General features: G+C 61.9%; 51 protein-coding genes and 1 tRNA gene (2 of these 52 running past the window's edge). 20 read left to right on the forward strand and 32 right to left on the reverse strand.

Annotation, left to right across the window (positions count from 1 at the left end):
* A protein-coding gene (locus ACR0CU_RS14025; RefSeq protein ID WP_480643280.1) for a carbamoyltransferase family protein crosses the window boundary here: on the forward strand, positions 1-960 show its 3' portion. The gene continues 816 nt to the left of window position 1, outside the view; 960 of the gene's 1,776 nt are visible here — the last part of the coding sequence; its start codon lies off the left edge, out of view; it ends in the stop codon at positions 958-960.
* Positions 957-1,820: a polysaccharide deacetylase family protein gene (locus ACR0CU_RS14030; protein WP_170447987.1), complete on the forward strand. Its 864-nt coding sequence runs from the start codon at positions 957-959 to the stop codon at positions 1,818-1,820. Before ACR0CU_RS14025 ends, ACR0CU_RS14030 begins: the two co-directional genes overlap by 4 nt.
* A 50-nt stretch (positions 1,821-1,870) precedes the next feature.
* Here ACR0CU_RS14030 and ACR0CU_RS14035 read toward each other — a convergent pair whose 3' ends face one another.
* The 12 genes from ACR0CU_RS14035 to ACR0CU_RS14090 form a co-directional block, all read right to left on the reverse strand.
* Complete coding sequence (locus ACR0CU_RS14035) at positions 1,871-2,980, reverse strand: transporter substrate-binding domain-containing protein (protein ID WP_170341645.1); 1,110 nt, start codon at positions 2,978-2,980, stop codon at positions 1,871-1,873.
* A gap of 44 nt (positions 2,981-3,024) precedes the next feature.
* Positions 3,025-4,275, reverse strand: coding sequence for a transporter substrate-binding domain-containing protein (locus ACR0CU_RS14040; protein ID WP_170447989.1), 1,251 nt, complete (start codon positions 4,273-4,275; stop codon positions 3,025-3,027).
* A 22-nt stretch (positions 4,276-4,297) separates the two neighbouring features.
* Positions 4,298-5,083, reverse strand: coding sequence for a PP2C family protein-serine/threonine phosphatase (locus ACR0CU_RS14045; RefSeq protein ID WP_170441276.1), 786 nt, complete (start codon positions 5,081-5,083; stop codon positions 4,298-4,300).
* A 3-nt stretch (positions 5,084-5,086) separates the two neighbouring features.
* Entirely contained in the window at positions 5,087-6,094 is a 1,008-nt protein-coding gene (locus tag ACR0CU_RS14050) for an FHA domain-containing protein (RefSeq protein WP_170447992.1), read from the reverse strand.
* A 207-nt stretch (positions 6,095-6,301) separates the two neighbouring features.
* Positions 6,302-8,443 (reverse strand): serine/threonine-protein kinase, encoded by a 2,142-nt coding sequence (locus tag ACR0CU_RS14055; RefSeq protein ID WP_170447994.1) that lies wholly within the window; start codon positions 8,441-8,443, stop codon positions 6,302-6,304.
* A 340-nt stretch (positions 8,444-8,783) separates the two neighbouring features.
* Entirely contained in the window at positions 8,784-10,067 is a 1,284-nt protein-coding gene (locus ACR0CU_RS14060) for a dynamin family protein (RefSeq protein WP_170441267.1), read from the reverse strand.
* Entirely contained in the window at positions 10,064-12,106 is a 2,043-nt protein-coding gene (locus tag ACR0CU_RS14065) for a dynamin family protein (RefSeq protein WP_170365735.1), read from the reverse strand. Before ACR0CU_RS14065 ends, ACR0CU_RS14060 begins: the two co-directional genes overlap by 4 nt.
* A gap of 71 nt (positions 12,107-12,177) precedes the next feature.
* The gene (locus ACR0CU_RS14070) at positions 12,178-13,035 is read right to left on the reverse strand and encodes a hypothetical protein (protein ID WP_170447997.1); all 858 of its coding nucleotides are present in this window, start codon (positions 13,033-13,035) and stop codon (positions 12,178-12,180) included.
* 23 nt (positions 13,036-13,058) lie between these two features.
* Entirely contained in the window at positions 13,059-13,460 is a 402-nt protein-coding gene (locus ACR0CU_RS14075) for a hypothetical protein (RefSeq protein ID WP_170365737.1), read from the reverse strand.
* Positions 13,461-13,586: 126 nt separating this feature from the next.
* A complete protein-coding gene (locus ACR0CU_RS14080; RefSeq protein WP_170448000.1) occupies positions 13,587-15,305 on the reverse strand; it encodes a dynamin family protein in 1,719 nt (572 codons plus the stop codon).
* 7 nt (positions 15,306-15,312) lie between these two features.
* Positions 15,313-17,325: a dynamin family protein gene (locus ACR0CU_RS14085; RefSeq protein ID WP_170365740.1), complete on the reverse strand. Its 2,013-nt coding sequence runs from the start codon at positions 17,323-17,325 to the stop codon at positions 15,313-15,315.
* Between the two features lie 2 nt (positions 17,326-17,327).
* Complete coding sequence (locus tag ACR0CU_RS14090; protein WP_093963272.1) at positions 17,328-17,756, reverse strand: hypothetical protein; 429 nt, start codon at positions 17,754-17,756, stop codon at positions 17,328-17,330.
* Between the two features lie 738 nt (positions 17,757-18,494).
* Here ACR0CU_RS14090 and ACR0CU_RS14095 point away from each other — a divergent pair.
* Positions 18,495-18,579: transfer RNA gene (locus tag ACR0CU_RS14095), tRNA-Leu, on the forward strand.
* Between the two features lie 44 nt (positions 18,580-18,623).
* Here the strand turns inward: ACR0CU_RS14095 and ACR0CU_RS14100 are convergent.
* Positions 18,624-19,145, reverse strand: a complete 522-nt coding sequence (locus ACR0CU_RS14100; RefSeq protein WP_480643285.1) for a winged helix DNA-binding protein — start codon at positions 19,143-19,145, stop codon at positions 18,624-18,626.
* Between the two features lie 182 nt (positions 19,146-19,327).
* On the opposite strand from ACR0CU_RS14100, the gene ACR0CU_RS14105 reads away from it, so the two are divergent.
* From ACR0CU_RS14105 to ACR0CU_RS14130, 6 genes are all read left to right on the forward strand, one after another.
* On the forward strand, positions 19,328-20,299 hold the full coding sequence (locus ACR0CU_RS14105; RefSeq protein ID WP_480643287.1) for a TRAP transporter substrate-binding protein: 972 nt from the start codon (positions 19,328-19,330) through the stop codon (positions 20,297-20,299).
* Between the two features lie 64 nt (positions 20,300-20,363).
* The gene (locus ACR0CU_RS14110) at positions 20,364-20,915 is read left to right on the forward strand and encodes a TRAP transporter small permease (protein WP_480643289.1); all 552 of its coding nucleotides are present in this window, start codon (positions 20,364-20,366) and stop codon (positions 20,913-20,915) included.
* 9 nt (positions 20,916-20,924) lie between these two features.
* Complete coding sequence (locus ACR0CU_RS14115) at positions 20,925-22,220, forward strand: TRAP transporter large permease (protein WP_170371804.1); 1,296 nt, start codon at positions 20,925-20,927, stop codon at positions 22,218-22,220.
* An 8-nt stretch (positions 22,221-22,228) separates the two neighbouring features.
* On the forward strand, positions 22,229-22,957 hold the full coding sequence (locus ACR0CU_RS14120; protein ID WP_170448005.1) for a 5-oxoprolinase subunit B family protein: 729 nt from the start codon (positions 22,229-22,231) through the stop codon (positions 22,955-22,957).
* Positions 22,954-23,970, forward strand: coding sequence for a 5-oxoprolinase subunit C family protein (locus ACR0CU_RS14125; protein WP_170448007.1), 1,017 nt, complete (start codon positions 22,954-22,956; stop codon positions 23,968-23,970). The genes ACR0CU_RS14120 and ACR0CU_RS14125 overlap by 4 nt, the downstream gene beginning before the upstream one ends.
* A 16-nt stretch (positions 23,971-23,986) precedes the next feature.
* Positions 23,987-24,760 (forward strand): LamB/YcsF family protein, encoded by a 774-nt coding sequence (locus ACR0CU_RS14130; protein WP_170448010.1) that lies wholly within the window; start codon positions 23,987-23,989, stop codon positions 24,758-24,760.
* A 22-nt stretch (positions 24,761-24,782) separates the two neighbouring features.
* Here the strand turns inward: ACR0CU_RS14130 and ACR0CU_RS14135 are convergent, their stop codons facing one another.
* Complete coding sequence (locus ACR0CU_RS14135) at positions 24,783-25,796, reverse strand: LacI family DNA-binding transcriptional regulator (protein WP_170359559.1); 1,014 nt, start codon at positions 25,794-25,796, stop codon at positions 24,783-24,785.
* Between the two features lie 219 nt (positions 25,797-26,015).
* On the opposite strand from ACR0CU_RS14135, the gene ACR0CU_RS14140 reads away from it, so the two are divergent.
* The 8 genes from ACR0CU_RS14140 (at position 26,016) to nadC (ending at position 34,868) form a co-directional block, all read left to right on the forward strand.
* Complete coding sequence (locus ACR0CU_RS14140) at positions 26,016-27,323, forward strand: extracellular solute-binding protein (protein WP_409233626.1); 1,308 nt, start codon at positions 26,016-26,018, stop codon at positions 27,321-27,323.
* Between the two features lie 63 nt (positions 27,324-27,386).
* Positions 27,387-28,268 carry an ABC transporter permease subunit gene (locus ACR0CU_RS14145; protein ID WP_093963282.1) on the forward strand — a complete coding sequence of 294 codons (882 nt, stop codon included), beginning with the start codon at positions 27,387-27,389 and terminating at the stop codon, positions 28,266-28,268.
* 36 nt (positions 28,269-28,304) lie between these two features.
* The gene (locus ACR0CU_RS14150) at positions 28,305-29,189 is read left to right on the forward strand and encodes an ABC transporter permease subunit (protein ID WP_170341801.1); all 885 of its coding nucleotides are present in this window, start codon (positions 28,305-28,307) and stop codon (positions 29,187-29,189) included.
* Between the two features lie 10 nt (positions 29,190-29,199).
* A complete protein-coding gene (locus ACR0CU_RS14155) occupies positions 29,200-30,240 on the forward strand; it encodes an ABC transporter ATP-binding protein (protein WP_170359557.1) in 1,041 nt (346 codons plus the stop codon).
* A complete protein-coding gene (locus tag ACR0CU_RS14160) occupies positions 30,240-31,250 on the forward strand; it encodes an endonuclease/exonuclease/phosphatase family protein (protein WP_480643357.1) in 1,011 nt (336 codons plus the stop codon). Before ACR0CU_RS14155 ends, ACR0CU_RS14160 begins: the two co-directional genes overlap by 1 nt.
* Before the next feature lie 143 nt (positions 31,251-31,393).
* Positions 31,394-32,446 carry a quinolinate synthase NadA gene (gene nadA / locus ACR0CU_RS14165; RefSeq protein ID WP_480643292.1) on the forward strand — a complete coding sequence of 351 codons (1,053 nt, stop codon included), beginning with the start codon at positions 31,394-31,396 and terminating at the stop codon, positions 32,444-32,446.
* Between the two features lie 8 nt (positions 32,447-32,454).
* Positions 32,455-34,047: an L-aspartate oxidase gene (locus tag ACR0CU_RS14170; protein ID WP_170448012.1), complete on the forward strand. Its 1,593-nt coding sequence runs from the start codon at positions 32,455-32,457 to the stop codon at positions 34,045-34,047.
* Complete coding sequence (nadC, locus tag ACR0CU_RS14175; RefSeq protein ID WP_170448015.1) at positions 34,020-34,868, forward strand: carboxylating nicotinate-nucleotide diphosphorylase; 849 nt, start codon at positions 34,020-34,022, stop codon at positions 34,866-34,868. The genes ACR0CU_RS14170 and nadC overlap by 28 nt, the downstream gene beginning before the upstream one ends.
* Before the next feature lie 7 nt (positions 34,869-34,875).
* On the opposite strand, the gene ACR0CU_RS14180 is transcribed toward nadC, so the two are convergent.
* The 17 genes from ACR0CU_RS14180 to ACR0CU_RS14260 all read right to left on the reverse strand — a co-directional run bounded on the left by ACR0CU_RS14180 (position 34,876) and on the right by ACR0CU_RS14260 (position 55,032).
* The gene (locus ACR0CU_RS14180; RefSeq protein ID WP_170448018.1) at positions 34,876-35,694 is read right to left on the reverse strand and encodes a M90 family metallopeptidase; all 819 of its coding nucleotides are present in this window, start codon (positions 35,692-35,694) and stop codon (positions 34,876-34,878) included.
* A gap of 41 nt (positions 35,695-35,735) precedes the next feature.
* Positions 35,736-37,580, reverse strand: a complete 1,845-nt coding sequence (locus tag ACR0CU_RS14185; protein ID WP_480643294.1) for an amidohydrolase — start codon at positions 37,578-37,580, stop codon at positions 35,736-35,738.
* Between the two features lie 96 nt (positions 37,581-37,676).
* Positions 37,677-38,408 carry an amino acid ABC transporter ATP-binding protein gene (locus ACR0CU_RS14190; protein WP_480643296.1) on the reverse strand — a complete coding sequence of 244 codons (732 nt, stop codon included), beginning with the start codon at positions 38,406-38,408 and terminating at the stop codon, positions 37,677-37,679.
* Positions 38,408-39,241, reverse strand: coding sequence for an amino acid ABC transporter permease (locus ACR0CU_RS14195; protein WP_480643298.1), 834 nt, complete (start codon positions 39,239-39,241; stop codon positions 38,408-38,410). The genes ACR0CU_RS14190 and ACR0CU_RS14195 overlap by 1 nt, the downstream gene beginning before the upstream one ends.
* 1 nt (position 39,242) lies before the next feature.
* A complete protein-coding gene (locus ACR0CU_RS14200) occupies positions 39,243-40,058 on the reverse strand; it encodes an ABC transporter substrate-binding protein (protein ID WP_170448029.1) in 816 nt (271 codons plus the stop codon).
* Positions 40,059-40,163: 105 nt separating this feature from the next.
* Positions 40,164-41,579 (reverse strand): FAD-binding oxidoreductase, encoded by a 1,416-nt coding sequence (locus tag ACR0CU_RS14205; RefSeq protein ID WP_480643301.1) that lies wholly within the window; start codon positions 41,577-41,579, stop codon positions 40,164-40,166.
* A gap of 105 nt (positions 41,580-41,684) precedes the next feature.
* A complete protein-coding gene (locus ACR0CU_RS14210) occupies positions 41,685-41,942 on the reverse strand; it encodes a DUF4242 domain-containing protein (RefSeq protein ID WP_093963294.1) in 258 nt (85 codons plus the stop codon).
* 30 nt (positions 41,943-41,972) lie between these two features.
* Positions 41,973-45,533: an AAA family ATPase gene (locus tag ACR0CU_RS14215; protein WP_170448036.1), complete on the reverse strand. Its 3,561-nt coding sequence runs from the start codon at positions 45,531-45,533 to the stop codon at positions 41,973-41,975.
* An 88-nt stretch (positions 45,534-45,621) separates the two neighbouring features.
* Positions 45,622-47,358, reverse strand: coding sequence for a SulP family inorganic anion transporter (locus ACR0CU_RS14220; RefSeq protein ID WP_480643359.1), 1,737 nt, complete (start codon positions 47,356-47,358; stop codon positions 45,622-45,624).
* A gap of 65 nt (positions 47,359-47,423) precedes the next feature.
* Positions 47,424-49,106 carry a bifunctional protein tyrosine phosphatase family protein/NAD(P)/FAD-dependent oxidoreductase gene (locus tag ACR0CU_RS14225; protein WP_480643303.1) on the reverse strand — a complete coding sequence of 561 codons (1,683 nt, stop codon included), beginning with the start codon at positions 49,104-49,106 and terminating at the stop codon, positions 47,424-47,426.
* Between the two features lie 15 nt (positions 49,107-49,121).
* Positions 49,122-50,006 carry an MBL fold metallo-hydrolase gene (locus tag ACR0CU_RS14230; protein WP_480643361.1) on the reverse strand — a complete coding sequence of 295 codons (885 nt, stop codon included), beginning with the start codon at positions 50,004-50,006 and terminating at the stop codon, positions 49,122-49,124.
* A gap of 85 nt (positions 50,007-50,091) precedes the next feature.
* On the reverse strand, positions 50,092-50,529 hold the full coding sequence (locus ACR0CU_RS14235) for a DUF6691 family protein (protein ID WP_170448042.1): 438 nt from the start codon (positions 50,527-50,529) through the stop codon (positions 50,092-50,094).
* Positions 50,530-50,533: 4 nt separating this feature from the next.
* Positions 50,534-50,965 (reverse strand): YeeE/YedE family protein, encoded by a 432-nt coding sequence (locus tag ACR0CU_RS14240; protein WP_170365772.1) that lies wholly within the window; start codon positions 50,963-50,965, stop codon positions 50,534-50,536.
* A 1-nt stretch (position 50,966) separates the two neighbouring features.
* Complete coding sequence (locus ACR0CU_RS14245) at positions 50,967-51,182, reverse strand: YgaP family membrane protein (protein WP_170448045.1); 216 nt, start codon at positions 51,180-51,182, stop codon at positions 50,967-50,969.
* A gap of 96 nt (positions 51,183-51,278) precedes the next feature.
* Complete coding sequence (locus tag ACR0CU_RS14250; protein ID WP_170365775.1) at positions 51,279-51,944, reverse strand: Crp/Fnr family transcriptional regulator; 666 nt, start codon at positions 51,942-51,944, stop codon at positions 51,279-51,281.
* A 177-nt stretch (positions 51,945-52,121) separates the two neighbouring features.
* A complete protein-coding gene (gene cueR, locus ACR0CU_RS14255; RefSeq protein ID WP_170359527.1) occupies positions 52,122-52,508 on the reverse strand; it encodes a Cu(I)-responsive transcriptional regulator in 387 nt (128 codons plus the stop codon).
* Positions 52,509-52,521: 13 nt separating this feature from the next.
* A complete protein-coding gene (locus ACR0CU_RS14260) occupies positions 52,522-55,032 on the reverse strand; it encodes a heavy metal translocating P-type ATPase (protein ID WP_170448047.1) in 2,511 nt (836 codons plus the stop codon).
* Between the two features lie 248 nt (positions 55,033-55,280).
* On the opposite strand from ACR0CU_RS14260, the gene ACR0CU_RS14265 reads away from it, so the two are divergent.
* Entirely contained in the window at positions 55,281-55,553 is a 273-nt protein-coding gene (locus tag ACR0CU_RS14265) for a hypothetical protein (RefSeq protein ID WP_170341585.1), read from the forward strand.
* Between the two features lie 4 nt (positions 55,554-55,557).
* On the opposite strand, the gene ACR0CU_RS14270 is transcribed toward ACR0CU_RS14265, so the two are convergent.
* Positions 55,558-56,220, reverse strand: coding sequence for a L,D-transpeptidase (locus ACR0CU_RS14270; RefSeq protein ID WP_093963303.1), 663 nt, complete (start codon positions 56,218-56,220; stop codon positions 55,558-55,560).
* Positions 56,221-56,523: 303 nt separating this feature from the next.
* Between ACR0CU_RS14270 and ACR0CU_RS14275 the strand changes: the two genes are divergently transcribed.
* Together ACR0CU_RS14275 and pstC are read left to right on the forward strand one after the other, a co-directional pair.
* Entirely contained in the window at positions 56,524-57,561 is a 1,038-nt protein-coding gene (locus ACR0CU_RS14275; RefSeq protein WP_170448050.1) for a substrate-binding domain-containing protein, read from the forward strand.
* 66 nt (positions 57,562-57,627) lie between these two features.
* On the forward strand, positions 57,628-57,671 hold the beginning of the coding sequence (pstC, locus tag ACR0CU_RS14280; protein ID WP_254437603.1) for a phosphate ABC transporter permease subunit PstC. The gene runs 1,333 nt beyond the window's last position; only the first 44 of its 1,377 coding nucleotides appear in the window; the start codon lies at positions 57,628-57,630; its stop codon lies beyond the right edge, outside the window.

The following is a 57,671-nucleotide window of genomic DNA, read 5'->3' on the forward strand; positions in this document are numbered from 1 at the left end:
CGCGAGCCCGGCACCGCGCCGAACGAACGCCACGTGGACCTGGCGGCCTCCGTGCAAGCCGCGTTCGAGGCAGCCCTGCACCATATTCTGGAGCCGGTCCGCAAAGCCAATCCGGACCTGCGCAAATTGGTAATTTCCGGCGGCTGCGCGTTGAATGTCACGGCGAATGGAACGCTGATCGCAGACGGCACGTTTGACGAGGTCATTATTCCACCGGCCCCACATGATGCTGGCTGTGCAGTTGGCGCAGCGCTGGCCTGCATTCCGAGCGAGCAAGTCGATCTGCCTTCGGTTCGCAGCCCATATCAGGGTGCCGATTGGGCAGATGCCGACATCACCGCTGCCTTGGATCAGTATTGCGCAGAACCGCAGCAGGCCCTGCCTGTTGACCAGTTCCTGGACCGTGTGTCCGACCTGCTGGCCGAAGGCAAGATCATCGCCTGGTTCCAGGGGCGGGCAGAGTTTGGCCCGCGTGCTCTGGGTGCCCGATCCTTCCTTGCAGACCCACGCAAGGACAGCATTCGCGACGATCTGAACGTCAAGATCAAGAAACGCGAGCATTTCCGGCCCTTTGCGCCCAGCGTTGCGGAGGAGGCGGCCTCGACCTTTTTCGAGATCGATCAGACCAGCCCCTACATGAACATCGTTGCTCGTGTGCGTGACGATCGGGCGGCAGACATTCCGGCGATCACCCATACTGACCAGACGGCACGCGTACATACGGTATCGCAGTCGGCGAACCCGCTGTACCACGCCTTGTTGACCCGGTTCGGCGAAAAGACCGGAGTGCCTGTGTTGTTGAACACCTCGTTCAATATCCAGGAGCCCATCGTCTATTCGCCTCTGGATGCTTGCGCGACATTTGCGGCATCGGGAGTTGATGCGTTGGTGATCGGTGACTACGTCGTACTGCGCGAAGCGCTGAAGGGTGACAGCGCCCGGGCCCAAGCTGTCGCGTGACACGGCTGTTTCTCAGCGTCGATTTCGAAGACTTTGCGCATGATCTGAAACGCCTTCTGGGGGTCTGGGAAACCGGACCGCTCAGAGTTGAAGAGCTGTGGCAAAGCTTTGAAACCATTGATGGCTTCCTTCGCTCACTTGGCGGATCGACGGGTTGCGCCGCAACGTTCTTCTGCACGGGGGTCGTGGCACGCGATGCGCCTGATCTGGTGGCCGAAATCGCAAAGCGGGGCCACGAGGTTGCCTGCCACTACTATTTTCATGACAGCATGGACCTGCAGTCTGCGGAGACCATAGACAGTATGCTGGGTCAGGCGCGGCAAGCTTTGGAAGAGGCCGGGAACACCCCTGTTCGAGGGTTTCGCGCCCCGCGCTTTCGATTGAACCGCGCAACGCCTGAACAGTACCGCCTGATTGAACGTCATTTCGACTACGACTGTTCATCATTCTTCGCCTCGGAGCAGGAATGTGATCGGTTTTCGCGGGAAATGGGGTTGACCACGCTCCGGATCTTGCCGTTGTTCATGACGCCATTGGCGGGCAGGGGGCCGATGGTGCGTCTGGGAGGCAGCTATCTGAAGTTCATGACTTCGGGTCTGGCGAGGATATTGATCGAACGGTCTGAACAGGCCGGCATACCGCCGCAAGTTTATCTGCATCCCTATGAGATCGTGGAACCTCGGTCATTCATGGTTTCACGGGACGAGCTCACGGCTTTGGGAACTGCCAAAGCCGCTTACTGGGCGTTGCGGCAGTCTCAGTGGCTGAACTTTGGCGGCGCGCGACTTCTGCGCAAGGTCGAGGGTTTGATCCCCGCAGGCGGCTTTGCGGGTCGGCTGGATCAGTTGATCGGAGAATAAAAAAGGGGCCGGTCAGTCGACCAGCCCCAGTCATTCGCGGAACCGAGGGATCAGTTCGACGCGGCCATCAGTTTGTCGTTGTGCTCGCGCAGCGAGTCCGAAACGATCGCGTACCATTCGCCGGATTCACGCATTTCGTTGAGGCCCTTGTTCAGCATGGCCAGGTACTGCTTGCCGAACGGGTTCGAACGGTGCGCGATGAAACGCAGCGACGACAGCGAGGTCACGAAGGGGTTCTCGATCAGGTCGTTCTGGTTCAGACCCATTTCAACCATGGTGTCCGAGAACAGCTGAACCTCGAAGGTTGCAACATCTGCAGTGCCGGTCAGAACGGCATCCAGACACTCCCGCGCGGTGATCGGCTGCATCAAGGTGATGGTGTCGCCATTGATCAGACCTTGCTGTTCCAGATCGTGGATGAACCAGCCGTCCATGCGGCAGATGGTCGACCCTTTCAGCTCGTCAAAGGTGGTCGCATTGGCAAACTGGCTTTCGGGCAGGGTGTAGAAACCGACCACGATGTCATAGACCGGGACCGACGAGTCGAACTGCGTGCAGCGCACCTCGGTTTCCCAGGACCATTCGTAGCTGCGGTTGGTGCAGTCCGGCATGTTCCATGCCATCGACACGTCGAACGCGCCCAGCGGCAGAAGGGTTTCCAGGTGCGAGTTCCAGTCGTCAACAAAGCTGACCGAATAGTCGCGGGCGTTGCCGCCCCGCTGCAACGAGGTGGTTGCCAGACGCGGGATGATACCACCGCCATTCAGCGATTCATCTGCGAAGGGCGCCCAGCCGTTACCGGTGACCAGTTTGATCGGCGGCTCATAGACGCTCGAGCGTTTCACGCTTGCAGCGCGCTGTTCTTCCGCGGCGATGATTTCCTGCGCGCTGCGGCCATTCGGCAGGCTGCCGTCTTCACAGGGCAGGGCCAGAACGATACCCGGCTCAAGCGAGTTCGGGTTGGTGATGACGTTGCGGTTTGCGTTGAAGATCGGCTGGTAGTTCGATGTGCCGTAGGCCGCGATGGCGATGGTTGCCATCGTGTCACCGTCCTGAACCGTATAGTTGGTACAGGCCTCCTGAGCGGCGGCGGCGCCGGCGCTGAGGGCGGTTACTGCGGTGGCTGCCGCCACCAGTTTCTTCAGATTGATTTCAAACATGTCCACTTCCTCCAGACTTTTGTTTTGTCAGACCTTGCCGGCCCTTATCCGTTTTCCATTTGGTACCGCAGGGCGGTCGAGACGATGTCGCGCCATTCGCCCGATTGCTGCATGATCGCCAGACCCTGATTGAGCGTCTCGAGGATCGCTTCCCCATCCGGATTGTCCTTGTGGGTCATGACGTTGAGCGACTTGATCGCCGCCAGGTTGGGGTTTTCGATGATCTTGTGTTCATAGCCCAGCCGACCGATGGCCTCGACGGCCAGATGCGCTTCGATGGCGACCAGGTCAGCCCGCCCGTCCATGACTGCGTGGAAACACTCGTCCGGATCGACGGGGCGCAAGATGGTGATCGCAGGCTCATAAAGACCTACAGCGTCCATGTGCGAGGTTGACCAGCCCTCGGGGCGGCAGATCGTGGTGCCGACGAATTCCGCGTAGCTGAGCGAGGTTTCGTAGCCTGAACCATCCTTGGCGAAGAACGTGTCGACCACTTCGTAGAACGGGTTCGAGAAGTTGTAGGTCTCGCACCGGTTCCGGTCGCTTTCCGAAAGTGTCTCGGCTTCTTCGCAGTTGGGGCGCGACCAAGGGAACGTGGCATCGAAGGCCAGGGTGGGCATCAGCAGGTCCAGATGCGACGACCAGTCGTTTACGAACTGGATCTTGTAGGCCTGTTCCGGCGCCGCCCGCAGCATCGCGGTTTCGACAAGGTTCGTGTACAGACCACGATTGGGCAGGGCTTCGTCGGTAAACGGCGCGTAGTTGCCCCCGGTGATCAGCAGCAACTGCCGGTCGCGGATCTCGGGGCGGGTGCCGTCACCGGCGTTGCGGATCAAGGCGGCACCTTCTGCGCGGGCGGCCTCGATTTCCTTCTTCGCGGCTGCCTTGGCTCCGATGACAGCCTTGTCGCTGGCCTGCTGGGCCTCCGCAACGCGGGCTTCGGCCTCGGCAATGGCCTTAGCGGCACGTTCTTCCGCGGCCTTGACCAGTTCGGCTGCCATCTCGGCGGCCATGCGCTCGGCCTCGGTTTCCGGTTCAGGCGCAGCGCGGCCGACATCCTCGAGGCAGGGGAAGGTCAGAACGTCGCCGACGCGGATGATGTTGGGGTTGGACCCGATCGTGTCGCGGTTGGCGTCGTAGATGATGCGATAGTCTTCGGTCGCATAGACCTTGATGGCCAGTTCACGCAGGCTGTCGCCGCGCTGGATCTCGTAGGTCGAGCATGCCTCTTGCGCCGAGGCTGCCCCCGTTGCTGCCGCCAGGGCAATGCTGGATATGATCAGGTGTGTTCTCATGGGTCCTGTTGCTTTGCTTTTGTTATTGTCGGGCCGTTTTGATGACGGCGATTGAAATGTTGTCCTGATCCGGATCACCCTTGGCGATCAGTGCCTTGAGGAGGCTGTCGGCGATGTCCTGGGAGAGGGCCGAAGCGTTGTCCTGAAGGATGGACTGGATGTCGTGGTTGCCCAGATATTGCAGCCCGTCACTGCCGAGGATGAGGAGGTCATCGGTCGTCAGTTCCAGCGCGTCTTCGGGGCAGTCTACCTTGGGGATCGCCGCGCCCATGATGACCGAGGTCAGCTGGTTGCGGTCGGGATGGGACTGCGCTTCGGCTTCGGACAGCTCCCCTCGGGTTACCTGTGCGTCGATGACCGGGGCCATCGAATGATCTTCGTTGATCTGAGACAGAACGCCATCGCGGAACAGGTACAAAGGGCTGTCGCCGATCGAGATCCAGAACACTTTGTTGCCCAGCAGCAGAACTCCCAGCAGGGTCGAGCCCATGTTGAAGCCTTGGTGCTGGTCGTCGCCATACCCCGCCACGGCCGCGTTGGCCTGCATTGCGGCCATGGGCAGCGCATCCAGCAGCGTATTCTCGGTCAATTCCGGATTTTCCAGAACTGCGTCGAGCACTTCGCACCAGGACTTGACCACCAGATCCGAAGCCACTTCGCCGGCGGCGTGACCGCCCATGCCGTCTGCCACCACGACATAACCGGCGTTGGCGGCATCAAAGACCCGCGAGGCAACCGCGTCTTCCTGCGTGTCGCGCTGACCCTGATCCAGGATCAGTGCAATGTCATATGCCGGAGTAGCCAGCATCCGTTATGCGTCCCGCCAGTCGAAGTTTTCGTCACAGAAGGCCACGAACCGCAGCGATGTTTCGCTGATGCGGATCAGGTCGCCGCTGGACAGCGGCACGGTGCTGAGGACGGGTTTGCCGTTCAGGCGCACAAGGTTTGCCTTGCCGCCATGGCCCAGATAGCATTTGCGGTCTTCGGGGTCATAAGCAATGACGGCGTGGTTCGACCGTGAAATCCCGGTGTCGCCAAAATCCAATTGGATCGCCTGGTCATCGTTGCGGCCAATCTGCATAAGCCCTTCGGTCAGCGTGATGCTGGACCCCCGCCCGGGGCCACTGGTTACTGCCAGCCAACCGACCGGGAATGTCGCGCCTGCGGTTTCGGTCTTGGCCACCGGCTCGGCTGTTTCGATCAGTTCCTGCACATGTGTGTCAGGGCGCTCGAACCCGAGGAAGGTGGTCTTGACGCGCGACCGACGATCCGAGGCCGGCGCTTCGGCGGCTTCCGGGGCGGCTTCGGGTTCTTCGGGCTCGGTGGCCACAGGTTCGGCATCTGCCGCTGCTTCGTCCGGGGCAGTTTCGATTGCAATGGGTTCCGGCAACTCGAACGGGGTCGGCGCCGAGGCCTCTTCCTCTCGGACTTCCTCCAGATCGGGTTCGGCAGTTTCGGCCATGACGGACTGGATGGTCTCTTCTTCTTCGGTTGCCGCAACGTGCAGCGTCACGACCTGTTCGGCTTCTTCCGGCGCTTCAGGCGCGGCTTCGGCTGTTTCTTCGCTTTCTGTTGCCTCTTCCACCGTCTGTTCGGTCTCGGCGAAATCGGGCATCTTCTCTTCAGGGATCAGCTCGTCGGTTTCCTCGTAGCTGTCCGTGCTCAGGTTTCCACCAGCCAGAGCCTGGCGCAGTGCATTGAAGTCCGCAATCGGCTCGGCCTTGTCGGTCGTTTCGACTTCGGGTTCCGACCCTTCGGCTTCTTTGGTTTTGCCGGCACCCTCGAGAAGCCGGCTGAGTGGGCTTTTGTATTTGAACATGGTGTCGACACCTTTTGACTACTTGCACGGGCTTAGGTGACCCGTGGGGCTGCTACGAACCTCTGCGCATGGCGCAGCGGCACTTATGAAGTTGGAAACCTGAAACACTCTTACCTTCCGCGGCGGGCCGGTCCCCACCAGGAGGGCCAAAACGCGGCATCCTCCTCAGCAAACACAATCTGGCGGATCACATACGTACCGGTCTGATCACTCCTGCGCCAAAGGCATCACCGCGGTTGTTTCCGCCCCGTTTCTAAGCACAACCAAACGTGCTTCGGGCTTGTTTTCGGAAACCAACGCGTTCAGCGCGGTATCCAGACTGTCGGCAGCAATCATCTCAGTTCCCGAGACAGTCTCGCGGACAAGAATGTCGCCGGTCTGCAGGCCACCTGCCGTTGCGGCCGGTGCTCCGGCAACAACCGTCTGCCATTCGGGCAAATCGGCGCCGCGGGCTTCGAACGAGTAACCGTTGGCCAGCCCGAACTCGCGGATTGCGGGCAGGGCCAGCAGGCCGTTCTGCGCGCGGGTCTGTCCGATGGGGCGATACCGCGCCGCGACACGGATATAGCCGTCAGGGTCAACCTGGAGGTTGTCCAGAACCTGTGCGGCAAGCGTCGTTCCGGCGCGCACAGGGCTGCCGTTCAGGGTATAGATCGCTGCGCCTCGCTGAACCCATTCACCGATCGTGGACATGTCCTGGTCGGCATCCACACCGGTGATGGCGATGATGTTTCCGGTCGAGGCGCGCCGCTGCGAAGTCGAGAACGGGATTTTGACATCCCAATGGGCATAGCTGACTTGGGTCTCGGCCAGATTGACCGGAGCGCCCGGTGCAACCGCCGCCACTTCGACAGGTTCTTCGGGCTGCGCCGCTTCTTCCTGTGTTTCCACCGCCGGCGGTGTGACAGCCGCTGCGGCCTGCTCGACAGGCTGGTCTTCTGCCACCTGCTGTTCTGTTTCGGTTGCTGCTGCGGTTTCTTCTGCCTTGGTCGTTTCGGGTGCGATCACTGGTTCGGCCGTCTGCGTTTCGGCAGGTTCGGCCGTCTCGGTTGGCGTTGCGGTCTGGATCGGTGTCGGGTCCGTCTCGGTCGAGCCGCCGGACATCACGAAGAAGCCACCAGCAGCCAGAATCGCGATCGCGGCGACACCCGCGATCAATTTGCCGTTGCCGCCCGATCCTTTTTGGACAACCGTGTCCACTGCCGCTGCAGGCTCGTCCTTCTGGGCAAAACTTGCCGGACCGTCGTCGTTCTTTTCGCCATGCCCAAGAGCCAGATCGGAGTTGCCGGCCAGCAGGGCTGTTACCACCGCTTCGGCGTTTTCGCTTTCGGCCTTGATGCGTGCTTTTTCGGCCTCTTCGTCCTTGCGGTCCAAGGCCACGATTACCGAAACGGGGCGATAGGCAAAGCTGTCGAATTCGACACCGGGGCCGCGGAACATCCGCAACCAATCCAGTGCGGATTGAAGGCGGTCGGTCGCGTGGACCTCCATGGCCTTGTCGATCGCCTCAAGGAAGCCATCGGGGTAACCCTGGAAGCGGCCGGTGAGCGGCTGATAGGGATCTTTCTGTCCGTTGTTGAAGGCATTCAGGCGCGATTGGCCGTCGATCGGGCGCTCGCCGCTGATCGCGTGGTAGAGCGTTGCCGCCAACACATACAAGTCGCTGCTGGGACCCTGCTCGGAGCCGCGCACGTAGAACTCGTGCGGCGAGTACCCATCCTTGATCACCCGAAGCGTCAACAGCGCCGCCGATTGGTTGGCAGCCTGTTCGCGCGCGGCGCCGAAGTCGATCAGGATCGGTTCGCCGTTTTCGTCGATCAGGATGTTGTCTGGCGAAATGTCCCGGTGCAGCATCCCGCTTTGGTGGATGAACGACACCGCGGACAGCATCTTTTCGGTGACTTGGACGATAAAGTCCGGGCCGGTTTCGGTCTTGGGGTCCTCGATGTAGTCCAGCAGATCGCATCCACGGATCAGGTCCATTGCGATATACGCAGTATCGTTGTCTTCGAAGACCTGGTGCACGTCGACGATATTGGGGTGGACCAGGCGAGCATGGTTGCGGGCTTCCTGAATGAACAGGTCGATGATCGCGCGCAGGTCGTCCTTGAAGGCCGGATCATTGGGTTCGACCAGGTCACCGTTGCGGCGGCACAAGGCACCCGGATAGCATTCCTTGATGACCACATCGCGTTCCAGGCTGTCACGCGCCAAATACGTGATGCCGAACCCGCCATTGCTGAGGAAGCGAAGAATTTCGTACTGCCCGCGCAGCAGTTTCGCGCCCGGTTGCAGACCTTGAATTTGAGGTTCGTCGTGCGATGCACCGACAGCCTGGTTGTGGTTCATTTCTTCCCGCCCATCATTCCAAAAACTTGCGGCCAAAATAACCGGGCAATCAGCCCACGAACACACAACCAACACAACCGCAGGACACTTGAGAACGGTTAGACGTTTCAAATTTGACTTTAATGGGGCCGCCTCGTGGCTTCACTGAGAACGGTTTCGGGCGCAGATCAATATATTGATCCAAAAGCTGATAGAGTACATATATGTAGTGTTTCCCGGCGAACAAAAAGGATTCAGTCCGGGCGCCAGACGACCCATGGTCCACGGATTCGAAACAATGGAATCATGATTCCAGTGTCAACGATTCGCCGCGCCGCGGCTCAATCTTTGCGGGAATGACTCAGGTTCCGGTCTTCGGAGGGGCCGAAGCGACCGTGCTGCCGGCCCACGCTAGGTTGTCGCTGAGCTGCGCCAGTATGCTGATCGCATCCTTGAGTGGCCCTTCGCCGCTCTCGAATTGAAGCAGCAGAAGCAGGTCGGTGGCCTTTTCGAACTCGCCCGGAATCCAGTCGGCTTCGGGATCGATCTCGGACCCGTTTTCCAAGCGTTCAGCAAAATCCTCGACAATTTCCTGACAGCTTTGCAGGAAGGCGGCCGGTTCGATGTCCGAACTGTCGCGCAGGTCTTCGTAAATGCTGGCGATCGCCGCCAGCCAGTCTTCGAGGATCGGGTTGTCCAGCGGCGGCAGCGCAGATTCCAGACTGGGCTGTACCGTTCTGGTGTCCGAGGCTGCGGCTTCGCCCGCGCCGGTCAAGGTCTCCAAGAACGGCAGGAAGTCCGCGGCAAGGTCCTGCCGTGCGGCCTCCAGATCCGTTCGGCGGCGATGCGACGCAATTTCAAGCACCTTCTCCGCAAGGTTCTGGCCGCCGCAGGTTTCCCACAAGGCGAAGTCCGGTTCCGGCTCTTGCGCCATGGCGCGAACGGCAACTGGTGTCCCGATCGGTACGATCGCGCGGAACATGCCCGACTTCTCCTTCTCCAACCGCGACAGAACGCGATCGAGGGCGTCGCGGACAGGGGGCAGGTCCGTGTGAGTGACGGCTAGCAAGCTGTTGTCGCGCAGGTTTTGCGGGACTTGTGCCCACAAATGGCGTTCGGTCTCGCGCCAAGCGTTGGTTCCGTTCGTGCACCAGATGGCGCAATCGACGAATTTCAACAAATCAAGCGTTTGTTTGTAAGTGTCGTCCAGCGCACCGGAGCCGGGCAGGTCGAACAACGAGATTTCGCGCAGGGCAGGGGTGTTCAGCCCCACCGAGATAAAATCAGGATTGTCGGCCGCGGCCTTTTCCAGGGCGATGCCGGAATAAACCTTTGGCTCGCGGTCCCACCACCCAACGGTCGTTTCAGGCGTGTCCGCATAGGTGACAATCACCAGAGGCAATTTCAGATGTTGCGGACCCGTGGGCAGGATGTCAGCTCCGGCGAGCATGTTGGCGAGACTGGACTTCCCGGCGCCGAATTCCCCTGCAAAACCGATTGAGACCGCGTTTGACAACCGCTCGGCGTGGGACTGTGCCCGCGCGCGCATGCCGTCCAACTCGGGCGTGGACGGAAGGCGTTCGGTTGCGGTCAGAAAACGGTCAAGCTGACGCACTTCCGTCTCGGTTCCGGGAAATTCAATCACTCGGCGGCCTCCGCTTGTCGTTCGTCGCTGTGTTCAGCGCCAAAGGTCGATTGCAATTCGTCCGCGATCCGGCGTGCGCGGTCGAAATCGACCTGCGCCTGGGTGCGCTCACATGTCTCGCCCGTCGCGGTGCGGTTTTCAAGATGCCCGGCGAGCAGGGCCAGGAAATGGTCCAGAGCGGTATTCAGGCGCTCCAGCAGGTTCTCACGCGCGGTATCGATCAGATCGTCTCCGATCATCTCGAATTCCTGCACGATCATGCGCTCGGCGCGAGAGACGACGGATTTCCGCGAAATCAGACGCGACAACCAGTTCACCCGCAACTCGACCGTAATCCCTCGGGTCAATGCGGTGGTATCCGGACGGAACCAGCGCACGGCACTGGTGTTCATACGGCTGTCGGTCGGCTCCTGCCAGCCCGGCAGGGACCGCAGAGACGCGTTGGCCTGCATGTCGATGGCATAGAGTTCGCTGAGCATCCGCTGGCGAATGACCTGAGTCGCACCCTGCACCAGTTCGCGCATGCGTTCGCGCAACGGTGTAAAGTTCAGTTCGGTTGCGCCACCTTTGGCAAGCAACGGGGATTGCCCGTCGGGTCCGCGCACAACCGATACGACGGCTTCGGCCACGGTGTCATCCATCACACCACGCAAGTTTGCCAGAACATCATCCATGTCGCGGGTGATTTCTGCGGTTTTGTCCGATACCAGCTTGCGCAACTCGGCGAGGGTCTTGTCATTCTCGCCAGCCGCATCGTCCGAAGGTTGTCCATCTTCTTCCAGCGCGCGGAGGCGGGCCTTGCTGCGCTCCAGCTCACCCTGGGCAAAGCCGTTCAGATGTTGCCATGCCATACGCAGTTGTTCGTTGCGCGGGCCGTCAGTCAGCGCGGTGGTGACATGCCGGCGCAGGTCAGGCAAGCCCGAGGCGATCATCGCAGCATACCGCAGAACCGCCTCGCGGCTGATCGGGCCAGGACCGCGTTTGATCTCTTCGACGCCCGCAAGGTACTGCTTCATCTGTTCGGGATGCGCCCGTAGCCAGGCGAGGATGTGATCGTGGTTGACGCCGGTTTCGTCCCCGGTCAGCGCGTAATGCGCCCACTGAGCACTGCCCATCAGAACGTCGATGCTGGACTTCCCCAGCGCCTTTTCCAACCCGTCCAAAACGTCGGCGCGTACTTTCGCCGCGTCTTCCGCACCGCCGCCCAATTCGTCGACCCGGTTGATGAAGACCACGATCTGACCCAGCTCAAGCGCCTGCATCAGCCGGAACAGTTTCAAATCGGCGCGCGACAGGGCCTGGTGCGCGGACAGAACCACGACGAAAAAGTCGGATTCCTTGAGGTACTGGCGCGAGATCTCTTCGCGGATCAACAGCGGATCATTGACGCCGGGCGTGTCGGTCACGGTCAGCGGGAACGGGAAGTGTCCAAGATCGAAATACACCTCGGCCTTGCGGGTGATGTCGCTGTACAAACCCCGGTCCGAGCCCGGATCATGTTCGGCTTCGTCGGTCGGATCATCCCCGGCACAGACATAACGGGCAAGATCATCCGACGTCAGTTCTTCGAGGTCGTGATGCTGACCCATCAGCTGTTCGAAACTGTCACCCAGGCGCAGACGAGCGCGGGTTTTCATCGCCTCGACCTGCTCCTCGATCATCTCGCGCTTATAGCTGTCCTCATCGTCGGGGAACATGTTGCGCAGTTCTTCGCCTTCGGCGATCAGCGCCTGCCATTGGCGGTTGTCGAAGAAATGGAATTCGGCCCCCGATGTGCGCCCGGAGGGATGACCGAAATGCATGTCGGTGATCACGGTCGTCCACGGGTTCACGTCCGACGGCAGAAATTCTGCCTGTCCCGTAAAGCCGTTGATCAGACGGGACTTCCCGGCCTTGATCTGCCCGACGAATGCAATCGATGGTTTCAGGCCGCTGAGATCGTCAACGATGCGAGAGATGAACTGACAGGTCTCGTCATTGCTCACCTCTTTCATTTCGCTGGCGATCCGGATCAATTCCCGGCGGTTGGTTTCACTCATAACACTACCCTAAAAACTGGTACCCAAGATTTGCTTAAAACTTAACTTCAACTGTCGCGAAAGCGGTGTCATCAGACCGACTCCCGCAGAGATTTCCACAGGTTGACGACGGCACCCAGCTTGCGCGCGTCATGTACGGCGGCGGCTGTATTGCGACCATCCCGGACCAGAGCGACACCCGCGCCCTTGCCACCTGACGGCCGCATGACGATCAGTTGCGGCTGTTCGAGCAGCCCGGCATTGTCCGCATCCCATCCCGCCAGGTCCTGTGCGAACCGGGTCAACAGATCATCCGAAGGGTGAAGAGGCTGGCCATCGGCGCACAGGCCATCGAACTGGTGGGTCGCCCCCTCGGCACTTGTCAGCAGACGTCCCATGGCGAACCGCTCGGCGCCGTCGAAGAAAGCCGCGGCTACACTGAGTTCTGCACTTTCAGCGCTGTCCTGCTCTTTCGTGTCCTCGACGGGATCCGGGACAACCGAAACCCGCGGCTCTGACGGCAGAACGAGCTCGGCACAGGCTTTCTGCATCTCGCTGAAAGTGATGCCGACGTCATCCGCCTCCAGCGGCCCGTCCGGTTTCAGAGACACCACTTCGATCGGAGGGGCGATCGCTGCCAGGTCGGACACGAGCCGCGCCAGCTTTTCGATCAGTGCTTCGCGCGGTTCGGTTTCGAAATCCGGAAGGGCGCCGGTGCTCGCCGAATAAACATCCGTGATCCGTGAGCTGTTCACCTCGATCGCCAGGATCGTTCCGTTCTGGGTGTTGAACTCCAAGCGTCTTGGAAGAACCGTTCCCCGGATCAGGTTCAGTATGCTGGCCCGACGGGCCTCGGCCGTGTCCCCGGTCAACCGAACGGCCGGCGACAAACGGGGCGTCGCAGACCGCCCGATGTTTTCGAGCATGTCGATTATGTCTGTCGCCATCATGCCGTGACCCCCTCTGGTCCCGTCTAAACTGCGGCCGCTACCGGCCCCAGGCTGAGATGTGATTTCGTAAGCGTCAGCCCGATATTCGCGCTGTCGCGGCAGATGTAGCATACCACGTGTTCCGGATAGGCCCGGGTCCGCATGAAGATGTGCAGCCGGTCGTTCGAAAACACCGAGATTTCCCCAAATCCCGGGTTCTCCGGATCCTGTAGTCCGGCCGAGGCCAACAGCGCTTCGAATGCTTGAACGCCCCGGCCCTGAAACAGATTTGCCACCGCAACGGCGAGGGTTTCCAAGGCTGCGCCATCCTCGGTCCCGGTTGCCGACATGCCCAGAAGCATGCCCGTTTCCATGTCGACATATCCCGCTGCGATGCAGTCGGGAATGGTCTCCATGGCGGTGGTCAATGCGGCGTCAATCGTCATCTAAAGCTCTGTTATCCCTTATTAAGCCCAAAGGCGCAGCGGTTCGAAACCGTCGCGCCGCTGAGTAGCATTGCCGTTCGGGACGGGAAACGGTTTATCGTTTCCCGCGTGTCCCTTGCGGCCCGGTTACAACACATGCCACTCCGCCCTGTCTTTCGGATTTGGCACCGGTTGAATCCTGTCCTGTTCGTCGCGCCCGGTGTGCTCGTGAGCGATCTTGTCGAACTCCTCAAGAAAGGCCTGGAACACGGCGTGCAGCCCGTCCACGTCTTGGGGAATTTCTTCGCTCGCCGCGATTTCGCGCCACATCGCCGCCGCGCTGAGCGGAGCTCCTGCCGGCACGCTCAAAAGGTGTTCCAGCGAGGTTTCGCCTTCGCCGGCCTGCTCACAAGGCGCTTCGGGTTCCTGGTCTTCCGGGGTCTGGGCCGCAATCAGGCCGTTCGATTCCGGCTCAGGTTCATAGGTCGTGGCATCGTCACCCTGTTGCTGGGACAACAGCGAAGCGATGGACGAGACCGAGTCTTCGACACTGGGTGCCGGGGTCTCGTCCTGATCGTCCGTCGCCGGCGCGGGGGACTCGCCGACCAAACGTTCTGACAGCGTGGCCAGCAGGTCTTCGTCCTGGGCACCCTGATCGTTGGTCTGGTCATCGGCGTCTGCGACCAGCATTTCGTCGTCCTCGACGTCGAGCGTATCGTCATCGATATCGTCAAAGTCTTCGTCGTCCAGCGGAGTCACCGCAGTCGAAGCTGCCGCGACGCTGAGCCGATCCTCATCCTCGTCCCGGAACAGGGCTCGCAAATCGTCATCGGGCACCGGCGTCATTTCGGCGCGCAAACGGTCGGCGTCATCCGGGTTGATCCGCTCGCGTTCGGTTGACTCACCGCGGCGCTCCACTCGGGCCGGTCGAACCGGGAAGGTTGCGATCACATCGTCCGAGTTCCGGACCGCCTCGAATCCATCATCCTGATCCAGCGGGTTGGTCAATTTGAAAGGCGCGGGCTCTTCGGCTGCGGTCTGGCGATCGGATCGTTCGGGCCGCACCGGTTGAACCGGGGGCGTGCCGGCGAGGCTTTTGTCGATCTGGTAGCGGGCAAGCTTTTCCGCACGGCTGTCCATGATCTGCTCGGTGATCTCAAGAAAGCTGTCGATCATCTTGCCGCCGCCGCTGCGCGACCACAGCTCGGCGTCGCCCGTTTTGTCACGCGCGATGATCGCGTCACGGGCGGAAAACAGGATTGTCCGATTGAACAGGTGCCCCGCTTCGCGGTTGATGCGGCGCAGCACTTTCTGGCGGTCTTTCAGATCCAATGCGTCCGCGCGCGTGACCAACAGAAGCGAGTTGTGCTGAAGCCGTTCAGGCAACGAAACCCACGTGGCGCGTTCGGTCTCACGCCAGGCTTGGGTCGAGTGGGTACACCACAGCACCCCGTTGGCCTGACCCACCGCACGGCGCCAGACATCGGCCTGAATTTTGGGGTCTGAAATGCCGGGCGTGTCGATCAGGTCGACGGCCTCGAGAATGTCCGCTTCAAGATAGATGCGGATGAATTGCGCGTCGTTGACGCCCACCTTGTCCAATTCGTCCAAACCAATCGGAGAAGTGGTCCCGTCATGGCGCTGAACGTAAGCCGGTTTGTTGCCCCAACTGAACCAGACCGGCGGCAGCTGGGTGGCCGTCACCTGCGTCGGTAGGGCCTGCTTGCGCAGCAGGAAGTTCATGAGCGTGGACTTTCCGGCGCTGAACTCTCCCATCAGCGCAAAAACCGGTTTGCGGCGGGACCACTGCTCGATGCGTTCCCATGCCCGAGGAGAGACGAAGCGGATTTGTGAATCTTTTGCCATGGCTTTCTTACGCTGCTTCGTTGCTGAGGTCTTTGAGGATGTCGCCGAGGATTTCGTCACGAGATTTCTTCGGCTCCAGTCCGGCCATCAGGTCCGGGGCGGTGCCCGGTGCCTTTTCTGCGGATTGCGAGATGCTCAGAAGGGTTTCCTGCTGCTCGCGCATGAAATCCGACAGGACGGCCCGAACATTTTCCAGAACGGCTGCGATCTGGGTTTCTTCGAGATCCTTGGTGATCGAATTGGCTTCTGATGCGATCAGGCGGGTGTAGTCCGCCGCATAGGCTTCAAACCCTTTCCGGCGTTGCCACCAGCGTCGCCACCATGTGCTTTGAAGGTCCAGCGCGATCGTTCGGCCAATGCCCAATGGCGGCGGTACGCGCGGCACAATGGGCGCCTCGATGCTGAATTCGCCCAAGTGATTACCCAGAAGCTTCTGATACAGGGCCTCGACATCCGCGGCGGCTGCGGAATACAGCGCGCCGGCGTCCTTGCGCATTGCGCGGGCAAAGCTGAAATAGGCGGCCTTCTGAAGGGTGCGAAGCCCGGCCGGGTCGTATTGCCAGGTGCCCTGTTCGCCGTTCTGCTCGAGATGCGCGATCAACGAGTCCGTTGCACGTTTGACGAAGTTTGCCTCGGCCGAAGCCAAACGTTCCAACACCTTGTCGCGCAGGGACGTCGTCAGGGCGGCAGCTTTCTTGTCATATTCGGCCGCGACGGTGGCGATCGCATCTTCAGGTGACACGCCGTCCAGATCGCGAACAACACCGTCTCCGCCCGACAGGCTCTTGGCGACCGAGGTGGCGCGAATCTGACTTGCGATGTTGCGGGCGCGATGACGGACACGGTCCAAAAGACGCGTTCCTGCGCCTTGGGCGATACGTTCGTTCATGGCCAACAGCAGGTCAGGCAGACCAGAAAGGGCCCAGATCTTGTCCAGCGATGCGGCCTGATCTCCAAAGCCGGCGGCCAGATAGAACGTGTTGAGGGCCTGGCGGGAATCGTCGGTGAGAATGTCCGGGTTGCCGGTCAGCGCGGCCTCGGCCCACAACGCACTGCCGAAAACAACGCTGGTGCTTGTGTCGATTCCGTTTTGCTTGAGTGTATCCTGAATTCGGTCGCGAATTTCGGGGACTTGCTTGACCGGGTCGGTCAGCTCGTCGATCCGGTTGACGAACAGGACGATCTGCCGGTTCTCGAACTGCGCGATGATCCGCATCAGCGCCATGTCCATAGTGGTCAGCGCCTGGCTTGCCGCCAGAACCACGACGCAGACCTCCGATCCGCGCAGGCTGCGCAGAGTGATCTGTTCGCGCACCATGAACGTGTCGTTGACGCCCGGCGTGTCGCACAGTTTCAGCGCGATCGGGTACTGCGGAATGTCCATGTACAATTCCGCGGCTTTGGTCACGTCGGCGAACCGGCCCGTTTTCGGGTTGATGTCCGGATCGTCTTCGTCACCCAGGCAGACATAGCGCTGGATCAGCTCTTCGTCGAAGTAATCGTATTGGTGGCTTTGGCCTAGGATCAGGTCAAAATGCTTGCCAAGGCGTTCCTCGGACTTGGCCTTCATCTGCGCGATCTGACGGCGGATGTCCTCCATCTCGTCGTCGGCGCCTGCGCGATTGGCCAGTTCGCCCAAACGGCCACCGCCGACCATAAGATTGTCCCATTCTTCCTGCTCGAAGAACGTGAACTTGGATCTGTATTCACCGGGCATGCGGGTGTTGATGTTCAGCGTGGTCACGACCGAGGTCCACGGGTTCACATCCGACGGCAGCAGACCGGGCCGACCGGCCAGAATGTTGACGATCGAAGATTTGCCCGCCTTCACCTGGCCGACGAAAGTGACGCTGGCGGTGAAGTTTTCCATACGGGTCTTGAGCGTGGCCAGCCGCGCAGTCGAGCGCGCATCCGCCACCTCTGTCAGTTGGTCGATCTGTGTCGTCAGTGCGGACATGGCTTCCGACATCGGCGCCAATGCCTCGTTTCCTACAGACAAAAGGTGGTCGTTGCGGGCCATGTTCAGCCTCCGGTTCCGGTTGCAGCGATTTGGGTATGCCCGGATTCCGTCAAACTGGCAGGCGCCATGCCTGAAAAGCTGTCGATCCGGGCGATCAGTTCGAGAGCGTTGCCCAGCATCTCGGCCTCGGTTCCGGGCGAGATGGTATCGAAGGCGCGCGAATCGGCCAGCACTTCGATCGAGCTGAACCGGGTTCCATTGTCCAGGCGCGCGACCCGACGTCCGGTCGGAAACCCATTTGATTTGGCCGATGGAAGGGGCATTCGCGCATTTGCCAACAGGTATTCGTTGCCCTCATGCGTCTTCAGGGCAATGCCGAAACCTGTGTTCGGGAATTGCTGGTTGAGGTTTTTGAGCTCGCCGACAAAGCTTTCTCTTGCAAGAAAGACGACGTCTTGCTCGGTGGCAGCGGAGTTGATCTGTTCGGTCACGACTGAGACCCTTGTACTGGAGTTGAGCAAAAAACTCGTACGGTGCCGAAAAGGCGAAAAAGACTCATTAACTCCTTGGTAGACAGAATTACCTTCATCACGGTGTTATTTTGACGTGATTGAGATATTTTGGCGTTTGAAATGTGGCGCAATTATGGTGGCCGTTACATGACAATGCCGCAACTTCAGGATGTATAAACCAAAACAGGCAAGACTGCCGGGCTTGGATCAGGGGTGTGTTTCGGCGTGCGATTGGGTTAGTCGTGATGAATTCGACAGATAGCTAGTGTTTTGTAAAATAGATGAAAAATAGAAAACCAGATCAGAGGTTGAGTGCACGCCACGGCAGAGGGCGGAGGGACCGAATTGCTATGGGTTCAGTGTGGGGTTGATGAGGGTGGTCGAGACGTCCCCATGCGACCCACAACGTCAGCGAGAATTTAGCAATTTTTGAAAATTTGGGAATGTGTCCAAAAACAGAACAATTATGGCGCTTTGTTTCGCTCCGAAAACGACGGGTTTCCGCGTCAAGAAATCCATTTGGCGATAAAAATAAACCGGGAAGCCGGATGCCAAACATTCTGGCGCCGTTGCGCGGGTCGATCTTCCCCTCGCCTAGGTCATTTCCATTGTTTCCGAACGGGGGTCAATATTCCGCCGCAGACGGCAAGATTTCCTCTCGCGCTTGTCCAAAAGGTTTGTTATCAGCCCTTCCATTCGGCGCGTCGGCGCCGTGTTGCGGGTGTGGCGAAATTGGTAGACGCACCAGATTTAGGTTCTGGCGCCGCAAGGCGTGGGGGTTCAAGTCCCTCCACCCGCACCATTTTCTTTCTTACCGATCATGCTGCGTGGGCGGATGCTTAGGCGCTACAAAGATGCCGCCGCGCGGCTGGCTTGGTCATAGTGGCCGGACAGGGCCCGCAGGTCGCGGGCCAGGTCCCTCAGATCCGGGCCCGACAGGTCGGTGGCTGACAGCCCCTCCAGCAGGCATTGCTGGCGGACTTTCCGGTAGGCGTCGCATAGCTCTACGCCCTCGGGCGAGGTGCGGTAGAACACCTCTTTCCCGCGCTTTTCCGACGTCAGAAGCCCAGCCTTCAGCAGTTTCCGTAGGGCGTAGTTCACGGTGTGGCTGTCCTCGATGTTCAGAAGAAAGCAGATGTCGGTCAGGCGCTTGTCGCGTCCGCGGTGATTGACGTTGTGCAGGATCAGGATGTCGAGCGGTCCCAGATCGGCCTGCCCGGCCGCCGCCATGCAGCGCGTCATCCAGCGGGAAAAGGCGTTGTAGACGATGATCAGGCCGAATTCGAGTTCGGACAGCTCCCAGCCCTCGCCCTCAGCTAGGTGGCGGGATGACACGATGCGGCGGTTGTCGGGTTGAGAATCGGACATTGTCGGGCCTCTTGATCTGCAAAACGCTGAGGATTTATCAGCGTTTTGGCATGAATGGCGCATATTTTCAACGCTGTAGCATTCGGACTCTCAAGCGTTTCCGTCAGAACAATAACAAAACGTTGACAAATCGTAAACGTTGAGTCAGCTTCTGCGCCAGTACTCAAGCAGGGAGAGCCAAAATGAAAATGATGAAAATTGCCGGTGGCGCGGTTGCCGCGCTGGCCGGGTTGGCCATGCAGGTGCAGGCCGAGACCTGGGACATGCCGACGCCCTATCCGGACGCCACCTTCCATACCGTGAACATCCACGACTTCGCCAAGGACGTGGCCGCGGCCACCGACGGCGCCCTTGAAATCAAGGTCCATTCCGCCGGGTCGCTGTTCAAGCACCCCGAGATCAGCAAGGCAGTTCGCAGCGGCCAGGTGCCCGTCGGAGAGTTTTTTCTGTCGTTGCTGGCCAATGACAACCCGGCCTTCGGCGCAGACTCGCTGCCGTTCCTGGCCACCAACTATGACGACGCCCAAAAGCTGTGGGCGGCACAGAAAGACGTGATCAACGGTCTGCTGGACGAGCAAGGCATGATGGTGCTGTACGCGGTGCCGTGGCCGCCGCAGGGCCTGTACACCACCAAGGAAATCAACAGCGTGGATGACCTGGCGGGCCTGAAGTTCCGCACCTACAACGCCACGCTGGAAGAATTCGCCAACCTGGCGGGCGCCGCGCCCACGCAGGTCGAGGTTCCGGATATTCCGCAGGCCTTCAGCACCGGCCGGGTCGAAGCGATGATCACCTCGCCCTCGACCGGGGTGAATTCGAAGGCGTGGGACTTTCTGACCCACTACACCGACATCCAGGCCTGGATTCCCAAAAACGTGGTCGTGGTGAACAAGCGCGCCTTCCGCCGTCTGGATGACGCAACCCAAGCCGCCGTGTTGGAGGCTGCCGCCGCCGCCGAAGCTCGCGGCTGGGAGATGAGCCAGGCCGAGACCGCCAAGCAGACCGTGGTTCTGCAGGAAAACGGCATCACCGTAGTGCAGCCGTCCGAAGAACTGATGGCCGGCCTGCGTGCGATCGGTGCGCAGATGCTCGAGAACTGGACCGCCGAGGCCGGCGACTCGGGCGCTGCGTTGCTCCAGGCCTATCAGCAGTAAACGATCCGACCCGGCCGGGCGCGACACGTCCGGCCGGGTTCGACAACAAGGGGAGGGGATGGCGATGCTGCGGCGCAGTCTTGATTTCATCTATCGTGCGGCCGGCGGATTGGCGGCGCTGTTCATTCTGGCCATCGTCGTGCTGGTCTTTGCGCAGGTCGGGTTGAACTTGGCCGACAAGATCTGGGCCGCGTTGACCGGGCAGGGCGTGGGCCTGACCATCCCGTCCTATGCCGATTTCACCGGATTCTTTCTGGCCGCATCCAGCTTTCTGGCGCTGGCCTATGCGCTGCGCGCCGGCGGGCATATCCGGGTGACGCTGCTGATCGGGCGAATGCCCAAGGGACCGCGCCGCCTGACCGAGGTCTGCGTGGTGACAATTGCCCTGGCCATGAGCGCCTATGCCACCTGCTATCTGGGCTTGCTGGTGCTGGAATCTCTGGAATATGGCGACCGCAGCCCGGGCATGGTCTCGGTGCCGTTGTGGATCGTGCAGATGCCGGTCCTGCTAGGACTGGCCATCCTGACTCTTGCCCTGATCGACGAACTTGTCGGCCTGCTGGCGGGCCGCGCGCCCAGCTGGGACGGCAAGGGCGAAAACCTTTTGAGCGAATAGGGCCAGCAGATGTCGATTGCCACGCTTTCCATCATTCTTCTTGTTCTGCTGTTCGCCTTTCTGGGGTCGGGCCTATGGGTGGCGTTTTCGCTTCTGGGGGTCGGGATCGCGGCGATGGCGCTGTTCTCCGATGCGCCACTGGGGCTGGTCATGGCGACCACCTTGTGGGGGCACAGCAATTCCTGGGCGTTGGCGGCCTTGCCGCTGTTCATCTGGATGGGCGAGATCCTGTTCCGCTCGCGCCTGTCCGAAGACATGTTCACCGGCCTGTCGCCCTGGATGAACCGGCTGCCGGGGCAGTTGCTGCATGTGAACGTCTTTGCCTGCGGGATCTTTGCGGCAGTGTCCGGGTCGTCGGCGGCCACGGCGGCCACGATCGGCAAGCTGTCGATCCCGGAACTCTCGCGCCGCGGCTATCCCGAGAAGATGATCATCGGCACGCTGGCCGGCTCGGCCACGCTGGGCCTGCTGATCCCGCCGTCGATCATCCTGATCGTCTATGGCGTGGCGACCGAGCAATCCATCGCCCGTCTGTTCGTGGCCGGAGTTCTGCCGGGACTGCTTTTGGTGGGGCTGTTCGTGGGCTATGTCGCAATCTGGGCGCTGATCAACCGCGCCAACCTGCCCACCGAGGACATCCAGGCGAGTTTCGCGGAAAAACTGCGTCGCTCGCGCCGACTGGTGCCGGTGATCCTGCTGATCGTCGGTGTGATCGGCTCGATCTATGCCGGGATCGCCTCGCCCACCGATGCGGCCGCCGTGGGCGTGGTGCTGGCGCTGCTGCTGTCCTGGCGCGAGGGCACGTTGACCCGGGCCAGTTTCGTCGACGGGCTGATGGGGGCCACGGTGACCTCTTGCATGATCGCCTTCATTTTGGCGGGGGCCTCGTTCCTGACCGTGGCGATGGGCTTCACCGGCATTCCGCGTGTTCTGGCGGAATGGATCGGGTCGCTGGGCCTGTCCACCTTCACGCTGCTGGCGGCGCTGACCGTGTTCTTCGTGATCATGGGGTGTTTTCTGGACGGGATCTCGGTTGTGGTGCTGACGGCTTCGGTGATCATGCCGATGGTGATGCAGGCGGGGATCGACCCGCTGTGGTTCGGGATCTTCCTGGTGATCGTGGTCGAGATGTCGCAGATCACCCCGCCCGTTGGCTTCAACCTGTTCGTGCTGCAATCGCTGACCGGGCGCGACATCCTGCGGGTGGCCCATGCGGCGCTGCCGTTCTTCTTCCTGATGATCGTGGCGCTGGTGATCATCGTGGTTTTCCCTGGCATCGTGACCTATCTGCCGAACCAGATGTGACGGGAGCGATGCAGGATTTTCCGATCATACGAACCGCCGGGGTGGACGGGCTGTTGATCAGCTTTGCCGCCGCACTCAGCGAACCGGCCAACCGGGCCGCGCTCGCCTTTCGCGCCGCGCTCGAGGCGGAGGGCTGGGCAGGGGTTGAGGAAACCTCGTCCTCGCTGGTCTCGGCCTTCGTCCGGTTCGATCCGCTGCATCTGACGCACGCCACGTTGCACCGGCAGGTGCAGGCGCTGCTGGACCAGCGCGACTGGTACGCTGCCGACCTGCCCGGCGGGCGCAGGTTCTGGCGGGTGCCCACCGTCTTTGGCACGGATCTGGCGCCGCAGCTGGGGCAGGCGGCGCAGGCGGCGGGCCTGTCCGAGGCCGAGGCGGTCCGGTCGCTGTCCGAGGCGCGGGTACGGGTGCAGACCATCGGCTTTGCTCCCGGTCAGCCATATCTGGGTGAGTTGCCGCCCGCCTGGGACATCCCCCGGCAAAAGGAGTTGACCCCGCGCGTACCCGAAGGCGCGCTGGTGGTGGCGCTGCGGCAGCTTGTGCTGTTCTCGGTCACCACGCCGACCGGATGGCAACATGTGGGCCAGACCGCCATCCGTTTGTTCCAGCCTGATATGCCCCAACCCTTCCTGCTGCGCCCCGGGGATGAGGTGCAGTTCACCCCCACCGACCCGGAAACGCTGGCGCGGATGCGCAGCGATCCGCGCGGCGGCGCCAGTTGCGAGCCGTTGGCATGAGCGCGCATCTGACCATATTGCGCGCGGGGCCCGGCCTGACGGTGCAGGACATGGGGCGACCCGGGTATCTGGACATGGGCCTGTCGCGCGGTGGTGCGGTGGACCGGCTTGCATTGGCCGAGGGCGCAGCGCTGCTGGGACAGGCCGACAGTTTTGCCGCCCTGGAAATGGCCGGTATGGGCGGCGAATTTCAGGCTGATCAGGACCTGCGCATCGCCCTGACTGGCGCGCGGATGCGGGCGCAGATCGACGGCGCGACCGCAGTCTGGAACGCCTCGCACCTCCTGCCTGCGGGCGCCCGGCTCAGCATCGGGCCGGCCGTGGCCGGCAGCTATGGTTATGTCAGCATCGGCGGCGGGGTGCAGGGCGATCCGGTTCTTGGCGCCTGTTCGGCGCATCTGACGGCTGGGATCGGAGCCGTCCTGAAGGCGGGGGACCGCCTGGCGATCGGCCCGGACGCGGGCGGTGCAACCGGAATGACCTTCGACCCCGAGGACCGGTTCTCGGGCGGGGAAATCCGCATCGTGGCCAGTTTCCAGACCGACCTGTTCGCCGGCGACGTTCTGGAGCGGCTGCAAACCACTACGTTCCGCCGGGACGCGCGCGCCAACCGCATGGGCGTGCGGCTGGAAAGCGACGGACCGGGCTTTCATGTCTCGGGCGGGCGCAGCGTCCTGTCGGAAACCATCGTGCCGGGTGACATCCAGGTCACCGGCGACGGCACGCCCTTCGTGCTGTTGGCCGAGTGCCAGACCACCGGCGGTTATCCCCGCATCGGCACCGTTCTGCCCTGCGACCTGCCCAAGGTGGCGCAGGCCCCGGCCGGGGCCGACCTGCGGTTCCGTTTCGTGTCGCTGGACGAAGCGGTGACTGCCGAGCGCGCCGCGGCGCAAGCCCGCGCCGCGCTACCCCGGGCGCTACGCCCGCTGATCCGCGATCCGCGCAGCATGTCCGACCTGCTATCCTATCAACTGATCAGCGGCGCCATCGCCCGCGAAGAGGACGTTTTGTAGAAAAGGAGCCTGTGCCATGGCACATCAAGTCGATCTGAACGCCGATATGGGCGAAAGCTTTGGCCCCTGGAAAATGGGCGATGACGCGGCGCTGCTGAAGATCGTGACGTCGGCCAACGTGGCCTGCGGGTTTCATGCGGGCGACTGGGACGTGATGGCCACGACGATGGCGCAGGCGGTCGAAAACGGCGTGGGCATCGGCGCGCATCCCGGCTTTGCCGATCTGCACGGCTTTGGGCGTCAGCGGATGCACTATCCCCTGCCGTCGCTGCAGAACCTGATCCGCTATCAGGTCGGTGCGGCGCAGGCGATGGCACGGGCAACCGGCGGGCAGGTGCGTCATCTGAAACTGCACGGTGCGCTGGCTAACATGGCATCCGAGGATCAGGCGATGGCGCGGGCATGCTACGAGGCGGCGCTGTCGGTGGCTCCGGATCTGATCATCATGGTTCTGGCCGGAACCGCCCAGCAGCGCGCCGCGCGCGAACTGGGCTGTCCGGTGGCCTGCGAGATCTTTGCCGATCGCGCCTACAACGATGACGCCACTCTGGTCGACCGCAGCCTGCCCGGCGCGGTGATCCACGACCCTGACCGTGCCGCCGCGCGCATGGTCGAGATGGTCAAGGCCGGGGCGATCATCACCGAAAGCGGCAAGCATATCCCGACCCGCATCGACACGATCTGCCTGCATGGAGACACGCCCACGGCGGTGTCGATTGCGGCCGGTGTCCGCCATGCCCTGCAGAAGAGCGGGGTTGAGCTCAAGCAGTTCGCCGGTGGCCCTGCCTAGGCTTCTCGATCGACGCGGCTGTTCAATGCGTCTCGCGTTCGATGACGCTGGGGTCCAAAAAGATACTCTCTTCGGGACGTCCGGGATCGACGAGCCTACGCTCCAGCAACGCGATGATCGCGTCAACGGCGGCGTCGATGGGGTTCCGGACTGTCGTCAGGCGGAATGTCGGCCATTTCGCCATGGCGATGTCGTCGAAACCAACAATCGCCAAATCGCCGGGTACGTTCAGAGACAGATCGCGCGCAGCCGATAGCGCCCCGATCGCCGTGGCGTCATTGGCGCAGACAAGCGCATCCAGAGAGGCGCGGGACAACAGACTGCGCGCGGCGCCGTATCCGCTGTCGACCGAGTAATCAGTCGGGTGTTCGGCCACGAGGTCAAGCCCCGCCCGATCCAGCGCCTGGAGGACCCCGGCGCGTCGCCGTGAAGACGAATAGAACTCCTCGGGTCCGCTGAGAAACCCGAACCGGCGCCGCCCCCGGCTGATCAGCAAGTCGGTGATCATGGTCATGCCATCGGCATTGCGGCAGCAGACATTGTCGACACGGGGCCCTTGAACGGGACGGCCTGACGAGATCATCGGGATGCCGAACCGCGCACATCTGTCGACGATCTCTTCGGACATGCTGCCGCCGCGCAGAATCAATGCGTCCAACGGATAGCGCAGCAGCTCTCGCAGCGCCTGATCCGTGTTGGCGCCGGTTCGGTCGATCAGAATGGGCCATTTCTTCAACCCGCTCAGGGCCTGGGCCAGTTCACCTACAAAGGCCGAGTCGTAGGGGCTGCGCATGTTGCCGACGAAGACGGCGACCAAATTTGATTGCCCGGCCTTGAGGCCAGCGGCCAGGGCATTCGGCTGATACCCGGTATCGGCTGCGATCTTGAGGATCCGTCTACGCTTCTCGGAATCGACATAGGCACCGGGCGTGAAAGCGCGCGAAACAGCTGAACGCGAGACGCCCGCAAGGTCCGCAACGGTCTGGGCCGTTGCGCGCCGGGGGCGTTTTGCGTCCTTGTTTCTCTCGCTACACATGCGGTTTGCGTTTCGCCTGTTCAGAGGGTTTCAACATTCTTGCAATGAATCGAATCTTTCATCAAACTGTCACGGTTGGAAGCTAGTGAACACGTGTGCACATTTTGCGAAAGGTGTCAGCCTTTTTCTGGATGTGAAATATGTCATCGGGGAAAATACCCCATAGTTTCCAGGGCTTTGGCCCGCCCGTAGGGGCGCAACATGAATCGGAGGAACTACATGATAAACGTCAAAACAGGTGCTGCTGCTGCCGCGTTCGCGATGATAGCGAATACGGTCTCGGCCGAAGTCGAGATTACGTGGTGGCACGCCATGGGAGGAGCCCTGGGTGACACCGTCAACCAGATTGCCGAGGATTTCAACGCGTCCCAGGACGACTACAAGATCACGCCGGTTTTCAAGGGCACATATGAAGAGACCCTGACCGCCGGCATCGCCGCATTCCGTGCGGGTGAACAGCCCAACGTCCTGCAGGTATTCGACGCCGGCGCCGCCACCGTGATTGGCGCTAAGGGCGCGACCGTTCCGGTTCAGGACCTGCTGGAGCAGAACGGCGTTGCGTTCGACATCGAGGACTATATCTCGGGCGTTCGCTACTTCTATGCCGACAGCGACGGCAAGATGATCGGGATGCCGTTCAACTCGTCCTCGCCCATCATGTATTACAACGTCGATGCGCTGGAAAAAGCGGGTGTGACGCCGCCGAAAACCTGGGAAGAGTTCCAGACCGTGACGGCGCCGGCGCTGAAAGAGGCCGGTTATATCGGCCTGTCGCAGTCGCATCTGCCCTGGATCTTCACCGAGAACTTCCATTCGCGCCACGACCTGCCGTTTGCCACCAACGACAACGGCTATGAAGGCGCTGACGGCACCAAGATTCTTGTCAACAACGACGCGATCAAGGCACACTTCAGCGCCGTCAAAGACTGGAAGGACAACGGGTTCTTCGAATGGTATGGCACCGGCTGGAGCGACAACCAGACCCCGTTCGAAGAAGGCAAGGTTGCCATCTGGCTGGGCTCGTCCGGTTCGTTCGGCGGCCTGTCCAAGAAGGACCTGCCGTTCGAGTTTTCGGCCACCTTCCTGCCCTATTGGGAAGCTGTGACCAAGGAACCCAAGCAGACCTTCATCGGTGGCGCGGCCCTGTTCGCGATGGCCGGCAAGAGCGACGAGGAAAACAAGGCCACCGCGGCATTCTTCGAGTTCCTGACCAAGCCCGAAACCCAGTACATGTGGCACCGCGAGACCGGCTATGTTCCGATCACCACCGCCGCCTATGAAATGGCAAAGGGCGATGGTCACTATGACCGTGCTCCGGCCGCCGAAGTCGGCATCAAGCAGCTGTCGCTGCCTGCTGGTGAAAACACCAAGGGCTATCGCATGGGCTTCTACGTCCAGATCCGCGACGTGATGAACCGCGAATATGGCCGGATCCTGACGGGTGAAACCTCGGTCGAGGACGCCTTCAAGGCAATCGAGGACGAAGCCAACGGTCTGCTCGAGCGTTTCGCAAAAACCCAGAGCTGATCCCACTCGCCAAGAAACGGGCGGTCGCAGAAGTGCGACCGTCCTCCCTTTTTCGGAGTTTTCATGAAACGCGCTGGTTTTTCCACTCGCTGGCTGCCGGTTCTTCTGCTGTTGCCGCAGCTGTTGATCATCGCGGTCTTTTTCTACTGGCCTGCCGCTCACGCGGTGCAGTCTTCGTTCTTCCTTCAGGATCCGTTCGGGTTTGGGTCGACCTTCGTCGGGCTGGACAACTACAGCGACCTTGCCGGGAATTCCGAGTATCTCAGCATTGCCTGGTTCACGGTGATCTTCACCGTTTTGGTCACGTTCTTTTCGCTGTCGATCGCGTTGTTGCTGGCCGTGAAGGCCGACAATGTGCTGCGCGGCGCCAAGACCTATCGCACGCTGCTGATGTGGGTTTACGCCGTGGCGCCGCCGGTGGCGGGGTTCATCGGCCTGATCCTGTTCAACCAGAGCTGGGGGCCATTGACCGAACTGGCGCGCTCGATCGGGTGGGATTTCAAACTGGGCGTGAATTTCAATGACACCGCCACCGCGATGGTTATCGTTTCGGTCTGGAAACAGGTTCCGGTGAACTTCATCTTCTTTCTGTCTGGCCTGCAATCGATCCCGCGATCGGTGCGTGAGGCGGCTTTGATCGACAACCGCTCATCCACGGGTCGGTTCTGGGACGTGACTTTCCCCCTGCTGGCGCCGACCGGGTTTTTCCTGCTGATCATCAATATCACCTACGCATTGTTTGATACTTTCGGTGTGATCGACACGATGGTGAAGGGTGAGCCGGGCAACAACCCGATGACGTTGGTCTACAAGGTCTATGTGGACGGCTTCCGCGGCAACGACCTGGGTGGCAGCTCGGCGCAGTCGGTCGTTCTGATGGTTCTGGTTCTGGCCCTGACGGTGTTCCAGTTCCGGCTGGTCGAGCGCCGCATCCACTACACGTAAGGAGGGCAGACAATGACCGAAGCACATACCCCTGCGATGGCGTCCGCCACTTCACCCACCCAAACGCGAAAGCGCGGCATCCGACTGTCCACGATCCTTGATCACACGATCCTGATCGTCGGATCGTTGTTCATGATGCTGCCGCTGCTGATGATCTTCCAGATGACGACCGTTCCGGATGTCGAGGTGATCAAAACCGGACCCAGCCTGACGATCGGGGACGAACTTGGCCCCAACTTCCAGAAGGCAATGTTTGAGGCCTCGGGCTTTTCCGGCCAGAACACGGGCATGAACATGCTCAAAAACTCGTTCATCCTGGGCATCGGTTTTGCCCTCGGCAAGATCATCATCGGCATGATGGCGGCCTATGCGATCGTCTATTTCCGGCTGCGCTTTGCCACGCTGGCTTTCTGGGTGATCTTCACCACGTTGTTGCTGCCGCTGGAGGTGCGCATTCTGCCCTCGTACGAAGTGGTGCAGAAGCTGGGGATGCTGAACACCTATCAGGGCCTCATCATCCCGCTGATCGCCTCGGCCACCGCCACGTTCTTCTTCAGGCAGTTCTTCCGCTCGGTTCCAGAAGAGTTGGTCGAGGCCGCGCGGATCGACGGCGCCGGCCCGGTGAAATTCTTCATCGACATCCTGGTGCCTCTGTCGCGTACGATGATTGCGGCGATGTTCATCATCATGTTCGTGTTCGGGTGGAACCAGTATTTGTGGCCCACGATGATCACCACCGAAGAGGACATGTTCACCCTGGTGCGCGGGATCAAGCAGATCACGCAGGTGCTGGAGGGCAACCGCATTCCCGAATACGGCCGGGCCAACCTGCTGGCGATAATCGCCATCATCCCCCCGGTCATGGTCGTCATCTTTTTCCAAAGCTGGTTCGTCAAGGGCCTGACGGAATCCGACAAGTAAGGCAGAATCAATGGCTCAGGTATCCCTGAAGAACATCCGAAAAATCTATCCCAACGGCGCCGAGGCGCTGACCCCGTCCAGTTTCGACATCGGTGATGGCGAATTCGTGGTTCTTGTCGGCCCGTCGGGCTGCGGCAAGTCCACTCTGCTGCGCATGGTGGCCGGCCTGGAAGAAATCACCGAAGGCGAACTGACGATCAATGGCCGCGTCATGAATGACGTTGACCCGGCCGATCGCGACATCGCCATGGTGTTCCAGAACTATGCGCTGTACCCGCATATGACCGTGCGCAAGAACATCGCCTATGGTCTAAAAAATCGAAAGACGCCCAAGGACGAAATCGACCGCAAGGTGGCCGAAGCCGCTTCGATGCTGAACCTGAACGAGTTTCTGGATCGAAAGCCCTCGCAGCTGTCGGGCGGTCAGCGCCAGCGGGTCGCCATGGGGCGGGCCATCGTCCGCGACCCGGCGCTATTCCTGTTCGACGAGCCGCTGTCGAACCTGGACGCCAAGCTGCGCAACCAGATGCGGATCGAGATCAAGGCGCTGCAGCGGCGTCTGGGGGTGACCTCGATCTACGTCACCCATGACCAGGTCGAGGCGATGACCATGGCCGACCGCATCATCGTGATGAACGCGGGCCGGATCGAACAGATCGGCACCCCGGCCGAGATCTATCACCGTCCAGCCTCGACCTTCGTGGCCAGCTTCATGGGCGCTCCGCCGATGAACCTGATCGGCGCACGTCTGGAGGGCGGCCGCGTGATGATCAACGGCGACACGGTGCTTGCCACGGCCGAAGGGTCTGGCGCGGTGACTGTAGGTGTGCGACCCGAAGATGTACTGATCGGGGCGGAGGGCTCGATCGCCTTTCACGTCGACATCATCGAAGAGCTTGGCGCGCACCGCCTGTTGCACGGGCGTCTGGCAGATCAGGAGTTCACGATCCACGTGGGCAAGGATGTCGAAGCCGCGCCGGGAGAAACGCGGATCTCACTCAAGCCCGACGCGATCAGCCTGTTCCACCCGGAAACCGGAAAAGCCCTGTGATCACGAACATCGTGTCGTCTTTGCAGCCGGTCTCGGATGATGTCCGAGACCGCATATTGGCAGCGCCGCGAACGGCCGAGGCGCACCGCGCCCTGATGGCGCAGACACCGGCGATGAACGCGGTGCAACTGGGCGGAAACGCAACCCGGGACGTTCTGGGTGCACGTTTCTCGGCTGCGGCTTGGAATGTGGAACGCTGCCTGTTCCCCGAAGAAAGCGCAGCCCACCTGGCGGCTGTGACCCCGGACATCGTGCTGCTGACCGAGGTGGACCACGGTATGTCCCGTACCGGTCAACGTCACACGACGGCAGAAATGGCCGACAAGCTGGGTATGGCCTACGCCTTTGGGGTGGAGTTCCACGAACTGGATCTGGGCGGTCCGACCGAGCGGGCCTTTTGCAAGGATGATTTCAACACCCTCGGGTGGCATGGGAACGCGATTCTGTCCTCGGTTCCGTTCAAACGCGTGGCCATGATCCGTCTTGACGACCATGGCCACTGGTTTGCGGCCGAGTCCGGGGCGTCGGATCCGCAACAACCGCGGCTGGGTGGCCGAATGGCGATTGCTGCAGAAGTCGCGACCGAGAACGGGCCTGTATGCGTGGTCTCCACCCATCTGGAAAGCAACGCCGCGGCCGCGCATCGTCATGCGCAGTTTCAGCTTCTGCTGGATGCGCTCGATGAGTTTGCGCCCGGGATGCCGGTGCTGATCGGTGGCGATCTGAATACCGGCAACCACCTGCCACCGGATTTCGACTGGCGTCGCGAAACCCTGTTTGCTCTGGCCGAGCAGCGCGGCTTTTCCTGGGAGTTCACGACCGAAGGCCACACCACCCGGCCCAGCCTGATCACGCCGCACCCGGACCGGGTGATGAAGCTGGACTGGTTCGCCGGCAAGGGGTTGATCTGCCTGGACCGGGGTCTGCTGTCGTCGCTGACCGCCGACGCCAAGCCGCTCTCGGATCATGACTGCGTCTGGTGCACGGTTGAGGTGCCTGACGCCGGGTGACTCCGGCCTGTCCGCGATATTTGGTCACGTGGCCCAATGCCCTGATGAATTTCGGGGCGTTTTTTCGCGGTTCGACTGTGGAAAACGGTTTGGAAACGCCATAAGAACGAGGCCACCTATTCAACAGGCGGAAAACCAGTCCAGTGTTTGACCTCCCCGCGCAGCGCGCGCATCTTGCCGAGAAATTCGATCTGACCCCGTCGCCCGAGCTGGCCGCTAGCATGAGCGACATCTACGCCCGCATGTCGCGTGTCGTCACGCCAGCGGATTGGGCGATCTACGCGCCCTATGTCAAGGCGATCAACGATCTGAAAGCCGAACGCAACGCGGTGATCCTGGGCCACAACTACATGACGCCCGAGATCTATCACGGCATTTCCGATTTCGTCGGCGACAGCCTGCAACTAGCCATCAAGGCGACCGAGGTCGAGGCCGACGTGATCGTGCAATGCGGCGTGCATTTCATGGCCGAGACCTCGAAGATTCTCAGCCCCGAAAAAACGGTTCTGATGCCCGACATGGAGGCCGGCTGTTCGCTGGCCGAGTCGATCACCGCCGAAGGCATCGCCGAGATGCGCCGCCGCTATCCCGGCGCGCCGGTCGTGTCCTATGTGAACACCACGGCCGAGGTGAAGGCGGCATCCGACATCTGCTGCACCTCGTCCAACGCGGCGCAGATTGTCGCGGCGATGGACAGCGACACGGTCATCATGACCCCCGACCAGTACCTGGCGCAGAATGTGGCCCGCGACGTGCCTCAGAAGAACGTGGTCTGGTGGGAAGGCTCGTGCATCGTGCACGAACAATACACGGCGCAGGACCTGCGTGAGTTCCGCGAATGGAACCCGGGCACCCGCCTGATCGCGCATCCCGAATGCCCGCCCGACGTGGTGGCCGAGGCCGACTTCTCGGGGTCCACCAGCGGCATCATCAATTATGTCACCGACGAACAGCCTGAAAAGGCGATGCTGATCACCGAGTGTTCGATGGCGTCGAACATCGCCGACGCGCTGCCGCAGGTCGATTTCGTCGGGCCCTGCAACATGTGCCCCTACATGAAGAAGATCACGCTGGAAAAGGTGCTGTATGCGCTCGATACCATGACCGGGCAGGTCGAAGTTGACCCCGACGTGGCGGAAAAAGCGCGCCTTTCGGTGCAGAGGATGATCGACCTGTCGCGCAAACTGGGAATTTGATTGGGGCGATGCAGACGATCTCGACCCCTCGGGTGGTCATCATCGGCGGCGGACTGGCGGCGGTCTATACCGCGCTCAAGCTTGCTCCGCATCCGGTAGTGATGATCTCGCCCGAGCCGCTGGGCTCGGGTGCCAGTTCGGCCTGGGCACAGGGCGGGGTGGCGGCCGCGATGGACCCGTCCGACAGCCCCGAAGCCCATGCCCGCGACACGATGCGCGCCGGCGCGGGGTCGGTCCTGCAGGAGGTGGCCGAGTTCGTCACCCGTGCGGCGCGGGATCACATTCTGGACCTGTCCGATCTGGGCACCGGGTTCGACCGGGACGCCGAAGGCGGGTTCATCCAGTCGCAGGAGGCCGCCCATTCGGTGGCCCGCGTGGTGCGTGTCAAAGGCGACCAGGCCGGTGCCGAGATCATGCGCGCCCTGATCGCCGAGCTGCGGCGGCGTGCTTCGGTCCAGGTGATCGAAGGGGCCTTGGCGGTGGGGCTGGAAAGCGACGGGGCCAAGGTCTCGGGCGTATATCTGGCGCCGACCGATGCGCCGGGGGCCGAACCGGTGCTGCTGCGCGGGGCGGCGCATGTGCTGGCCACGGGCGGGTCGGCGGGGCTTTTTGCCCGCACCACCAACCCGGCGCGCATCCGCGGGCAGGGGATCGGCATGGCCGCGCGGGCCGGGGCCCGGATCGCCGACGCCGAGTTCATCCAGTTTCACCCCACCGCGATCGACGTGGGCGAAGACCCGATGCCTCTGGCCACCGAGGCCTTGCGTGGCGAGGGCGCCGTACTGATCAACCGCCACGGCAAACGGTTCATGCAAGGCATCCACCCGGATGCCGAACTGGCCCCGCGTGATGTCGTGGCGCGCGCCGTCTATCTGGAAACCAAGGCCGACAACCGGCCCGCGCTGGATACGCGCGCAGCGATCGGCGCGGCGATCCGCAGTCAGTTTCCGGCGGTGACCGAGGCCTGCCTGCGCAACGGTGTCGACCCTGTGACCGAAACGATCCCGGTAACCGCGGCGGCGCATTACCACATGGGCGGCGTGGCCACCGACCTGAACGGCCGCAGTTCTCTGACCGGGCTCTGGGCCTGTGGCGAGGCGGCCTCGACCGGGTTGCACGGGGCGAACCGGCTGGCGTCGAACGGTCTGCTCGAGGCGCTGGTCTTTGCCCGCGCCTGCGCCCGAGACATTGCCGGCACCCTGACGGTGGCCGACGCACCCGAGGTGCGGCTGTGCCTGCCATCGGGCGGCTCCGAACCCGAGCCCCAAGCCGTAGCCGACCTGCGCCAAGTCATGACCGATGGCGTGGGGGTGGTGCGCGACGCGAACGGGCTGCGCCGCGCATTGGGCCGGATCGCCGTGCTGGAGTCGCTGCACGGCCGGTCGCGCCTGTTCCGAAACATGACCGCGACCGCCACGCTGATCGCGGCAGCAGCGCTGATGCGCACCGAAAGCCGCGGCGCGCACTATCGGTCGGATTGTCCGGTTACGGCCGAAGGGCCGGGGCGGCGGTCTGATCTGACATTGGACGAGGCCGTGGCGCTGCGGTCGAAAATCTTCAAGGAAACCGCAAAATGCATCATGCCACTGTCCCCGACCTGATCCTCGAACCGATGGTCCGCGCTGCGCTGTCCGAGGATCTGGGCACCTGCGGCGACATCACCACCCGTACCGTGATCCCAGCGGACGTGACCTACGCCGCGCGGCTGAACGCGCGCGAGGATGCGGTTGTGTCGGGCATGCAGGTGGCGGCCCTGGCGTTCCGGCTGGTGGACCCGACGCTGAAGATCACGCCGCTGGTGGCCGACGGGGACCGTTGCACCAAGGGCCAGACCCTGTTGGAGATCACCGGCAGCGCGGCTTCGATCCTGTCCGGCGAACGCGTGGCGCTGAACTTTGCCGGTCGTCTGACCGGGGTGGCGACCCTTACCGCCGGGCTGGTGGCGCAGACCGCCGGGACTAGGGCGCGCATCACCTGCACCCGCAAGACCACGCCGGGCCTGCGGATCGTCGAGAAACTGGCCGTGCTGCATGGCGGCGGGTTCAATCACCGCCATTCGCTGTCCGACGCGATCCTGATCAAGGACAACCACATCGCCGCCGCCGGCGGGGTGCGCGCGGTGCTGGACGCGGTCAAGGCGCGGGCGTCGCACATGATGAAGGTCGAGATCGAAGTGGACCGGCTGGACCAGCTGGCCGAGGTTCTGGAAACCGGCGGCGCCGATGTGGTGCTGCTGGACAACATGACGCCCGACATACTGGCCGAGGCCGTGGCGATGGTAGGCGGACGTCTGGTGACCGAGGCGTCGGGCAATGTCACCGTGGACACGGTGGCCGAGATCGCGGCCACCGGGGTCGATTACATCTCGTCCGGGGCGCTGACCCATTCCTATCGGACAGTCGATCTGGGTCTGGATTTCTGATCACGGATCACGATGGTTTCGGCCATTCGAATGGATCCAGCCGGAAGTATCGGGACAGCTGTCCGTAGAATTCGGGCGCGGTTTCCCTGAGGGCCTCGGGGCGTTCGAAGAACAGCTCGACCGTGACGGCAAAGAACTCTTCGTGTCCCGTGGCGCCATAGGGGTCGATCACAGTGCGCCGGCCTGTCTCGACCGCGTGCAGATGCGCGTCATACGCGGCCAGAAAAACACGTTCCCACTCGGCATAGCTTTGACCCTTGGCCAGTACGGGCACGCCGTTGGTGCCGCCGGACAGATCATCCAACTGATGCGCGAATTCATGAAACACGACGTTGTGTCCGTCATGATCGTTTGCCGCGCCCTGCCGGCTGTGCGCCCAGGACAGGATCACCGGCCCCCGATCCCAGCTTTCGCCGGTTCGGATGACCTCTTGTTCGGTCACGACATAGCCGCTGTGCCGCTGTTGGCGGGACTTGAAGGCATTGGGATAGATCAGGACCGTCGTCAGATTGTCGTACCATTGGTCCGAGTTGACGACCAGAAGGCAGGCTTGTGCTGCGATCGACAGACGCATCTCGTCCGTGACCTCCAGCCCGTCGCAGCCGATGAAATCGACCTGATTCAGGAACAGGTTGATCTTGCCTTCCAAAGTGGCGCGCAGCTTGGCCGGCAAACGCTCGAGGATCGGCACCATCGCATGGATGGTCCGCCGCTCCTCATCGCTCAGCGGTGTTTGCAGCAGCTCGGCCCTGGCCCTGGACTTCGACCAGAAATACCAAGCCACCAGACCGGCGATTGCCGCAACAAGGATCAGAAAAAGCACCATGTGGCGACGGTATCTCTATTGCCCCACCTCGGAAAGCCTATTCATTCGGTCGAGGGCTGCGTGAAGTCCACCAGCCAAGGCCGTTCGACATCCATGCCCTGATACAGAGCATGCAGCAGCAGATGTGCCGTCACCGGGTCGGGGGCAAGGGGGCGTCGGTCCAGTCGCCCCTCCTTGACCGCCGTATCGGCGTCGAAGGTCACCGCATCCTCTTTGATGGTGGTCACCACACGAAGCTGGGCAAGCGTTTCGGGGTCAACCGCGGTCGGGTCATCCGAAAGGATCACGAAATCGGCCAGTTTGCCCACCTCGATCGATCCCTTCTGGTCTTCCTCGAAATGCTGCCATGCCGGCCAGATCGTCATCGCCTTGAGCGCCGTCATCACATCGACCCGTTGATGCGGGCCCAGGATGTCGCCAGATCGGGTGCGCCGGGTGACCGTCGCGGCCAGAACCCGCATGCTGTCGGGAAACGCCACGGGCGCGTCGTGATGCGTACCGAACATCATGCCGCGTTCCGTCACCCAACCGGTGGGCGAGATGTTGTCCGCATTGACCGGCCCGACCGTGTGGTCGCGGTGCCAATCGCCCCAGTAGAAGGTGTGCATCGGAAACAGCGACGGGAACACGCCCAATCGTTTGAGGCTGGCCACCTGATCCTCGCGCAGGAACTGACCGTGCACCAGAACCGGCCGGTTGCCCGGATCGCCATAGGTCAGCCGCGCCTCGTCGATGGCAGCGATCAGCATGTCCGTGGCCCCCTCGCCATTGGAATGGGTCAGGATCTGGTGGCCGTTCTCGAAACACCAGTTCACCGCATCCTGCAACTGTTCGCGGTTGATGGCGGCGTATCCGGCATAGCCGGGCGGGTAATCCCCGACCGGATCGTAATAGGGCCGATCCCGCAACGCGGTAAATCCCTGCGGCGAACCGTCGATTGTCAGCTTGCACCCGCCGACTCGCACCCGGTCGGCATAGCTGCGCGAGGCGTCCGACGCGATGAAATCGCGTGATTCCAGAACGTCGGGAAAGGCCACGACGTCGATCGGAAGGTCGCCGTCCGCGGCCACCCGGCGCAGGGCTTGAACCGCCGCGCCCGAGGTGCGCCCCTCTTGCGCGGTGGTGTAGCCAAAGCGCGCCCACATCCGGCTGCCGGCGCGCGCGAAAGTCTGCAGCCCGTCTTCGCCGACACTGCCAAGCAGGGGCACCAAGGCGCCGAAAAATGCGTATTCCTCCAACACGCCGTTCGGCTTGCCGGCCTCGTCCTTTCGGATCACACCTCCGGGCGGGTTCTCGGTTTCTGCGGTGATCCCGGCCAGTTCAAGTGCCTTGGAATTGCCCACCCCCAGATGGCCCGATTGGTGGATGATCATGATCGGAACGTCGCGCGATACCGCGTCCAGTTCGGAACGGGTAGGGTGGCGCAGTTCGGCCAGTTGTGCGTTGTCATAGCCAAAGCCGATGATCATCCCCATCGCTTTGACCGTGTCACCATTGGCCTCGGCCCACGCGGACAACGCCGCCTGCAGGCTGGCAATGTCGGTGACCTTGCCATCCGGTGGGGCCAGCAGGTTCGCCGACAAGGCTTGCAAACCGCCCATGACCACGTGGCCGTGGCTGTCGACAAAACCGGGCAGCATTGCGCGCCCGTCCAGATCAAAGATCGTTGTGTCGTCGCCCTGGTGGCTGCGCATCTCGGCCAGTTCACCTACCGCGATGATCCGCCCATCCCTGACCGCGACCGCCTGTACCGTGGGCCTGGCGTCATCGATCGTCAGTATCGGACCACCGGTATAGATCGTGTCCGCGATCTGTTGGGCCAAAGCCATGTTGCCGAGGGTCAGACCGGCAGCAACGCTCACGGCAGACAGGGACAAAAGACGCATTCCGAACCTCCAGCAGCATATGGCAATGCGCTGGAGTCTAGCACGAAGTTGGCGTCCGGCCCGTGCAATGTTGAATTGCTGATCCGACGTCGGCGTTTACTTGAGCGCGCGCGCCAGGAATTGCCGTGTGGCGTCCTGCTGCGGGTGGTCGAACAGCTGCTCGGGCGGGCCTTCCTCGACGATGCGGCCGTTCTGCAGGAAACACACCTTGTCTGCGGCCTGCCGGGCAAAGCCCATCTCGTGCGTGGCCATCACCATCGTCATGCCCTGCTGTTTGAGCATCAGCAGCACGTCCAGAACCTCGCCCACCAATTGCGGGTCCAGAGCCGAGGTGATCTCGTCGAACAGCATAACCTCGGGCTGCATGGCCAATGCGCGAACGATGGCGACGCGCTGCTGCTGCCCGCCCGACAGCTGGTCGGGATAGTTGAGCATCCGGTCGGCAAGCCCGAAGCGTTCGAACATCTCTTCGATCTGGGGCAGCAGCTCGGCGCGCGTGCGGCCGCGCACGCGGCGCGGCGCCAGCATCACGTTGTCCAGCGCCGTCATGTGCGGGAACAGGTTGAAGCTCTGGAACACGATGCCGATGCGCGCGCGCACCGATTGCGGATCCAGACCCGGCACCGAAATGTCGATCCCGTCCAGCAGAATCTCACCATCCTCGATCGGCTCGAGCAGGTTGATGCAGCGCAGAACGGTAGATTTGCCCGCCCCCGAAGCGCCGATCAGGCAGACCATCTGCCCCTCGTCAACGGTCAGGTCGATGCCGTCGCAGACGGTGCGGTCGCCAAAGCGTTTGACGACGTTGCGCAGGTTCAGTTTCGACATCAACGCCGCTCCCTCATCTGCTTGGCCATGAGGTGGTCGGCATAGCGCGTCGCCGGGATGGTCACGATCAGGAAGATGATCGCCGCGCCCACGTAAGGCGTGAAATTGGCCAGCAGCGATTTGAACACGCCGGCCTGGCGGAAGATCTCGACCGGGCCGATGAAGCTGAGCAGCGACACGTCCTTTTGCAGCGCGATCAGCATGTTCATCTGCGACGGCACGACGTTGCGGACGGCCTGAGGCAGCACCACGTCGCGCATCACCTGGCCTTCGGTCAGGCCCAGCGACAGGGCGGCGGCGCGCTGGCTGTGATGCACGCTGTCGATGCCCGAGCGGAAAATCTCGGCCACATAGGCCGAATAGGTCAGGATCAGCGCCAGCGACCCCCAGATATAGGGCGAGTTCCATGGCCGGGTCAGGCCCAGCCCGGGAATGCCGAAGCCGATCAGATAGACGGTCAGGATCACAGGCACGCCACGGAAGATGTCGGTGAAAGCCGCGCCGAAGATGCGCAACGGGAACAGCGCGGGTGATTTGGTGTCGCGGGCCAGCGCGATCAGCAGCCCCAACACCGCGATCGCGGGCGCCGACCAGGCAAAGATCATCACGTTGATCTTGAAGGCTTCAAGCAGCTTCGGGAAGGTCTTGACCAGCACCTCGCCGTTGAAAAAGCTCTGCTGGACCTTGGCCCAGCCCGGCGCCAGCGGTACCAGCACGATCAGCGCCACGACGACCAGAACGGTGCTGGTCGCGGCGATCCGGATCGACCGCCGCCGCTGCTGCGCCTCAAAAAGTTCGCGGCGGGTCGGGCCCGCCGTTCTGTTTCCTGTCATGTCACTTTATCAGCGGAACGCCCGTCGTGTCCTGCAGCCACTTGGCCTCGATCTCGGCCAGCTTGCCGCTTTCAGTCAGCGCGGCGATGGCCGCATCCACGCAGGATTTCAGCGGGTTGCCTTCCTCCATCAGCATGCCGAACTGGTCGGGGTTGTCGCCTTGATCGGCAGGGAACTGGCCAATCACCTTGGACCCTTCGATCATCACTGCGCTCAGGAACAGGGCGGTAGGCAGGTCGAACAGCGCAGCGTCGATCTGGTTCGCGGTCATGGCTGCGTTCACATCGGCATTGTCGCCATAGAGCAGCGGGTCGGCATCCGGCTGGATCACGCTGGCCAGTTTCGGCACGGCGGTGGTCGACCCGACCGCGCCCCATTGAAGGCCCTTCAGCGCCTCGAGCGTGGGCGGGGTGTCAACTGCGTTTGCGCTGACCAGAACCGCCATCGGTGCGGTGTAGTAGGGGGCCGAGAAATCAACGACCTGATCGCGTTCGGGCGTGATCGAGTATTGCTGGATGTTCACGTCGAAATTCTTGGCGCCGGGCTGGATCGCTTCGTCAAAGGACGACCGGACCCAGACCACGTCATCCGCGGCAAAGCCCATCTCTTCGGCCACGGCATAGGCGATGGCGGCTTCAAAGCCCTGACCGGACTCGGGCGCGTCGTCCATCACCCACGGGTAATAGGCCGGGTTTCCGGTGGCCACCGTGAACTTGCCCTCGGTCAGGGTCTTGCCCGCGGCGCAATGCCCGTCCGCAAGGGCCGAAGTTGCGGTGAACGCAAGGGTTGCGGCCGCGATCGAAAGCATCTTGGACATGAGTCTGGGTCTCCTGTTGGGAATGTCGGGCCCACGGTAGTGTTGCCCGCCGACCCTGTCCAGTTGGTCGCGGTCTATGCCAGACACCGCAAGAAGTTCAAGCCGTCACGCGGGTGGAATGTTGTGGTTCACCCGGAACAGGTTGCCGGGATCGTACCGCCCCTTGATGCGCGACAGCTGCGTGGCATTGGCCCCGTAGGCGCCGGACAGGTGATCGGCCTCGTCCGCTGGCATGAAATTGACATAGGCACTGCCGGTTGCATGCGGCGTCATGCGGCCATAGAGCGCGCGCGCCCAGGCGATGCAGGTGTCATCCTTGGCCGAATCTTCCCAACGGGTGTGCACGTTCATGATGAAATGGGCCGAGCGTTGCGGATAGGCTGTCGCCGCAGCCTCGACCCGGGCCATCGCACCGCCGACATGGGCAATGAACACCTCGCAGGACGGATCCGGAAGTGTCGAGATACTGTCCAGAAGCCCTGCGATTGCATCCGCGGGCAAGGTATCAAAATCGTGACTTTTCCAATAGTTTCGCGCGCCGGGGGTCAGCAGGGGGTCAAAAGCGGCCTGCCAGTCGACGAAGGCGTGCGGCGAGATCACGTCCACGATCGGGTCCCCGAGGGCGCGCAGCGGCTCCATCGCGGCTTCGCCGTTTTCGATGGGACCTGCATAGCAGGCGGCAAAGATCAGCACCTCGCGCCCGTGCCAGTCTTCGGGAAGGAAGGGCAGGGGAGGGGCCTTGCGCATCACCGTCCAGACCGTCAACTCGTCAGGCGCAGTGTCGGCGATCCGCGCGTATTCGGGCAGCAGAGCGGGGCCCTGCTCGATCGGATGCACCACAAGGCCGGACAACACCTGCGGCCCCAGCGGGTGCAGGCGGAACTCGAACGAGGAGACCACGCCGAAATTGCCGCCACCGCCGCGAATGGCCCAGAACAGGTCCGGGTGGCTGTTTTCCGATGCGGTCACGATCGAGCCATCGGCCAGCACCACCTCGGCCGAGATCAGGTTGTCGATGGTCATACCGAACTTGCGCGTGGTCCAGCCAAAGCCGCCACCCAGTGTCAGCCCGGCGATCCCGGTGGTCGAGTTGATGCCCGTCGGAACCACCAACCCGTGCGCCTGCGTCTCTCGGTCCACGTCACCCAACACCGCGCCCGGCGCCACACGCGCGGTGCGCGCTTTCGGGTCGACATGCACCGATTTCATCTGCGACAGGTCCAGCATCACCGCATCATCGGCTACCGCATGTCCGGCGATCTGGTGACCGCCCGATCGGACGGACATGATCAGCCCTGCCTCGCGCACGAAATTCACGGCCTTTTGCACATCGCTGGCCCCGAGCGCCCGGATCACAAAGCCGGGTTTGCGGTCGACGATGCTGTTCCAGGTGGTGCGGGCACTATCGTATTCGGGGCTGCCGGGAAGAAAGACGGATCCACGCAGCGACGCGTCCAAAGCGTCCAGCGCTTCTTGGTCCACGGTTTTGGTGCTGCCGTTCAGCGTTATCAGGTCAAACATGATCAGTCCTCCAGATCAGGTGGACAGGTTTCCTGCGGTGCTGCCTCGGGCAATGGGTTGCGCGCCCCATTCGAGCGAAGGGCGCGCAATGCAAATTGGGTCGCTTCAGGCGAAGATGCCGGGATCGATCCGATCAACTGGCGTGATGACGTCAGCCGGAATGTTCAGACGCTTTGCCGCCTTGCGCAGGCTTTCCGCGTCCGGCGCCTCGTACAGGCAATAGGTTTTTCGCTTGTCCGCGCTCAGGAACGAGAAAATCCACTCGATCCCTTCTTCGTCGTTGATTTCCTTGATCTTTACCTTGTCATCGTCGCCAAGCTCAAGCTGTTCGGCGAAGTTCCGTTCGATGATGTACCTTGGCATTATGCACCCCCCTGCGCATGTGCTCGGAGTCTAAGACGCGGATCCTTCAAGTTTTGACCTAAGGGAAACCATACCCAATTCCCGGGCAGTTGCCAACGCTTCGGCCTCAAGCGACAGGGCCGAGCGCAGATCCTGAGCGCGACCGCGACGGCGAAGAGCCCAGGCGCGCGCGGCTTGGCTGTGGGCGATCCACGGCGGCGCGGCCATCGCTGTGTCCACTTGGATCGCGGTTTCGAACAGCTCGTCGGCGGTGTCCCAATCACCCAACACGGCGGCCAGCGCTCCCAGCCGCCGGGCCGCGGATCCGGTGCAGACGGTTGTCGCGCCGGCCGTGATCGTCAGGTCCCTATAGGGCAGCAGCTTGTCGATCAGCGTTTGGGCATGGTGCGTGTTCTCGACTGCCACGCAGATATCCGCCAGGTAGGACAGGGTGGTCGAGTACATCGCGTCCTGAGGCAGGTCAAAACCGGTGTCCGCGATCTCATTGAGAATACGCTCGGCGGGCTCGCGAAACCCCAGTTCGGCGGCTATCAGGCCGAATCCGGGTTTCCAGCTGGTTTCGCCGGGACTGTCGGACATGAGCCGTTTGATCACAGGGGCCACTTCATGCAACCGGGCCTGCTCGCGCCGGATGGTGAACATCTGAACGCCGTAGACACCCTCGACATGGGCGCCGTGTGTCTGCCGCCCGATTTTGACGGCTTCGCTCGCATAGGTCTCGGCGCGTTCGAAATTGCCATCCAGGATGGCCACCATTGCACGGGCATGGATCTGGACCCAGTACAGCTGTCGGTGGTTGTCCTTGTCCGAAATCTCGGTCAGCAGTTTCAACGAGGTGTCGACCAACTGGCGGTCCGCCATCTCGGCACCGACAAACAGGCTGAGGGTACGGTCGCGACCCTGATCGATGTTTCCAAGCTTTTCCGCAACTTCGTGCATGGATTCGAGGTTCTTGCGCCAGTTCAGCCGATCTTCGCCCTGGCGCGCCACGAAAGGAGCGCCGAAGCGGGTCATCATGACGGCGAACCGGGATTTGTGATCCCCCAGCCGGGCGGCCAGTTCCATGCATTGCTGGCCATATTTGGTGCCCTCGGCAAAGTCGCCGATGAACATGTAGGCGCGGGCGATCTGGGCCATCAGACGACACCGCCGAACCTCATCTGTCGGCGGCAGGCTGTCCAATGCCTCGAGGCACAGGCTGATCGCCTGGCCGTGCCTTTGGCCGGCCATCATGCATGAATCGGCGAAGTGATGTGCCGCGTCGGCAGCAAGGTCCGTCCGGCCTGAGTGCCGGGCGGCGTCCGAAGCCTCCTTCAGTTTGGCGATGCCTTCCGGCAACCTGCCTGCGCTGTCGTAGCTGCGCCCAAGCAGCAGGTTTCCAACGATCGTCTGAGGGCTTTTTTCGTCGCCGAGTTTTTGCGCGGCCTTCAGGGTTTCCGTCGCATTGGCCAGGGCTTCCTGGCTGGCCGACCGTGACAGGGCCATTTCTGTCGCCGCGCGCCACCGGTCATAGGCGGCAGCCCAGTCTTCGGCCTCGGTCAGGTGCCGGGCGGCCAACTCGGGGCGTCGTTCAATCTCGGCCGACCGCAACTTCATCAGCGCGCGGGCGACATTGGCGTGTTGGGCCTTGCGTGTGCTGCTGAGCATGGACTGATAGGCGGTGTCCCTGATCAACGCATGGCGGAATACATAGTGCCCTTTGTGGTGCCCGCTTTCAAAGACCAGACCAGCGCGACACAGCTCAGCCAGACAAGTGTCGAGCTCTGCCGGGGCTTCCGGCATCGACGCGGCAAGCAGAACCGGTTCGAACTCGCGCCCGATAACGGACGCGGCAAGAGCCGTTTGTTTGGCGTCGGGCGATACGGCGTCCAACCGGGCCATCAACGCTCCGCTCAGGGACGAGGGCACGTTCACACCGACCCCGCCGGTTTCGTGTATGGCGCGTGTCAGTTCCTCGACAAAAAGCGGCACGCCGTCGGTTTTGTCGACAATCAGGTCGACCAATTCCGGATCCGGATCGCGGCCCGAGACACGTTGCACCAGATGGGCGACCTGCTCGGCATCAAGCCGCCCCAGATGCAGGGTTTGGACATGGCTGTCCCCTTCGGTCTTCTGCATTTCCCAGCCGGGGCGATGCGTGATCACGATCAGAAGGGGAAGGTCGACGCACAATGCTTTGAAACGGTCCAGCAACGCGTGGGTCGAAGCGTCGATCCAATGGGCATCCTCGACAAACAGGATGACCGGACGTTGGACGGCGCGGGCCTTTACCGTGGTGATCAGCGCTTGGATCGTCAGGTCTCGCTGTTCCTGGGGCGACAGTTGCAGGACCTGCTGGGCCAAGGTGCTGCGCGGGGCGACCAAAGCGGCGAAGGCAGGTAGAACAAGGTCCAGATCCAGTCCTTGCCGCTGGGCCAGCATGTCGTGAACACTCTCCTGCACCCTGTCGTCGTCAAAATCCGGGTCGACGCCCGCATCCTGAGAAATCCGTTCGGCAACCGGGTGAAACGGGCTGCTGGTCAGATAGGGTGAGCAGTTCAGTCTGATGATGTCGGCCTTTTGGACCACACTTTCGTCCTGCAGAAACTCCTCGATCAGGCGCGACTTGCCGATTCCCGCTTCGCCTGACAGCAGGACTACTTCGCCTTTGCCGTCCTGCGCGTGATTCCAGGATTGCAGAAGGATGCCCTTTTCAAAACTGCGGCCGATCAGGAACCCGTGGGCACCATCCCCGCGAACCGCATGGAACCGGCTTTCGGCGCTGCGCTCACCCATGACCTGAACCAGGTCGTGGGCGACATCGAAGCCTTTCAGGGGCACGCTGCCCAAGGATGAAACCTCGAACACGCCATCCAACGACCCTGTCAGGTCTGCACAGGGCATGACGACGGCGTTTGCCGGGGCTTTTTCCTGCAACCTGGCGGCCAAGTTCAACACCGGTCCGGTCATGGCGCCTTCTTCGAACGAGTTTTCACCGATCGCGTCACCGACAACCACGTCGCCGCTGGCGATGCCGATGCGCACGGCGAGTGGAGTTCCGTCGGGCGTCGTCATCTGCCGGACCCTTCGCACGGCTTCGAGGCCAGCTTTGACGGCCCGAATGGCGTGATCCTCATAGGCGCGGGGCCACCCGAAAAAGACCAACAGCCCGTCGCCAAGGTATTTTGCGACATATCCTCCATACCGGCTGACAGCACCTGCAACGGAATCCTGGTATCGCTGCAACAGGATCCGCATGTCTTCGGGGTCGATCCGGTTGGTCAATTCGGTCGAGCCGACGAGGTCGGCAAAAAAGACCGTCAGATGGCGCCGCTCGGCCGGAGCACGCGACGGTTGCCCATCCGTGTCGGGCCGTATTTCGGCTGCGGCTGCTGCGATGTCAGATGTTGGCTGCTCGGGCGTTTGTTCATCAGACAGGACGCGGGCGGCAGCCAGAATGACCTTGCGGTGTCCGAGGCTGACTCCAAGCTCTCGGAGATCGTCATTGGTCAGCAGAGGCAATACGCGTGCATCAACGTCATTTTCCGCAAAGGTCTCTGCGTATTGGCCCAGACCAAGATCGTTCAGCCATGTTTTGACCGTGAACCCCATTGACGGATCATGCGTGGTTGCAATTCGTCAATCAAGCGTGAGGAATAAACTTTACATAATCATGATTACGCGAACAAGGGATCAGAACTCATTCCGCGGCCCACGTGATCCGGTCAGGCGCGGTCAGTCTTTGCCAAGCGTCATATTGCGACAGAAACACCTGCCCGTTCAAAGCATCGAGGAAATGCGACTGCTTCAGTCGGTCCATGACCGGGCCTTTGACCTCGCTCAGGTGCAGGCCGACGCCCATGTCGCGCAGGCGGTGGTTGATCGCCTCAAGGCTTTCGAGCGCCGAGAAGTCGACCTCGTTCACCGCCGAGAACATCAGTACCACGTTGCGGATCTCGCAACCCTCGGTCACGCGAGACTGGATCAGATCCTCGAGGAAGCGGGCATTCACGAAATATAGACTTTCATCCACCCGCAGCGTGACCAGCGTGGGGTCGGTCTGGACCTTGTGGCGCAGGATGTTGCGGAAGTGCTGAGTGCCCGGCACCAGCCCCAGTTCGGCCACATGTGGACGTGAAGTCTTGTAAAGATGCAGAAGGATCGAGATTGCCACGCCGCTGGCAACACCCGCTTCGACACCGGCCATCAGGGTCAGGACGATTGTGGCGGCGACGGCGGTGAAATCGGCGCGCGAATAGCCCCAGGTCTTTTTGAGGATTGAAAAATCCACCAGGCTGAGCACCGCCACGATGATCGTCGCGGCCAGCGTCGCCTTGGGCAAGAAATAGACAAGCGGGGTCAGGAAGAGTGCGGCAACCGCCAGCCCAACGGCGGTGAAGGCACCGGCCGCCGGGGTCTCGGCGCCCGCGTCGAAGTTCACCACCGAGCGCGAGAACCCACCGGTGACCGGAAAGCCCCCGGTGAACGCGGCGCCCAGATTGGCCGCGCCCAGTCCGATCAGTTCCTGATCGGGGTCGACGCGCTGACGTTTCTTGGCCGCAAGCGTCTGCGCGACCGAGATGCTTTCGACAAAGCCGATGATCGAGATCAGGATGGCGGGCACCAGCAGCGCGCCGATCAGGTCTGAGGACAGCCCCGGCAGGGTCAGCGGAGGCAGGCTCTGGGGCACCTCGCCCACGATCTTGACGCCGCGCGCGTCCAGCCCGAAGGCCCAGACCGCCATCGTGGTTGCCACTACCGCCACCACAGGCCCGGCCTTGGTCAGCACATCGGCCAAAAGCGGCGGCACCCCCATGCGCCGCAGCGCAGGTTTGAGGTTCTTGCGCACCCAGAACAGGAACGCCGTGGCCAGTGCGCCGATCACCACCGTAATCCCGCTGGTCTGGTCCAGATGCGCAAAGATCGAGCCCAGCATCTCGGGCAGAGTATGCCCATGCGCGCTGACCCCCAGGATGTGTTTCAGCTGGCTGGTGGCGATCAAGATGCCCGAGGCGGTGATGAAGCCCGCGATCACCGGATGAGACAGGAAGTTGGCCAGAAAACCCAGCCGCAACACGCCCAGCAACACCAGGAACCCGCCCGACAGAAAGGCCAGTGTCAGCGCCGCCACCGCATAGCCTGCGGTGCCCTGTTCAGCCACCTGCCCCACGGCGGATGCGGTCAGCAGCGACACCACCGCCACCGGACCCACCGCCAGCGCCCGGCTGGTGCCGAAGATCGCATAAAGGATGATCGGCACGATCGAGGCATAGATCCCTGCCTCGGGCGGCAGCCCCGCCAGCAGCGCATAGGCCAGGGATTGAGGAATCAGCATGATCGTCACGATCACCGCGGCGATCAGGTCATTGGACAGCGCCGCCCGGTCATACCGGCGGCCCCAATCCAGAATTGGCAAGTATCGCAACAGGTTGTGCATCGATTCCACGTTCAAGAGGGCACAGGGCGGGTGTTGGATGGCGCAGGGCAAGAAGCCCTAGCGACCTATTCGGCCGCCACGTTCAGCGGCTCGGGCTTGGCCATCCATTCCTTGCCCTTCAGCATCGCCGACCAATAGACCGGCGGCAGCAGCTTTTCCTTGAGGACCCAGGCCGCGCGGCTGGGTTTGGTGCCGTCGATCAGGAACTTAGGGAAGCTAGGCTTCAGGACACCGCCATAGCCGAACTCGGCCAGCACGATCTTGCCGCGTTCCACCGTCAGCGGGCACGAGCCGTAACCGTCATAGGCCGCCACCGGGCCGCGGCCCTCGATATCGGCCACGATGTTGTCGGCCACCACCGGCGCCTGCTTGCGGGCAGCGGCCGCGGTTTTCGCGTTCGGCGCGTTCATCACGTCGCCCAGCGACCAGATGTTGTCAAAGCTCTTGTGGCGCAGCGTGGACTGATCCACATCGACCCAACCCGCCGCATCCGCCAGCGGCGATACCCGGATGAAGTCCGGCGCCACCTGCGGCGGGCAGACATGCATCATGTCGAACTCGACCGTCACCTGCTCGGGCTGCTCGTCGGGATTGGCGACCTTGAACGTGGCGGTTTTCGCCGCCCCGTCCACCGCCACCAGATTGTGGAAGAAGTTCAGCGTGGCGTCGTATTTCCTGACATACTCCATCAGCGCCGGGACATAGTCCTTGACCCCGAACAGCACCCCGCCCGCATTCATGAACTGGATGTCGATATCCTTCAGAACCCCGCGTCGGACCCACGCATCGCCCGACAGGTACATCGCCTTTTGCGGCGCGCCCGCACATTTGATCGGCATCGGCGGCTGGGTGAACAGCGCCCGTCCCACCTTCAGCCCTTCGACCAACTGCCAGGTATAGGGCGCCAGGTCATAGCGATAGTTCGAGGTCACGCCGTTGCGGCCCAGCGTTTCCTCCAGCCCTTCGACCGCACCCCAGTCCAGCTTGAGCCCCGGAGTCACCACCAGACGGTCGTATTTGACCACTCGGCAACCATCCAGAATGACGGCGTTGTTCTGTGGCTCGAACGCGGCCACGGCGGCCTTGATCCATTTGACCCCGCGCGGGATCAGCGCGCCCATGGTCTTGGCCGTCTGTTCCGGCGTGAACACGCCGCCGCCCACCAGGGTCCAGCCGGGTTGATAATAGTGCACGTCGGACGGGTCGATGATGGCAATCGACAGGTCGGATTTACGCGCATGCAGGCTGGCGGCGGTGGCGATGCCCCCTGCCCCGCCGCCCACGATCACCACGTCAAAGGACGCGTCGCCGGTGTCGGTGGGCGTCTTGCCGCCATTGGCGATGCGGCGGGCCACGCCGCTCATGTCATATCCGGCAGCCTTGGTTGAGGTCAGGATGTCAGGCAAGGCTCGGCCCTGCGCGGCCTCGTGCAGCGACCAAAGCGTGGCCGAGCGCGTGCCCGTCCGGCAATAGGCCAGGATCGGACCTGGCAGTTCGGTCAGGGCTTGACCGAAGGCCTGCGCGTCCTCATCCCGAACCAGGCCAGTCTGGACGGGAACGTACCGGGCTTCGATGCCAAGCTTTTCTGCAGCGGCCTCGATTTCCTCGAATGTCGGTTGGTCGGACCCTTCACCGTCGGGGCGATTGCAGATGATGGCGCGGAAGCCCGCGGCCTTGATCGCTTGGATATCGGCAAGCGTTACCTGTGGCGACACCGAGAGTGCGCCCGAAATCTTCCGGATTTCCATTGTTGTCTCCTGCGGTCAGATCTTGTTGACCGGAACCTTGAGCATCTGGTTGCCGTCCTTGTCGGTCGGGATGTCACCCGCCCGGATATTGACCTGGATAGACGGGATGATCAGGGTCGGCATCGCCAGCGTCGCGTCACGCTCGGTGCGCATCTTGATGAACTCGTCCCGCGACTTGCCGCCGCCCACATGAATGTTGTGCGCCTTTTCCTCGGCCACCGTGGTTTCCCAGCGGATGTCGCGACCGTTGGGACCGTAATCGTGGCACATGAACAGGCGGGTTTTGTCCGGCAGGCTCAGCACCTTCTGGATCGAGTCGTAAAGGGTTCCCGCATCTCCGCCCGGAAAGTCGGCTCGGGCCGAACCACCATCGGGCATGAACAGCGTGTCACCCACAAAGGCCGCATCGCCAACCACATGCACCATGCAGGCCGGCGTATGGCCCGGTGTGTGCATGGTGAAGGCGGTCATGTTGCCGATCGTGTAGGTCATGCCATCGGTGAACAGGGCATCGAACTGGCTGCCGTCGCGCTGGAACTCGGTGCCTTCGTTGAAGATCTTGCCGAACACCTCCTGCACGATCTTGATGTTCTCGCCGATGCCGATCTTGCCGCCCAGTTTCTGCTGGATGTAGGGCGCCGCCGACAGGTGGTCGGCATGGGCGTGGGTCTCGATGATCCACTCCAGTTTCAGGCCCTGTTTTTCGATCTCGGCGATCAGCAGGTCGGCATGTTCGAAGGTGATCCGTCCAGCGGCATAGTCGATGTCCATCACGCTGTCGATGATCGCGCAGGCGTTGGATGTCGGGTCCGAAACGATGTAGCTGATCGTCGCTGTGGCCTCGTCGTAGAAGCCCTGAACCTTGGGTTTGACGCTCAGATCAACCGGATATGCGGAAATTGGTGTCGCGATTGCGTCAGCCATTTTCTGGTTGTGGGTGTCGATTGCCTTTTGGTCGGTCATGATCGTGCCTCCTCTCTGACGCTCAGGCCTTGGCCGAACGTGAAATCAATGGTTGCCCTTGCAGAATGCGCGCGAGGGCCAGCCCGGCGGCGACCGCGCCCAGAAACAGCAGAACCTCCCACCGTCCGGTGCCCAGGGCCGGAATTGCCGCGCCCGGGCAGAATCCTGCGATGCCCCAGCCCACGCCAAACAAGGCTGAGCCGCCAACAAGCTTCATGTCGATGTGCTTTGCGCCCGGAACCTGGAACCGGTCCGCATAAAGCGGCGCGGCGCGTCGCCATACCAGTCGATAGCCTATGAATGTCACCACCAGCGCACCGCCCATTACGAAGGCGAGGCTGGGGTCCCAAGTTCCGGCCAGATCGAAGAAGTTCAACACCTTGGCCGGGTTCATCATACCCGAGATCGCGATGCCTGTGCCGAAGACAAGGCCGGTCAGGAACGTATGGAACAGTTTCATTGCCTCACCCTCCGAATACGTGGCGGATCACGAAAACCGTGATGGCGGCAGTTGCCATGAAGGTCGGAACGGCAACCAGGGACCGGGTCGACAACCGCGACAGGCCGCATACTCCGTGACCCGAGGTGCACCCCGAGCCGAGGCTGGCGCCCAGGCCGACGATGACGCCGCCGACCACGATCATCAGCGGGCTGATCGGCACCTCGATGGCCGGCATGGAGCCGGTCAGCACGTAGATCAGACCCGGCGCAACGATCATTCCGGCAACAAGGGCCAGACGCCATGAAAACTCGGACCCGCTGTCAGGAAAGACCAGACCGGACATGATCCCGGTGGCACCCATGATGCGGCCGAGGCCCAACATCAACAACACGGCACCCAAGCCTATCAGCAGGCCGCCGCCGAAGGATGCAAAAGGCGTGAATACGGTTTCCATATCATCTGGTCCTGCAGGTTTTGATGCCCAAAAGCGTGTACACTGGGCAGAATTTCATGGTCGCGGTCAACAGCATGATGATGCCCACGATCACAGCGCCATATTTGAAAAGGGGTGCGGCGAACAGGGCCAGCCCGCTGAAGATTGCCAGGTACAGCAGGACCAACCCAAGAGCTGCGCGCAGCATGCGGTCGATCGTTCCGACGTTGTTGGTCATATCGCCCTCCATATTCAGGTTTCTGAATGGCATATATGACGCCAGGAGCGTCTCTTCAGTGACAATGTCACGAAAGCCGAAAAGATTCCCGAAAAATCAGGTGCTGTGCGCCAAAGCCTGCAAAGCCGGTGTGTCGGTGAGCGTGATCTTGCCCCGAGATTGCGAAACCAACTCGCGTTTCTGGAAGTCGTGCAGCACCCGCGAGACAACTTCACGCGCGGTTCCCAGTTCGCTGGCCAGTTGTTGATGTGTGGCCTGCACCTCGTTCGCGGGATCGGCCAATGCAAGCAGACGTTCCGCCAGCCGGACATCGATCCGGCCGAAGGCGACGTCATCGACCACGCGCAGAAGGTCGATCAATCGGCGGGAATAGGCCTGGAACACGAAATCGCGAAACGCGTCCTCTTCCGCGGCAAGGCGGTCGAAGGCGGGCTTGGGCAGGACGATCGCGGTGACATCTGTTTCAGCAATGCCTTCGGCGTTATAGGCCTCTTCGGCCAGCATACATGCCGTGGTCAGCACGCAGCTTTCGCCGGCTTCGACCCGATACAAGACGATTTCGCGCCCCGTATCCGAGCTTTGTGAAACGCGGATCCGGCCTTCGTACAGAAACATGAGGCTGTCCGGCACATTGTCGGGCCCGAACACCTGGGCCCCGTTCGGGAACTTCACGATCCGCGCGGCCGCGCGCAACCGGGCGCGGACCGCATCGGGCAGGTGGCTGGTTCCGTGGAACCGCTGGGTCCAGTCAGTGATTGTCATGTGGCTGCTTGCATGGGTGGCCCAAAGCCCTCGTAGATAAGTACGGTTCTGCCGTCTTTCGCCCGGCCCGGATGATACGTTAGTAACGGAGCATCCTGTGCATCTGCCGCATGGCGTAGGACAGAACCGTGGTCACGATCAAGGGAAAGCGCCCGAAGGTGCCTCGGGTCCACCCTGTCAGTCGCGACCCAGATCCTTGAGGATCGGACAATCCGGGCGGTCATCTCCGGCGCATTCGTGGATCAGGTGCGACAGTGTTTCGCGCATGGCTTTCAAGCCTTCGATCTTGGCATCGATCTCTTCGAGGTTCTGTTTGGCGATCCGCTTGACGTCCGCGCTGGCGCGGTGCTTGTCCTCGTACAGCGCCAGAAGCGAGCGGCAGTCTTCGATGGTGAACCCCAGCGACCGCGCGCGCCCGATGAACGCCAGCTTGTGCAGTTCTTTCTCGTCGAAATGGCGGTATCCATTGGTCGATCGTCTGGGTTTGATGAAACCGATATCCTCATAATACCGGATGGTCTTGGCCGGCAAACCCGAGCGTTCGGCGACGTCCCCGATGTTCATGGCGGCTCCTTTCCTATTCGGCGGGTGTGGGTGCGTGTGCGATGGTCTGCGGTTTGCGGTCGGATCCGCTCGGCGGTCGGGCCGCCTTGACCCAACGAAGCCGCAGTGCGTTTGACAGCACAAACACGCTGGACAGCGCCATGGCGCCAGCCGCCAAAACCGGGGACAGCAAGGGTCCGCCAAAGGGATAGAGAACTCCCGCGGCCACCGGGATCAGCAGCGTGTTGTAGCCAAAGGCCCAGAACAGGTTCTGCCGGATATTGCGCATGGTGCGCTGGCTGATATCGAAGGCGTTGACCACGCCGATCAGATCGCCCGACATCAGCACCACGTCTGCGGCCTCGATCGCAACGTCGGTCCCGGTGCCGATGGCAATGCCGACATCCGCGGCCGCCAGCGCCGGAGCGTCGTTGATCCCATCACCGACAAAAGCCAACTTGCCGCCGTTCACGCGCAGGTTTTCCAGTGCAGCGACTTTGCCTTCGGGCAGGACTTCGGCGACGACTGTGTCGATCCCAAGCTGTGCTGCGATGGCATCGGCCGTCGCCCTGTTGTCGCCCGTGATCATCGCCACTTTGAGCCCCAGCGCGTGCAAGGCTTCGATGGCCTCCGGTGTGCTGGGCTTGATCGGGTCGGCCACCGCCATTGCGGCGGCAGCGGTTCCGTCGATTGCGGCGTAGAGCGGTGTTCTGCCTTTGGCGGCCAGCGACGCGCCGTGATCTGACAGCGCACTGATGTCGATGCCTTCGCGCTCCATCAGACGATCGGCGCCGATGAGGATGCTGTGCCCTTCGACGACCGCTTGAACCCCATAGCCGGTGATCGACTTGAAATCCTCGGGCTTCGGCAGATTCAGGCCGCGTGTCTCGGCCGCGCGCACGATGGCGGTGGCGATCGGATGTTCCGAAGTGGCCTCGACGGCTGCGACCAGGCGCAGGACGGTGTCCTCATCCAGCCCTTGGGCAACCACAAGATCAGTCAGTTCCGGGCGGCCTTCCGTCAGGGTGCCGGTCTTGTCCACCGCTACAACAGTGGTTTCCTGCAACATCTGCAGCGCGTCGCCCTTGCGGAACAGAACGCCCATTTCCGCAGCGCGCCCCGTGCCCACCATGATCGATGTCGGCGTAGCCAGGCCCATTGCGCAGGGGCAGGCAATGATCAGCACCGCGACCCCGGCAACCAGAGCCATGCTGAGCGCCGGGTCCGGTCCGAACAGCAACCAAACAAGGACTGTCACGACCGCAACTGCGATCACCGCGGGAACAAACCAAAGGGTTATACGGTCAACCATGCCCTGAATGGGCAGCTTCGCGCCCTGAGCCTGTTCGACCATCTGAATGATCTGCGCCAGCATCGTATCCGCTCCGATCTTTTCGGCGCGGACGGTCAACGCTCCGGTACCGTTCACGGTGCCGCCTACGACGGTTGCGTCAGAGGATTTCTCGACCGGAACGGGCTCACCCGTGATCATGCTTTCGTCGACATACGAACTGCCGCCCAGCACCGAGCCATCGACCGGGATCTTTTCGCCGGGCCGCACGTGAACCAGATCGCCCACTGCGATCTGATCAATAGGCAGTTCGACGATGCGGTTCTCCCGTTCGACCCGCGCGGTTTTGGCCTGCAGGCCGACCAGCTTGCGGATCGCCTCGCCGGTTCGGCCTTTGGCGCGTGCTTCAAGAAAGCGGCCCAGCAGGATCAGAACCACGATGACCGCGGCCGCCTCGTAATAGACATTGGCCGTGCCGGTCGGAAGGATTTCGGGCGCAAAGGTCGAGATCAGCGAGAACCCATAAGCCGCCGACGTGCCCAAAGCGACCAGCGAATTCATGTCTGGCGCACCCTTGGCAAGTGCTGGAAAGCCCTTGGTGTAGAATTGAAGACCGGGCCCGAACAGGACCAGTGTCGTCAAGACGAACTGAATGTAGTGGCTGGCTTGCAGACCGATGGTGCTTGCAATCAGATGATGCATGCCGGGAATGACATGCGCGCCCATTTCAAGGATGAAAACCGGCAAGGCCAAGAGCGCCGCAAACCCCGTTCGCAGTGCCAGTTTGCGGATTTCGTCAGCTTTGCGATCCTGCGCCGCTGCCTGAGCCGAGTTGCGCGGCGTCGCCGGGTACCCGGCCGCGTTGGCCAATGCAGCAATCGCTTCGGGTGTCGTGGCGCCCGCTGCAAACTGGACGGTCGCGCTTTCCGAGGCGAGGTTGACCGACGCCGCCAGCACCCCCTGCCCGGCAAGCAAAGCCTTCTCGACCCGGCCGACGCATGAAGCACAGCTCATGCCCTGGATGTTGAGCGTGACGGTCTCGGTTACGGCTGGATAGCCCGCCGCCTCCATCGCCTGTGCGATGGATTTGACATCAGCCGGAGCATGGAAATCCACCTGGACGCTCTCATTCGCCAGGTTTACTGCAGCCAAGTCGACACCCGGAACCGCGCTGAGCGCACGCTCAACCCGGGCCACGCAAGACGCGCAACTCATCCCCTGAACCTGAAATTTGGCATGTGAAATATTGGCCATGTCGTCACCACGATTATCCGGTCGACCCTGTACATAAGGGTTCCAGCAAGTGGAAGGTCAAGGCCCTCTGCGGAATATCCCTGCACACCAAGCAAACCATCCCGTCAGGTCAAGAGCAGTTGCGGCTGTGCTCCGTCGGCAACAGGGCAACGATGGATGGCGACGGATCCTTGGTGAATTGAAGCGGGATCGCTTGGATGCGAGGGTATCACGCAAAGAGAATCACTTGGGAATCGGAAAGGTGCGGCATGACAACGAGGAAAGCATTGATTGGGCTGTGCGCGCTGTCCCTGATTGCCGCCTGCACCGAGACCACGTCGATGTCCGGCGACAAAGCCCCCGGTGACCTTGCCAAAGTGCCCGAGGGCGTGGTCGAGATCGCCGCGCCGGGCCAGGACCTGACCGCCGTTCGCATCATGCCCGAAGACGGTTGTTACTGGTACCGGTACGTGGGCCCGGTCGAAACGACATACCTACCGCTGAGAACCGCCGATGGCCGCCCGATCTGCGCCCGGGCGTGACGGATCAGCTGCTGGCAGTCGCAAATCTTTCGGGTGGGTAAAGATGAGCCGTCGCGCCCGGCTGCACCCGGTCATACAGGCCAATAATATGGGCCATGACCATACGTACACAGCCTGAGCTTGCCCGCCCGCCGATAGACCGGGAATAGGGTGTTCCGTGGATGCGCAGATATGTGTCGCGATTGCCCTGAAACAGGTAGAAAGCGCGTGCGCCCAAGGGGTTGTTGGGTCCGCCGGGCATTCCGTCGGCAAACTGCGCATAGTCCTGCGGATCGCGTTTGATCATGTCTGCGGTCGGGGTCCAACGCGGCCATTTGGCTTTGCGCCGGATCGTGTAGGTCCCGGGTTCGTAGAGATTGCCACGGGCGATCGCCACGCCGTATCGCATCGCGGTTCCGCCCTCTTCGATGAAATACAGGTAGCGCGCGACCGCATCCACGTGAATGTCACCGGGCACCAGAGACCGATTGGTTTCGACCCGTTGCGGCAGAAACCGGGGATTCAACCCCCAAGGGTTCGAGGTGGCCGGGTCATAGTTGGCCGGCGTCACCTGCCTGTCCCAAGCCGCCCATTGAGATGCGGTCGACGCTTCGGCCGATGTCGCGCCAAGAATCGGTTGCGAGAAAACAGCAAGCGAAGTCGCAACAAAATGTCTTCTGGTCAGCATGTCTGCACCTCCAGTCGCCTTGCCGTGGCAGCAAGAAAAAAGATCGGACTAAACGATTCCCTGAAACAGACCCCGAGTCCATTCACTTGTTCGTTTGACGCAAAACCTTGTCGCAACTGGTGTTTTGAGGTCGTGCACAAACGGCTGCCGAAAGCCGCGCATCTGGATCAGACGAGTTTTTGAACCGCCCCGGGTGGGTTGTCATAAAACTGTTACGAAAGCGTTACATAAGCTTCGCACGCCCGGACTACTGCACTCAACAAGGCCGCAGGGGGCGGCCAAAGCTGATTCTCAGGAGTGACCATGACCACCATCAAACTGACCGCTTCGGTTCTGGCAATCACCGCGATCGCCGCGTCCGCTGCCTCGGCGCGCGACGCCATCCGTATCGTCGGATCGTCGACCGTATTCCCGTACACCCAAGCCGTGGCCGAACAGTTCGCCAACAACACGGGCGCTGCTTCGCCCATCGTCGAATCGACCGGTACCGGCGGCGGCATGAAAATCTTCTGCGAAGGCATCGGCGAAAACACTGCCGACATCACCGGCGCATCGCGTGCCATGAAGGCCTCGGAATACGAGCTGTGCCAAAAGAACGGCGTGACCGACATCTCTGAAGCTCTGATCGGTTTCGACGGCCTGTCGATCGCCATCTCGCGCAGCAATGAACAGGATTGGGACCTGTCGCTGGCCGACATCTACATGGCTCTCGGCGCCCAGGTGCCGGTTGATGGCGAGTGGAAGGACAACCCGTACAAGACCTGGAACGAAATCAAACCCGACCTGCCGGCCGTGGAAATCCTGGCTTATGGACCGCCGCCGACCTCGGGCACCCGCGACGCGTTCGTCGAGCTGGCCATGCATGAAGGCTGCAAAGAGCTGGACTTCGTCAAGAGCGGTGATTTCGACAAGAAATGGGTCAACGAAAACTGCTCGCGCATGCGTACCGACGGCCCCTTCGTCGAAGCAGGCGAGAATGACAACCTGATCGTTCAGCGCCTTGAGGCGGATCCGAACGCCGTGGGCATCTTCGGCTACTCGTTCCTGTACGAGAACCTGGACAAGCTGAAGCCGGTCACGATCGAAGGCGTCGAACCGAATGCCGACACCATCGCCGACAAATCCTATCCGGTGTCCCGCCCGCTGTACTTCTATGTTAAGAACGCGCATCGCGGTGTGATCCCGAACTTGAACGAGTTCCTGGAAGAATACATGTCGGATGATGCTTTGGCATCCGACGGCTACCTGGCCGAACGTGGTCTGGTTGGCCTGTCCGACGAGCGCCGTGAAGAGCTGCAGGATGCAATCCTGGACGGCCAGAACATGGAACCCAAGTCGTAAGACTTGCAATTCACAGGGCTGTCCGGCCGCGAAACCGGGCAGCCCATTTTTGTGCCTGGGGGGCAGATGACTACTTTCGTGTTTGCGGCGCTGTTGGGCGTCAGTATCTT

The organism is Ruegeria sp. BC2 (genome assembly GCF_056539245.1).

Excerpts from the sequence above, each read along its gene's own strand:
- ACR0CU_RS14260 (WP_170448047.1), bottom strand. The coding sequence starts at position 55,032 with ATGGCCAATATTTCACATGCCAAATTTCAGGTTCAGGGGATGAGTTGC.
- ACR0CU_RS14225 (WP_480643303.1), bottom strand. The coding sequence starts at position 49,106 with ATGGAAATCCGGAAGATTTCGGGCGCACTCTCGGTGTCGCCACAGGTA.
- ACR0CU_RS14050 (WP_170447992.1), bottom strand. The coding sequence starts at position 6,094 with ATGTTCAAATACAAAAGCCCACTCAGCCGGCTTCTCGAGGGTGCCGGC.
- ACR0CU_RS14040 (WP_170447989.1), bottom strand. The coding sequence starts at position 4,275 with ATGAGAACACACCTGATCATATCCAGCATTGCCCTGGCGGCAGCAACG.
- ACR0CU_RS14245 (WP_170448045.1), bottom strand. The coding sequence starts at position 51,182 with ATGACCAACAACGTCGGAACGATCGACCGCATGCTGCGCGCAGCTCTT.
- cueR (WP_170359527.1), bottom strand. The coding sequence starts at position 52,508 with ATGAACATCGGGGACGTCGCCGAACGCTCGGGTTTGCCGGCCAAGACC.
- ACR0CU_RS14195 (WP_480643298.1), bottom strand. The coding sequence starts at position 39,241 with ATGACAGGAAACAGAACGGCGGGCCCGACCCGCCGCGAACTTTTTGAG.
- nadC (WP_170448015.1), top strand. The coding sequence starts at position 34,020 with ATGCATCATGCCACTGTCCCCGACCTGATCCTCGAACCGATGGTCCGC.
- ACR0CU_RS14135 (WP_170359559.1), bottom strand. The coding sequence starts at position 25,796 with ATGTGTAGCGAGAGAAACAAGGACGCAAAACGCCCCCGGCGCGCAACG.
- ACR0CU_RS14215 (WP_170448036.1), bottom strand. The coding sequence starts at position 45,533 with ATGGGGTTCACGGTCAAAACATGGCTGAACGATCTTGGTCTGGGCCAA.
- ACR0CU_RS14115 (WP_170371804.1), top strand. The coding sequence starts at position 20,925 with ATGTCGATTGCCACGCTTTCCATCATTCTTCTTGTTCTGCTGTTCGCC.
- ACR0CU_RS14180 (WP_170448018.1), bottom strand. The coding sequence starts at position 35,694 with ATGGTGCTTTTTCTGATCCTTGTTGCGGCAATCGCCGGTCTGGTGGCT.
- ACR0CU_RS14185 (WP_480643294.1), bottom strand. The coding sequence starts at position 37,580 with ATGCGTCTTTTGTCCCTGTCTGCCGTGAGCGTTGCTGCCGGTCTGACC.
- ACR0CU_RS14265 (WP_170341585.1), top strand. The coding sequence starts at position 55,281 with ATGACAACGAGGAAAGCATTGATTGGGCTGTGCGCGCTGTCCCTGATT.
- ACR0CU_RS14200 (WP_170448029.1), bottom strand. The coding sequence starts at position 40,058 with ATGTCCAAGATGCTTTCGATCGCGGCCGCAACCCTTGCGTTCACCGCA.
- ACR0CU_RS14190 (WP_480643296.1), bottom strand. The coding sequence starts at position 38,408 with ATGTCGAAACTGAACCTGCGCAACGTCGTCAAACGCTTTGGCGACCGC.
- ACR0CU_RS14140 (WP_409233626.1), top strand. The coding sequence starts at position 26,016 with ATGATAAACGTCAAAACAGGTGCTGCTGCTGCCGCGTTCGCGATGATA.
- ACR0CU_RS14130 (WP_170448010.1), top strand. The coding sequence starts at position 23,987 with ATGGCACATCAAGTCGATCTGAACGCCGATATGGGCGAAAGCTTTGGC.
- ACR0CU_RS14145 (WP_093963282.1), top strand. The coding sequence starts at position 27,387 with ATGAAACGCGCTGGTTTTTCCACTCGCTGGCTGCCGGTTCTTCTGCTG.
- ACR0CU_RS14170 (WP_170448012.1), top strand. The coding sequence starts at position 32,455 with ATGCAGACGATCTCGACCCCTCGGGTGGTCATCATCGGCGGCGGACTG.
- ACR0CU_RS14235 (WP_170448042.1), bottom strand. The coding sequence starts at position 50,529 with ATGAAACTGTTCCATACGTTCCTGACCGGCCTTGTCTTCGGCACAGGC.
- ACR0CU_RS14055 (WP_170447994.1), bottom strand. The coding sequence starts at position 8,443 with ATGAACCACAACCAGGCTGTCGGTGCATCGCACGACGAACCTCAAATT.
- ACR0CU_RS14155 (WP_170359557.1), top strand. The coding sequence starts at position 29,200 with ATGGCTCAGGTATCCCTGAAGAACATCCGAAAAATCTATCCCAACGGC.
- ACR0CU_RS14125 (WP_170448007.1), top strand. The coding sequence starts at position 22,954 with ATGAGCGCGCATCTGACCATATTGCGCGCGGGGCCCGGCCTGACGGTG.
- ACR0CU_RS14275 (WP_170448050.1), top strand. The coding sequence starts at position 56,524 with ATGACCACCATCAAACTGACCGCTTCGGTTCTGGCAATCACCGCGATC.
- ACR0CU_RS14210 (WP_093963294.1), bottom strand. The coding sequence starts at position 41,942 with ATGCCAAGGTACATCATCGAACGGAACTTCGCCGAACAGCTTGAGCTT.
- ACR0CU_RS14105 (WP_480643287.1), top strand. The coding sequence starts at position 19,328 with ATGAAAATGATGAAAATTGCCGGTGGCGCGGTTGCCGCGCTGGCCGGG.
- ACR0CU_RS14220 (WP_480643359.1), bottom strand. The coding sequence starts at position 47,358 with ATGCACAACCTGTTGCGATACTTGCCAATTCTGGATTGGGGCCGCCGG.
- ACR0CU_RS14080 (WP_170448000.1), bottom strand. The coding sequence starts at position 15,305 with ATGGCAAAAGATTCACAAATCCGCTTCGTCTCTCCTCGGGCATGGGAA.
- ACR0CU_RS14100 (WP_480643285.1), bottom strand. The coding sequence starts at position 19,145 with ATGTCCGATTCTCAACCCGACAACCGCCGCATCGTGTCATCCCGCCAC.
- ACR0CU_RS14035 (WP_170341645.1), bottom strand. The coding sequence starts at position 2,980 with ATGTTTGAAATCAATCTGAAGAAACTGGTGGCGGCAGCCACCGCAGTA.
- ACR0CU_RS14250 (WP_170365775.1), bottom strand. The coding sequence starts at position 51,944 with ATGACAATCACTGACTGGACCCAGCGGTTCCACGGAACCAGCCACCTG.
- ACR0CU_RS14075 (WP_170365737.1), bottom strand. The coding sequence starts at position 13,460 with ATGACGATTGACGCCGCATTGACCACCGCCATGGAGACCATTCCCGAC.
- ACR0CU_RS14045 (WP_170441276.1), bottom strand. The coding sequence starts at position 5,083 with ATGCTGGCTACTCCGGCATATGACATTGCACTGATCCTGGATCAGGGT.
- ACR0CU_RS14270 (WP_093963303.1), bottom strand. The coding sequence starts at position 56,220 with ATGCTGACCAGAAGACATTTTGTTGCGACTTCGCTTGCTGTTTTCTCG.
- ACR0CU_RS14070 (WP_170447997.1), bottom strand. The coding sequence starts at position 13,035 with ATGATGGCGACAGACATAATCGACATGCTCGAAAACATCGGGCGGTCT.
- ACR0CU_RS14205 (WP_480643301.1), bottom strand. The coding sequence starts at position 41,579 with ATGTTTGACCTGATAACGCTGAACGGCAGCACCAAAACCGTGGACCAA.
- ACR0CU_RS14120 (WP_170448005.1), top strand. The coding sequence starts at position 22,229 with ATGCAGGATTTTCCGATCATACGAACCGCCGGGGTGGACGGGCTGTTG.
- ACR0CU_RS14085 (WP_170365740.1), bottom strand. The coding sequence starts at position 17,325 with ATGGCCCGCAACGACCACCTTTTGTCTGTAGGAAACGAGGCATTGGCG.
- ACR0CU_RS14065 (WP_170365735.1), bottom strand. The coding sequence starts at position 12,106 with ATGAGTGAAACCAACCGCCGGGAATTGATCCGGATCGCCAGCGAAATG.
- ACR0CU_RS14240 (WP_170365772.1), bottom strand. The coding sequence starts at position 50,965 with ATGGAAACCGTATTCACGCCTTTTGCATCCTTCGGCGGCGGCCTGCTG.
- ACR0CU_RS14110 (WP_480643289.1), top strand. The coding sequence starts at position 20,364 with ATGCTGCGGCGCAGTCTTGATTTCATCTATCGTGCGGCCGGCGGATTG.
- ACR0CU_RS14150 (WP_170341801.1), top strand. The coding sequence starts at position 28,305 with ATGGCGTCCGCCACTTCACCCACCCAAACGCGAAAGCGCGGCATCCGA.